Annotated in this window: 41 protein-coding genes and 2 pseudogenes (1 of these 43 running past the window's edge); 27 read left to right on the top strand and 16 right to left on the bottom strand. The window is 72.2% G+C overall.

Translation table 11 applies throughout. The annotated features are described in order from the left end of the window. Nucleotides 1-424: 424 nt before the first annotated feature. The 4 genes from ACGFIQ_RS32205 to ACGFIQ_RS32220 all read left to right on the top strand — a co-directional run bounded on the left by ACGFIQ_RS32205 (nucleotide 425) and on the right by ACGFIQ_RS32220 (nucleotide 4,547). The gene (locus tag ACGFIQ_RS32205) at nucleotides 425-1,609 is read left to right on the top strand and encodes a zinc-dependent alcohol dehydrogenase (protein WP_393249434.1); all 1,185 of its coding nucleotides are present in this window, start codon (nucleotides 425-427) and stop codon (nucleotides 1,607-1,609) included. Next, on the top strand, nucleotides 1,606-2,136 hold the full coding sequence (locus ACGFIQ_RS32210) for an SDR family NAD(P)-dependent oxidoreductase (protein WP_393249436.1): 531 nt from the start codon (nucleotides 1,606-1,608) through the stop codon (nucleotides 2,134-2,136). The genes ACGFIQ_RS32205 and ACGFIQ_RS32210 overlap by 4 nt, the downstream gene beginning before the upstream one ends. A gap of 112 nt (nucleotides 2,137-2,248) precedes the next feature. Further along, a complete protein-coding gene (locus ACGFIQ_RS32215; RefSeq protein ID WP_393249438.1) occupies nucleotides 2,249-3,253 on the top strand; it encodes a serine hydrolase in 1,005 nt (334 codons plus the stop codon). Nucleotides 3,254-3,407: 154 nt separating this feature from the next. Further along, nucleotides 3,408-4,547, top strand: a complete 1,140-nt coding sequence (locus tag ACGFIQ_RS32220; RefSeq protein ID WP_393249440.1) for an MBL fold metallo-hydrolase — start codon at nucleotides 3,408-3,410, stop codon at nucleotides 4,545-4,547. Nucleotides 4,548-4,635: 88 nt separating this feature from the next. On the opposite strand, the gene ACGFIQ_RS32225 is transcribed toward ACGFIQ_RS32220, so the two are convergent. Then, nucleotides 4,636-6,147 (bottom strand): deoxyguanosinetriphosphate triphosphohydrolase family protein, encoded by a 1,512-nt coding sequence (locus tag ACGFIQ_RS32225; RefSeq protein ID WP_393249442.1) that lies wholly within the window; start codon nucleotides 6,145-6,147, stop codon nucleotides 4,636-4,638. 171 nt (nucleotides 6,148-6,318) lie between these two features. On the opposite strand from ACGFIQ_RS32225, the gene ACGFIQ_RS32230 reads away from it, so the two are divergent. The 7 genes from ACGFIQ_RS32230 to ACGFIQ_RS32260 all read left to right on the top strand — a co-directional run bounded on the left by ACGFIQ_RS32230 (nucleotide 6,319) and on the right by ACGFIQ_RS32260 (nucleotide 14,428). After that, entirely contained in the window at nucleotides 6,319-8,793 is a 2,475-nt protein-coding gene (locus ACGFIQ_RS32230) for a Tex family protein (RefSeq protein ID WP_393249444.1), read from the top strand. Between the two features lie 267 nt (nucleotides 8,794-9,060). Continuing rightward, nucleotides 9,061-9,945: an aminoglycoside phosphotransferase family protein gene (locus ACGFIQ_RS32235; RefSeq protein WP_393249572.1), complete on the top strand. Its 885-nt coding sequence runs from the start codon at nucleotides 9,061-9,063 to the stop codon at nucleotides 9,943-9,945. A 23-nt stretch (nucleotides 9,946-9,968) separates the two neighbouring features. After that, complete coding sequence (locus tag ACGFIQ_RS32240) at nucleotides 9,969-10,403, top strand: hypothetical protein (protein ID WP_393249446.1); 435 nt, start codon at nucleotides 9,969-9,971, stop codon at nucleotides 10,401-10,403. Nucleotides 10,404-10,765: 362 nt separating this feature from the next. After that, nucleotides 10,766-11,899 (top strand): DegT/DnrJ/EryC1/StrS family aminotransferase, encoded by a 1,134-nt coding sequence (locus tag ACGFIQ_RS32245; RefSeq protein ID WP_393249448.1) that lies wholly within the window; start codon nucleotides 10,766-10,768, stop codon nucleotides 11,897-11,899. Then, the gene (locus ACGFIQ_RS32250; protein WP_393249450.1) at nucleotides 11,896-12,582 is read left to right on the top strand and encodes a sugar transferase; all 687 of its coding nucleotides are present in this window, start codon (nucleotides 11,896-11,898) and stop codon (nucleotides 12,580-12,582) included. The genes ACGFIQ_RS32245 and ACGFIQ_RS32250 overlap by 4 nt, the downstream gene beginning before the upstream one ends. Further along, nucleotides 12,579-13,226 carry an acetyltransferase gene (locus ACGFIQ_RS32255; RefSeq protein ID WP_393249452.1) on the top strand — a complete coding sequence of 216 codons (648 nt, stop codon included), beginning with the start codon at nucleotides 12,579-12,581 and terminating at the stop codon, nucleotides 13,224-13,226. Before ACGFIQ_RS32250 ends, ACGFIQ_RS32255 begins: the two co-directional genes overlap by 4 nt. Beyond that, a complete protein-coding gene (locus ACGFIQ_RS32260) occupies nucleotides 13,223-14,428 on the top strand; it encodes a glycosyltransferase family 4 protein (RefSeq protein WP_393249454.1) in 1,206 nt (401 codons plus the stop codon). Before ACGFIQ_RS32255 ends, ACGFIQ_RS32260 begins: the two co-directional genes overlap by 4 nt. 61 nt (nucleotides 14,429-14,489) lie before the next feature. On the opposite strand, the gene wecB (ACGFIQ_RS32265) is transcribed toward ACGFIQ_RS32260, so the two are convergent. Genes wecB (ACGFIQ_RS32265) through ACGFIQ_RS32275 form a run of 3 tightly spaced genes read right to left on the bottom strand, consistent with a single transcriptional unit; the run spans nucleotide 14,490 to nucleotide 17,795 of the window. Continuing rightward, nucleotides 14,490-15,614 carry a non-hydrolyzing UDP-N-acetylglucosamine 2-epimerase gene (gene wecB, locus ACGFIQ_RS32265; protein WP_393249456.1) on the bottom strand — a complete coding sequence of 375 codons (1,125 nt, stop codon included), beginning with the start codon at nucleotides 15,612-15,614 and terminating at the stop codon, nucleotides 14,490-14,492. A 22-nt stretch (nucleotides 15,615-15,636) separates the two neighbouring features. Then, entirely contained in the window at nucleotides 15,637-16,761 is a 1,125-nt protein-coding gene (locus ACGFIQ_RS32270) for an NAD-dependent epimerase/dehydratase family protein (RefSeq protein ID WP_393249458.1), read from the bottom strand. Continuing rightward, a complete protein-coding gene (locus ACGFIQ_RS32275; protein WP_357077563.1) occupies nucleotides 16,755-17,795 on the bottom strand; it encodes a polysaccharide biosynthesis protein in 1,041 nt (346 codons plus the stop codon). The genes ACGFIQ_RS32270 and ACGFIQ_RS32275 overlap by 7 nt, the downstream gene beginning before the upstream one ends. Nucleotides 17,796-18,794: 999 nt before the next feature. Between ACGFIQ_RS32275 and ACGFIQ_RS32280 the strand changes: the two are divergent. Beyond that, a pseudogene (locus tag ACGFIQ_RS32280) lies at nucleotides 18,795-19,178 on the top strand (O-antigen ligase family protein); the annotation flags it as partial. 160 nt (nucleotides 19,179-19,338) lie between these two features. On the opposite strand, the gene ACGFIQ_RS32285 reads toward ACGFIQ_RS32280, so the two are convergent. The 3 genes from ACGFIQ_RS32285 to ACGFIQ_RS32295 are packed head-to-tail and all read right to left on the bottom strand — an operon-like array spanning nucleotide 19,339 to nucleotide 23,133. Beyond that, nucleotides 19,339-20,784 (bottom strand): glycosyl transferase family 1, encoded by a 1,446-nt coding sequence (locus ACGFIQ_RS32285; protein WP_393249460.1) that lies wholly within the window; start codon nucleotides 20,782-20,784, stop codon nucleotides 19,339-19,341. After that, nucleotides 20,774-22,180 carry a lipopolysaccharide biosynthesis protein gene (locus ACGFIQ_RS32290; protein WP_393249462.1) on the bottom strand — a complete coding sequence of 469 codons (1,407 nt, stop codon included), beginning with the start codon at nucleotides 22,178-22,180 and terminating at the stop codon, nucleotides 20,774-20,776. The genes ACGFIQ_RS32285 and ACGFIQ_RS32290 overlap by 11 nt, the downstream gene beginning before the upstream one ends. An 8-nt stretch (nucleotides 22,181-22,188) precedes the next feature. After that, complete coding sequence (locus ACGFIQ_RS32295) at nucleotides 22,189-23,133, bottom strand: NAD-dependent epimerase/dehydratase family protein (protein ID WP_393249464.1); 945 nt, start codon at nucleotides 23,131-23,133, stop codon at nucleotides 22,189-22,191. 211 nt (nucleotides 23,134-23,344) lie between these two features. Here ACGFIQ_RS32295 and ACGFIQ_RS32300 point away from each other — a divergent pair, with 211 nt between their 5' ends. Continuing rightward, the gene (locus ACGFIQ_RS32300; RefSeq protein ID WP_393249466.1) at nucleotides 23,345-24,580 is read left to right on the top strand and encodes a glycosyltransferase family 4 protein; all 1,236 of its coding nucleotides are present in this window, start codon (nucleotides 23,345-23,347) and stop codon (nucleotides 24,578-24,580) included. Here the strand turns inward: ACGFIQ_RS32300 and ACGFIQ_RS32305 are convergent. Both ACGFIQ_RS32305 and ACGFIQ_RS32310 read right to left on the bottom strand, forming a co-directional pair. Further along, on the bottom strand, nucleotides 24,499-25,911 hold the full coding sequence (locus ACGFIQ_RS32305) for a glycosyltransferase (protein WP_393249468.1): 1,413 nt from the start codon (nucleotides 25,909-25,911) through the stop codon (nucleotides 24,499-24,501). The two genes, ACGFIQ_RS32300 and ACGFIQ_RS32305, sit on opposite strands and share 82 nt — an antisense overlap. A gap of 2 nt (nucleotides 25,912-25,913) precedes the next feature. Then, nucleotides 25,914-26,990, bottom strand: a complete 1,077-nt coding sequence (locus tag ACGFIQ_RS32310) for a glycosyltransferase family 4 protein (RefSeq protein ID WP_393249470.1) — start codon at nucleotides 26,988-26,990, stop codon at nucleotides 25,914-25,916. Between the two features lie 237 nt (nucleotides 26,991-27,227). Here ACGFIQ_RS32310 and ACGFIQ_RS32315 point away from each other — a divergent pair. After that, nucleotides 27,228-28,289, top strand: a pseudogene (locus ACGFIQ_RS32315) (glycosyltransferase); the annotation flags it as partial. A 20-nt stretch (nucleotides 28,290-28,309) separates the two neighbouring features. Here ACGFIQ_RS32315 and ACGFIQ_RS32320 read toward each other — a convergent pair. After that, nucleotides 28,310-29,065 carry an acyltransferase gene (locus ACGFIQ_RS32320; RefSeq protein ID WP_393249472.1) on the bottom strand — a complete coding sequence of 252 codons (756 nt, stop codon included), beginning with the start codon at nucleotides 29,063-29,065 and terminating at the stop codon, nucleotides 28,310-28,312. A 446-nt stretch (nucleotides 29,066-29,511) separates the two neighbouring features. Here ACGFIQ_RS32320 and ACGFIQ_RS32325 point away from each other — a divergent pair, with 446 nt between their 5' ends. The 5 genes from ACGFIQ_RS32325 to ACGFIQ_RS32345 all read left to right on the top strand — a co-directional run bounded on the left by ACGFIQ_RS32325 (nucleotide 29,512) and on the right by ACGFIQ_RS32345 (nucleotide 37,050). Then, a complete protein-coding gene (locus ACGFIQ_RS32325) occupies nucleotides 29,512-30,660 on the top strand; it encodes a DegT/DnrJ/EryC1/StrS family aminotransferase (protein ID WP_393249474.1) in 1,149 nt (382 codons plus the stop codon). Nucleotides 30,661-30,864: 204 nt separating this feature from the next. Then, complete coding sequence (locus ACGFIQ_RS32330; protein WP_393249476.1) at nucleotides 30,865-32,739, top strand: polysaccharide biosynthesis protein; 1,875 nt, start codon at nucleotides 30,865-30,867, stop codon at nucleotides 32,737-32,739. A gap of 150 nt (nucleotides 32,740-32,889) precedes the next feature. Beyond that, nucleotides 32,890-34,311: a lipopolysaccharide biosynthesis protein gene (locus ACGFIQ_RS32335; protein WP_393249478.1), complete on the top strand. Its 1,422-nt coding sequence runs from the start codon at nucleotides 32,890-32,892 to the stop codon at nucleotides 34,309-34,311. Between the two features lie 17 nt (nucleotides 34,312-34,328). Next, on the top strand, nucleotides 34,329-35,672 hold the full coding sequence (locus ACGFIQ_RS32340) for a glycosyl transferase family 1 (protein WP_393249480.1): 1,344 nt from the start codon (nucleotides 34,329-34,331) through the stop codon (nucleotides 35,670-35,672). Nucleotides 35,673-35,856: 184 nt separating this feature from the next. Further along, nucleotides 35,857-37,050 (top strand): glycosyltransferase, encoded by a 1,194-nt coding sequence (locus ACGFIQ_RS32345; protein WP_393249482.1) that lies wholly within the window; start codon nucleotides 35,857-35,859, stop codon nucleotides 37,048-37,050. Nucleotides 37,051-37,080: 30 nt separating this feature from the next. On the opposite strand, the gene ACGFIQ_RS32350 is transcribed toward ACGFIQ_RS32345, so the two are convergent. Together ACGFIQ_RS32350 and ACGFIQ_RS32355 are read right to left on the bottom strand one after the other, a co-directional pair. After that, nucleotides 37,081-38,529: a hypothetical protein gene (locus tag ACGFIQ_RS32350; RefSeq protein WP_393249484.1), complete on the bottom strand. Its 1,449-nt coding sequence runs from the start codon at nucleotides 38,527-38,529 to the stop codon at nucleotides 37,081-37,083. Nucleotides 38,530-38,764: 235 nt separating this feature from the next. Then, nucleotides 38,765-40,099, bottom strand: coding sequence for an O-antigen ligase family protein (locus ACGFIQ_RS32355; RefSeq protein ID WP_393249486.1), 1,335 nt, complete (start codon nucleotides 40,097-40,099; stop codon nucleotides 38,765-38,767). Nucleotides 40,100-40,421: 322 nt separating this feature from the next. Here ACGFIQ_RS32355 and ACGFIQ_RS32360 point away from each other — a divergent pair, with 322 nt between their 5' ends. Together ACGFIQ_RS32360 and ACGFIQ_RS32365 are read left to right on the top strand one after the other, a co-directional pair. Then, entirely contained in the window at nucleotides 40,422-42,422 is a 2,001-nt protein-coding gene (locus tag ACGFIQ_RS32360; RefSeq protein ID WP_393249488.1) for a heparinase II/III family protein, read from the top strand. After that, the gene (locus ACGFIQ_RS32365) at nucleotides 42,419-43,600 is read left to right on the top strand and encodes a glycosyltransferase family 4 protein (protein ID WP_393249490.1); all 1,182 of its coding nucleotides are present in this window, start codon (nucleotides 42,419-42,421) and stop codon (nucleotides 43,598-43,600) included. The genes ACGFIQ_RS32360 and ACGFIQ_RS32365 overlap by 4 nt, the downstream gene beginning before the upstream one ends. Before the next feature lie 66 nt (nucleotides 43,601-43,666). Here the strand turns inward: ACGFIQ_RS32365 and ACGFIQ_RS32370 are convergent, their stop codons facing one another. Next, nucleotides 43,667-45,832 carry a bi-domain-containing oxidoreductase gene (locus ACGFIQ_RS32370; protein WP_393249492.1) on the bottom strand — a complete coding sequence of 722 codons (2,166 nt, stop codon included), beginning with the start codon at nucleotides 45,830-45,832 and terminating at the stop codon, nucleotides 43,667-43,669. Between the two features lie 177 nt (nucleotides 45,833-46,009). Here ACGFIQ_RS32370 and wecB (ACGFIQ_RS32375) point away from each other — a divergent pair, with 177 nt between their 5' ends. The 3 genes from wecB (ACGFIQ_RS32375) (at nucleotide 46,010) to ACGFIQ_RS32385 (ending at nucleotide 51,338) form a co-directional block, all read left to right on the top strand. Beyond that, nucleotides 46,010-47,092: a non-hydrolyzing UDP-N-acetylglucosamine 2-epimerase gene (gene wecB / locus ACGFIQ_RS32375; protein WP_393249494.1), complete on the top strand. Its 1,083-nt coding sequence runs from the start codon at nucleotides 46,010-46,012 to the stop codon at nucleotides 47,090-47,092. A 129-nt stretch (nucleotides 47,093-47,221) separates the two neighbouring features. Beyond that, a complete protein-coding gene (locus tag ACGFIQ_RS32380; RefSeq protein ID WP_393249496.1) occupies nucleotides 47,222-50,326 on the top strand; it encodes a M14 family zinc carboxypeptidase in 3,105 nt (1,034 codons plus the stop codon). A gap of 100 nt (nucleotides 50,327-50,426) precedes the next feature. After that, entirely contained in the window at nucleotides 50,427-51,338 is a 912-nt protein-coding gene (locus ACGFIQ_RS32385) for an NAD(+)/NADH kinase (RefSeq protein ID WP_393249574.1), read from the top strand. Nucleotide 51,339: 1 nt separating this feature from the next. On the opposite strand, the gene pgm is transcribed toward ACGFIQ_RS32385, so the two are convergent. Both pgm and glgC read right to left on the bottom strand, forming a co-directional pair. After that, nucleotides 51,340-52,980: a phosphoglucomutase (alpha-D-glucose-1,6-bisphosphate-dependent) gene (pgm, locus tag ACGFIQ_RS32390; RefSeq protein ID WP_393249498.1), complete on the bottom strand. Its 1,641-nt coding sequence runs from the start codon at nucleotides 52,978-52,980 to the stop codon at nucleotides 51,340-51,342. Nucleotides 52,981-53,011: 31 nt separating this feature from the next. Next, entirely contained in the window at nucleotides 53,012-54,244 is a 1,233-nt protein-coding gene (glgC, locus tag ACGFIQ_RS32395) for a glucose-1-phosphate adenylyltransferase (RefSeq protein ID WP_357523197.1), read from the bottom strand. A 72-nt stretch (nucleotides 54,245-54,316) separates the two neighbouring features. Between glgC and glgA the strand changes: the two genes are divergently transcribed. Together glgA and ACGFIQ_RS32405 are read left to right on the top strand one after the other, a co-directional pair. Then, entirely contained in the window at nucleotides 54,317-55,564 is a 1,248-nt protein-coding gene (gene glgA, locus ACGFIQ_RS32400) for a glycogen synthase (RefSeq protein WP_393249500.1), read from the top strand. Nucleotides 55,565-55,578: 14 nt separating this feature from the next. Further along, nucleotides 55,579-56,073, top strand: coding sequence for a hypothetical protein (locus ACGFIQ_RS32405; RefSeq protein ID WP_393249502.1), 495 nt, complete (start codon nucleotides 55,579-55,581; stop codon nucleotides 56,071-56,073). Here ACGFIQ_RS32405 and ACGFIQ_RS32410 read toward each other — a convergent pair. After that, on the bottom strand, nucleotides 56,045-57,133 hold the full coding sequence (locus ACGFIQ_RS32410) for an inositol-3-phosphate synthase (RefSeq protein ID WP_393249504.1): 1,089 nt from the start codon (nucleotides 57,131-57,133) through the stop codon (nucleotides 56,045-56,047). The genes ACGFIQ_RS32405 and ACGFIQ_RS32410 overlap by 29 nt on opposite strands. Nucleotides 57,134-57,364: 231 nt before the next feature. Between ACGFIQ_RS32410 and ACGFIQ_RS32415 the strand changes: the two genes are divergently transcribed. Continuing rightward, a protein-coding gene (locus ACGFIQ_RS32415; RefSeq protein WP_393249506.1) for a DUF222 domain-containing protein crosses the window boundary here: on the top strand, nucleotides 57,365-57,671 show its 5' end (the start). Its footprint extends 944 nt past the window's final position; 307 of the gene's 1,251 nt are visible here — the first part of the coding sequence; it begins with the start codon at nucleotides 57,365-57,367; the stop codon falls past the right edge of the window.

A 57,671-nucleotide genomic window follows, 5' to 3' on the forward strand; every position in this document is an offset into this window, starting at 1 on the left:
GGGGGGGGGGGGGGGGGGGCGCGCGGCCGCGGGGGTGGCACCGCGCGCGCCCGCGGGGGGGGGGGGCCGGCCCCCCCCCAGCCCGGACCGCAACCACCGACCAGCCCCAACCGACCGCAGCCAGCCCGACCACCACCACCGAACCAGGCCCGACCGACCGCAGCCAGCCCCACCACCACCACCGAACCAGCCCCGACCGACCGCAGCCAGCCCGACCACAGCCACCGAACCAGGCCCGACCACCACCCCGGCCAGACCCAACCGACACCAGGACCAACGCGGACCACCTGAGCCAACGCGGACCACCTGAGCCAACGCGGACCACCTGCGACAAGAGGGCGTGAACCGTAGCCCTCGGGCGCGGCCGGTTCAACTCCTCTCTCCCGGGTAGCAGTCAGGCAGCGACCAAGGGAGGCGACCAGTCATGAAGGCGTTGACGTGGCAGGGCAAGCGGGACGTACGGGTCGAGGAGGTGCCGGACCCGCGGATCGAGGAGCCGACCGACGCGATCGTGAAGATCACGTCGACCGCGATCTGCGGCTCGGACCTGCACCTGTACGAGGTGCTCGGGCCGTACCTGAAGCCCGGTGACGTCCTGGGCCACGAACCGATGGGCATCGTCGAGGAGGTCGGGTCGGGGGTGACCGGGCTCCGGCCGGGCGACCGGGTGGTGGTGCCGTTCAACATCTCCTGCGGCAGTTGTTGGATGTGTAGCCGGCAGCTCTACGCGCAGTGCGAGACCACCCAGGTCACCAGCGAGGGCAAGGGCGCGTCGTTGTTCGGGTACACCTCGCTCTATGGTTCGGTGCCCGGCGGGCAGGCCGAGTACCTGCGGGTCCCGCAGGCCCACTTCGGCCCGATCAAGATCCCGCAGACCGGTGTCGACGAGCGTTACCTCTACCTGTCCGACATCCTGCCCACCGCGTGGCAGGCCGTGAAGTACGCGGACACCCCGCCGGGCGGCACCCTGGCCGTGTTCGGGCTGGGCCCGGTCGGGCAGTTCTGCGCCCGGATCGGCCGCCATCTCGGTGCCGGCCGGGTGATCGGGCTGGACCTGGTGCCCGAGCGGCTGGAGTTGGCGCGCCGGCACGGCATCGAGGTGCTCGACGTACGCGAGTTGTCCGATGTGCCGGGCGCGCTGCTCGACCTGGTCGACGGGCGTGGCCCGGACGCGGTGATCGACGCCGTCGGCATGGAGGCGCACGGTTCGCCGGGCGGCAAGCTGGCCCACGCGGCTGTCGGGCTTCTGCCGGACAAGCTGGCCCAGGTGATGACCGACAAGGCCGCCATGGACCGGCTGTCGGTTCTGCATGCCGCCGTCAAGGCGGTCCGGCGCGGCGGCACCGTGTCGATCTCCGGCGTCTACGGCGGTGAGGTGGACCCGATGCCGCTGATGGAGATGTTCGATCGGGGCATCCAACTGCGGATGGGGCAGTGCCACGTGCGCCGGTGGACCGACGAGATCCTGCCGCTGCTCTCGGCTGACGACGATCCGCTGGGCGTGGAGGACCTGCGTACCCACCGGTTGCCGCTGGCGCGCGCTCCGCAGGCGTACGAGATGTTCCAGAAGAAGGAGGACGGCTGCATCAAGGTCGTGCTCGAACCGTGAGCCGGGTGGTGGTGGTCGTCGGCGCGAGCAGCGGGGTCGGCCGGGCGACAGCCCGGGCGTTCGCCGAGCGCGGCGACCGCCTCGTCCTCGCCGCCCGTGCCACCACGACCCTTGCCGAGGTACGCGCGGAGTGCGCCGACGTCGACGTGCTGACCGTCTACCAGCAGGCGGCGAACTATCTGGGCCGGATCGGGTGCCCCCCACCGCCGGTGACCAGCCCGCAGCGGGTGGCCCGGGCCATCGTGGACTGTGTGGACCGGCCGCGCCGGGAGGTCTCGGTGGGTCGGCTCAACGTGGTGTTGCGGGCCGGCTTCACCGTACTGCCGGGGGTCTACGACGTGTTGGTCGGGCCGTTGATGCGGGTGTTGGGCCTCAGTGGACGGCCGGTCGCCGCACACGACGGCTCGGTCTTCGCCCCGAACCCGGCCGACCAGGCGGTACGCGGCGGGCACCTCCCTGACCTGCGGCAACTCCTGTTTGGACCGGTTGGTGCGGTTGGCACCGCAGTGCGCCGGCGGCTCGGCTGATCTGTTCGGGACTGTTTGCGACTGTTTGGGGTTCGTCTTGCGTCGATCAACTCGCCTAGGGTGGTGGGCCAGCAAGCGCTCTGGCGCTCCACTATGGGGGAGACGATTGACCATGCGACTGAACCGAAGGACCGCACTCGGGTTGGGCACGATGGCTACCGCGGGCACGGTGCTGGGCGCCGCCGCTCCGGCGAGCGCCGCCGAGAGCACCGAGGCCGCGCCGACCACCCCCGCCCGGGCCGCCACCCGGGTTGCCTCGATCTTCAGCAGGCACAGCACCGAGGCCGGCGGCAACTGGCAGGCGTACGTCAGCGTGGCCGACCCGGCCGGCACGCCGGTGGTCGCGGTGGCGGCCGACGCGGACCGGCGGATCGAGGCGTACAGCGTCAACAAGATCGCGGTCGCCACGGCGGTGCTCGACAAGGTCGACCGCGGGCTGCTCACCCTGGACCAGCAGGTCGAGGTGACCGCGGCGATCGTCGTGCCGGGCGGTGACGGCATCTTCAGCCTGGACGGCGCGTACCCCAGCAGGGTGACGATCGGACACGTGCTGGCCAACCTGCTGACCGTCTCGGACGACACCGCGGTACGGCTGTGTGGCCTGGTCGCCCCCGCCGCCGAGATCAACTCCATCCTGGTCGCCAAGGGCTTCCCGAACACCCAGGTCGAGCCGGTGGCCAACCCCAACCGGTTCTTCCTCGGCACCAGCACCCCGCGCGAGACGCACGACCTGCTGCGCGCCCTGGTCGGCGGCACCCTGCTCTCGCCCGCCTCGACGACGTACCTGCTGGGCATCCTGCGCTCGCCGGTCGCGTTCACCGACGGCGTCCGGCGCACGATGTCCTCCGACGAGCGGGCGCGGATCGCCACCAAGGCCGGCTGGTACGCCGACGCCCGGCACGAGGCCGGCGTGATCTTCGACCGTTCCGGCGCGGCGGTACTCACCTACGCGCTGTTCGCCGACGGCCAGGCGGACCCGGACAACTTCGGCGCCACCCACCCGGCGGTGCAGGCCCGGGCCGCCATGGGCCCCAAGCTCCTGGCCGCGGTGGACCGCATCGCGGGCGCGGGCAAGACGTTCCGGATCACCGCCCGCCGCCCCAGCAACGGCGGCTAGCAGGTTAAAGATCAAGCTAGGAGCCTGCTCGAAGCCCCTGGCCGGCCTGCCGCCGGCCAGGGGCTTCGACACACCCGACCCGGCGTGGCGACCGCCGCGGCACCGCTCGGCGCGGGTGACTACCGTGTAGGGCGGACACGTCGGAGGGACGCCAATGGCACGAGCGCGGAGCACGGACGTCGAACGGTCGCTCGGGCGGCGGATGCGGGGCGTGGCCGGCCTGGCCGCGCTCGCCGGCCTGGCCTGGGTCGCCCGGGATGTGCCGGCGGCCCTCGGTGGCCGACTCAGCGGGGCCCGAGCCGAGCGTGCGGCCCGCTCACCCCAGTTCCGCGAGGGCACCTTCCACAACCGGGCCGGCACCCGCACCATGATCGCCGAGCCGGGGCGCAACCTGCTCCGCGAGCTGATCTTCGGCAAGCAGAAGCGGCGGCCCACCGCACCCGTGCCGCTGCTGCGCCCCGGCGCCGGCACGGCCGACACCGCCGACGAGCTCAACATCGTCTGGTACGGGCACGCCTCGACGCTCATCGAGATCGAGGGCCGGCGGGTGCTGCTCGACCCGGTGTGGAGCGACCGCTGCTCACCGTCCGGGCTGGTCGGCCCGCGTCGGCTGCACGAACCACCGGTACGCCTCGACGAACTGCCCCCGCTGGACGCCATCCTCATCTCGCACGACCACTACGACCACCTCGACATGGCCACCGTGCGAGCACTGCTGGTCGGGCAGTCCGCGCCGTTCCTGGTGCCGCTCGGTGTGGGCGCGCACCTGGACCGTTGGGGCGTACCGGCCGAACGGATCATCGAACTGGACTGGTCCGAGTCGCACCGGGTCGCCGGGCTGGAGATCACCGCGACCGCCGCCCAACACTTCTCCGGTCGCGGGTTGCGCCGCGACGGCACCCTGTGGAGCTCCTGGGTGGTGGCCGGGGTGCGCCGCCGGGTCTTCTACACCGGCGACTCCGGCTACTTCGACGGGTACGCGGAGATCGGTGCCGAGCACGGCCCATTCGACGTGACGCTGATGCAGATCGGCGCGTACGACCGGGCCTGGCCGACGATCCACATGTTCCCTGAGGAGGCCGTCAGCGCCCACCTCGACCTGCGCGGTGGGCTGTTCGTCCCGGTGCACTGGGCGACGTTCAACCTGGCCCTGCACGACTGGTCCGAGCCGGTCGACCGGCTGTGGGCCGAGGCGAAGGCCCGCGACGTGCGGCTCGCCGTGCCCCGCCCGGGTGAGCGGGTGGTGGTCGACGAGCCGCCCGCCGTCGACGGCTGGTGGCAGGCCATCGCCTGAGTCAGGCCAAGGCAGGCACCGCCTGAGTCAGGCCAAGGCAGGCACCGCCTGAACCAGGCCAAGGCAGGCACCGCCTGAACCAGGCCGCTCAGAGCACGAACGCGTCGGTCCAGAGGGCACCGGACCGGCCGGACAGCGCGTCCAGCATGGCCACCGCCTGACCGTCGGTGAGCTGCGCGACGAAATCCACGATGGCCCGACCCCGGGCCCGCCCGATCCGGTCCGGGGTACGCGGGTGCAGCTCCGCCTCGGCCAACTCGACCAGGTCGTGCAGCCGGCGGGGCAGCCGGGACTCCTCCTCCGGGTCGAGCAGCCACTCCCAGAGGGCCTCGACCAGGGTGCCCAGCAGTCGGGCCTGGCCGCGCTGGTGCAGGGCGAGATCCGGGCGGGCCAGCACGAAGCGGTGGTGGACGAACTTGAGCACCTGCACCTCGTGCCACTGCGCGCCGCCGAGCAGCACGTGCCCGGAGCGCACCGAGGGCGCGTCGGTCACCGTGATCGCCTCGACGAAGCGCGTGGACCAGCGGGCGGAGAACCGCGCCACGTACTGCTCGGCCTCGATCGAACCGTCGAAGGGCATCGCCAGCAGCCCGTCGACCAACTCCTCACGGACGTGCTCGACCGCGGCGGCGAAGGCGTCGTCGTCCGCGATCCAGGCGTCCTTGCGGTGCAGCTGCCGACGGAGCCGCTCGATCGCCGCACCGGGTCGTCGCGCCGCGGTGGCCAGCGCCGCGTCGGTGATCGCCCGGAGTTGCCCGCTCTCGCGCTGCCAGGCCATCAGCTCGGCGGCGACCGACCCCTGTTGGAGCACACCGACCCGGTAGAAGTCCTCCACGTCGTGGATGGCGTAGGCGATGTCGTCGGCGGTGTCCATCACGGACGCCTCCACGGTCTGCTGCCAGTCCGGGATGCGACCGGTGAACGGCTCGCGCGCCTGCCGCAGGTCGTCCAGTTCGGTGCGGTATGCGCCGAACTTCGACGAGCCGCTCTCCGGGTCGTCCGGCGGTGGGGTGGCTCCGCGCGGCGGCGGGTCCATGGTGCGGGGGTGCGGGTCGGGATGGTCCAGCCGGGTCCACGGGTACTTCAGCATCGCCGCGCGGACCGCCGCGGTCAGGTCCAAGCCGGTGGTGGCCGCGCCCCGGATCTCGGTGCTGGTGACGATCCGGTAGGACTGGGCGTTGCCCTCGAAACCGTCGGTGAGGCCGAGGCGCTGGCGGGCCAGCCGGTCCAGCACCCGCTCCCCCAGGTGCCCGAACGGCGGGTGACCGAGGTCGTGGGCGAGCGCGGCGGCCTCCACCACGTCGGGGTCGCAGCCGCCAAGCTTGTCCAGCAGGTCACGCCACCGCTCGTCGGCGTTCAGCCGCTCGGCTACCGCCCGCGCGACCTGGGCGACCTTCAGGCTGTGGGTGAGCCGGTTGTGCACCAGCAGCCCGGAGCCGACCGGGCTGATCACCTGGGTGACACCGCCGAGGCGGGCGAAGAACGGCGAGCCGACGATCCGGTCCCGGTCGGCGCGGAACGGGTTGGCCGTCAGGTCGCCGAGGGCCCGGGCGCTGCCGCCGAAGAGCCGCCGGGCGCGCGGCTCCGCAGGTGTTTCCATGATCGCCACGCTAGCGCAGGCCCGGCGGCGCCGTCCGGGGGTCACCCCGGCCGGGCGCGGCGACGTCAGCCCGGCCCGGCCGGGCGCGGCGACGTCGCCGGGGGCCGCCCGGCAGAATGCAGGCGGTACCCGCTCTGTGAAGGCGGATCGAGTCGAAGGCGGATCGAGATCGTGACCCAGTCTGTTCATCAGCGGATCGCCGACGAGCTCGGCGTGGCCGAGCGTCAGGTGCGGGCGGCCGTGGAGCTGCTCGACGGCGGCGCCACCGTGCCGTTCATCGCCCGTTACCGCAAGGAGGCCACCGGCCTGCTCGACGACACCCAGCTGCGCACGCTGGAGGAACGGCTGCGCTACCTGCGTGAGCTGGACGAGCGACGGGCGGCGGTGCTGGAGTCCATCCGCGGTCAGGGCAAGCTGGACGAGGCCCTGGAAGCGCAGATCATGGCCGCCGACTCGAAGTCCCGGCTGGAGGACATCTACCTGCCGTACAAGCCGAAGCGGCGCACCCGGGCGCAGATCGCCCGGGAGGCCGGGTTGGCCCCGCTGGCCGAGACGCTGCTTGCCGACCCCGGCCAGGACCCGCGGGCCACGGCCGCCGGGTTCGTCGATGCGGAGAAGGGCGTCGCGGACGTCGCCGCCGCGCTGGAGGGCGCGCGGGCGATCCTGATCGAGACCTTCGCGGAGGACGCCGACCTGATCGGCACGCTGCGCGAGCAGATGTGGTCGCGGGGGCGTCTGGTGTCCCGGGTACGCGAGGGCCAGGAGGCGGCCGGCGCGAAGTTCGCCGACTACTTCGACTTCTCCGAGCCGTACCCGAAGCTGCCCTCGCACCGCATCCTGGCCATGTTCCGGGGCGAGAAGGAGGGCGTGCTCGACCTGACCATGGAGTCGGAGGAGGCCGGCGAGGCGGACGCGGCGCCGACCGGCCCGACCCGGTACGAGGCGGCCATCGCCGGCCGGTTCGGGGTGTCCGACGCGGGCCGGCCGGCCGACCGTTGGCTGGCCGACACGGTCCGCTGGGCGTGGCGTACCCGGATCCTCATCCACCTCGGCGCGGACCTGCGGATGCGGCTGTGGCAGGCGGCGGAGGAGGAGGCGGTACGTGTCTTCGCCACCAACCTGCGCGACCTGCTGCTGGCCGCCCCGGCCGGCACCCGTCCGACGATGGGCCTGGACCCGGGCCTGCGGACCGGCGTGAAGGTGGCAGTGGTGGACGCCACCGGCAAGGTGCTCGCCACCGACACCATCTACCCGCACGAGCCGCGCCGGCAGTGGGACGCGTCGGTCGAGACCCTCGCCCGGCTGGCCGGGGCGCACGGGGTGGAGCTGATCGCCATCGGCAACGGCACCGCGTCGCGGGAGACCGACAAGCTGGCCGCTGACCTGATCAAGCGGCACCCGCAGCTCGACCTGACCAAGGTGATGGTCTCCGAGGCCGGCGCGTCGGTCTACTCCGCCTCCGCGTACGCCTCGCAGGAGTTGCCGGGGATGGACGTGTCGCTGCGGGGGGCGGTGTCCATCGCCCGCCGACTCCAGGACCCGCTCGCCGAGCTGGTCAAGATCGATCCACGGTCGATCGGTGTCGGCCAGTACCAGCACGACCTGTCCGAGGTGAAGCTGTCCCGGTCGCTGGACGCGGTGGTGGAGGACTGCGTCAACGCGGTCGGGGTGGACGTCAACACGGCCTCCGCGCCGCTGCTGACCCGGGTCTCCGGGATCGGCGCCGGCCTGGCCGAGAACATCGTGTTGCACCGGGACGCCAACGGGCCGTTCCGCTCGCGTACCGAGTTGAAGAAGGTGGCGCGGCTCGGGCCGAAGGCGTTCGAGCAGTGCGCCGGATTCCTGCGCATCCCCGACGGCGACGACCCGCTGGACTCCTCCAGCGTGCACCCCGAGGCGTACCCGGTGGTGCGCCGGATCCTCGCCACCACCGGGCAGGACCTGCGCTCGGTGATCGGTAGGAGCGCGATCCTGCGCGGGCTGCGGGCCACCGACTTCGTCGACGACCGGTTCGGCCTGCCCACCGTCACCGACATCCTCGCCGAGCTGGAGAAGCCCGGTCGTGATCCCCGGCCGGAGTTCCGCACCGCCACCTTCGTCGAGGGGGTGGAGAAGATCAGCGACCTGACCCCGGGCATGGTGCTGGAGGGTGTGGTCACCAATGTGGCCGCGTTCGGCGCCTTCGTTGACGTCGGGGTGCACCAGGACGGTCTGGTGCACGTGTCGGCGATGTCCCGGACCTTCGTCAAGGACCCCCGCGAGGTGGTCAAGTCCGGTGACGTGGTGCGGGTGCGGGTGCTCGACGTGGACGTACCCCGGAAGCGGATCTCGCTGACCCTGCGCCTGGAGGACGAGCCGGCCCCCGCCGGTGGCGGTGGTCGGACGAGCCAGGAGGGACGCGGCGGCCCGGCCCAGCGCGGACCGCAGGGTGGACGCGGCGGGCAGGACGGTCGCGGCGGTCCCGGTGGCGGCCAGGGCGGCTCCGGCGGGCGCGGTGGCCAGGGCGGGTCCGGCGGCCAGGGCGGGCGCGGCGGGTCCGGCGGGCGCGGCGGGCAGGGCGCACGGGGTGGGCAGCAGCGGCAGGGCGCGCCGGCGCCGGCCAACGACGCGATGGCGGAGGCTCTGCGCCGCGCTGGATTGGCCTGATTCCTCAGTCGACGCGAGCAGGCGCCCGGGATGCCGCGCAGGGCGGTCGTCCTCGGCGCCACCCGGGCCCCGGACGCGCGGTGGCCGACTCCTCGGGCCGGCGGTCGCTGTAGAGCTGCCCCAGATCTGGGGCAGCTCTACAGGGCGCGTTCGAGGTTGGAGGTACCGGGCGCGGCCTTCGTGACCGTGCCAGCCAGCGGCGCGCGGGCGGGCGGGGGTAATCGGCTCGCGCGGCGGTGGGCTCTGCGTGATGATCTCGCGGTGCGGATGCATGTCGACCAGGTGGATGTGAGCGCGGAGGTGGTCGCCGCGCTGGTGGCCGAGCAGTTTCCCCAGTGGCGGGGACTGCCGGTGCGCGCTCTCCCCTCGGCCGGCACGGTGAATGCCCTGTTCCGGCTCGGTTCGGAGTTCGTGCTGCGGTTTCCGCTGCGACCGTCCGCCGATCCCGACCTGCTCGCCGAGCTGCGGCGGGAGCAGGAGCACGCCCTACTGCTCGCCGCGCACCTGCCGGTCGCGGTGCCCGAGCCCCTCGGCCTCGGTGCGCCGGGCGACGGGTACCCCGGGCCCTGGACGGCGTACCGGTTCATCCCCGGGGACACGGCGCGGCCGGACCGGATCGGCGATGCCGACGTCTTCGCCCGCGACCTGGCCGCTGTCGTGGTCGCCCTGCGCGGCATCGACGCCGGCGGGCTGTCGTGGTCAGGGTCGGGGCGGGGCGGGCCATTGGCCGAGCGGGATGCCGGCGTCCGCGCGGCCCTCGCCGTCAGCGGCGACCTCGCCGACACCGCCGCTCTCGCCCGGGTGTGGGACCGGTGCCGGCAGGCGGGTCGGGCCGACCCGGCCGACGTGTGGATCCACGCCGATCTGATGCCGGGCAACCTGCTGGTCCGCGATGGTCGCCTGGTCGCGGTCATCGACCTGGAGTCGGTCAAGGTCGGCGACCCGGCGGTGGACCTGATGCCGGCGTGGAACATGTTCGACCCCGGGCCGCGGGAGACGTACCGGCGGGCGTTGGGCGTGGACGACACCACCTGGGAGCGGGGGCGCGGTTGGGCGCTGGAGCAGGCGATCAACGCACTGCCGTACTACGTGGAGACGAACCCGGTGATGGCCGGCATCGCCCGGCACACCCTGCTGGCCGTACTCGACTGAGTCGGGTCGCGTACCGTCGGCTCGTGGGTGAGGGCGACGGCCGTGAGTGGCGGGAGCGGCAGCGGCAGGCGGTGCGGGCGCACGCCGACGCGGACGCGCGGCGGCGTGCCGCCGAGCAGTCGCAGGCGGCGGAGTTGGTGGCCTGGTTCGTCGCGGAGGCGACCCGTCGGGGGCTGCCCACCACCCGGCTGGTGGCTCGGGGCTACGACGGGCGCGGGCGCTACCGGACGAGGCTGACCGGCTGGTACGTCGACCGGGCCGGGACCCGGGCGGTGGACGTGGACGGTCGGTTCCACCTGTTGACGGTGCCCGGCGGCGTGCGGGCCCGGCTGTTCGGGGTCGATCCGCAGCCCAGCCCGGCGCCGTTGGTCCTCGGCGCGGGAGGCCGCGACGGTGAGTCGATCCCGTTGCGGACGCTGCTCACCCGATTGCTGGACGAGGGGTCCCACACCCGGTAGCCGGCTGCCGACATCCCGGCGACGGTCGGCGGTGCGGGACGACACGCGGCAGCGCCACACGGCGGGCCGGACGACACGCGGCTGCGCCACGCCGAGCGTGGTCGGACGGGCAATCACCACCGGGTGCGGCGCTCGTTCTCCCTGGTGTGGACGGCGTCCGACCGCACTCTGCCGCCGCACTCAATGGTCAGCCGCCCGTGACGCCCAATCAGGTCAAGTCGCCTCTTTGTTGACGAAAGCACGTGACTGGGCCCATACCGGCTGATACAACCATTGTGGTCTTCCCCATCGTTCGATCGGAGGCGCCATCCGTGGATCTGATCCACCACCGTCCGCCCGTGGCGCGCAGCGGCGGACCAGGCGTGACCGACCCGGTCTTCCTCTCCCCGCCCGACGTCGGCGAGTTGGAGGAGTCCTACCTGCTGCGCGCCATCCGGGCCGGGCGTTTCGACCCGGACGGGCCGGAGCTGGGCGCGTTCGAGCAGGAACTCGCCGCGCGGGTCGGCGTGGGCCACGCGCTCGGGCTCTCCTCCGGCACCGCCGCTCTGCACCTGGCACTGCTCGCCGTCGGCGCGGGGCCGGAGACCGTCGTGGTGGTGCCCACGCTCACGTTCGCCGCCACCGCCAACGCGGTCACCTACACCGGCGCCGAACCGGTCTTCGTGGACTGTGACGCGTCCACCGGCAATCTCGACGTCGACCTGCTCTCCGATCTGCTCGGTCGTCTCGTCGACGCGGGCCGACGGGTCGCCGCCGTGCTGAGCGTGGACATCAACGGCCGGTGCGCCGACTACGACAGGCTGCTGCCGCTCTGCGCGGCCATCGGCGTCCCCGTGGTGGAGGACGCGGCGCAGGCCCTCGGCTCGACCTACCGGGGGCGGTGTGCCGGCACGTTCGGCCGGGTCGGGATCTACTCGTTCAGCCACAACAAGGTGATGACCACCACGGGTGGCGGGATGCTGGTCTCCGACGACCCCGCGCTCGTCGCCCGGGCCCGCCACCTCGCCACCCAGGCCCGCGAGCCGGTGTCGCACTACGAGCACCGCGACGTGGGCTACAACTACCGGCTCAGCACGTTGCTCGCCGCGCTCGGCCGCGCCCAGCTCACCCGACTGGACACCATGATCGCCCGGCGGCGGGCCCTGCGCGACAGGTACGCGCGGCTCTTCGGCGGCGTGACCGGCACCCGGATCCTCGGTGCCGGTGACCCCGGCTCGAACTGTTGGCTGACCTCCGTGGTCATCGAACCGGAGCGGACCGGCTGGCAGCCCGCCCACCTCGCCGAGCACCTGGCCAGCCACGGGGTGGAGTGCCGCCCGATATGGAAACCGATGCACCGCCAACCGGTGTACGCCGACCGGCAGGTCGCCCGCACCGGTGTCGCCGACCGCCTCTTCGCCACCAGCCTGTCCCTGCCCAGCGGCTCCGCCCTCACCGACGACCAGGTGGAGCGCGTGTTCGCCGCGATCACCGAGTTCCTGGACGGACACCGATGAACCGGCCCTACGACATCGTCAAACGCGTGCTGGACGTGGTCCTGGCCGCTGTCGGCCTGCTGCTGGCGACGCCGGTGCTCGCCGCGGTGGCGCTGGCCGTCCTGGTCACCATGGGTCGGCCCGTGCTGTTCCGGCAGGCCCGCCCGGGTCGGCACGGCGAGCTGTTCCACCTGGTGAAGTTCCGTTCGATGACCGTCGGCGGCGAGGACCAGGCGCCGGCCAACGACGCCGCCCGGCTCACCACCTTCGGCCGGTGGCTGCGGACGACAAGCCTCGACGAGCTGCCGCAGCTGTGGAACGTGCTGCGCGGCGAGATGAGCCTGGTCGGGCCGCGTCCCCTGCTGCCGGCGTACCTGAGCCGCTACAGCCCGGAGCAGCTCCGCCGGCACGAGGTCCGTCCCGGCATCACCGGCCTCCAACAGGTGTACGGGCGCAACACGCTGAGCTGGGACGATCGCTTCGCCCTCGACGTGCGCTACGTGCGGCAGCGCTCGCTCGCCCTGGACCTGCGGATCCTGCTGCGCACGGTACGCACGGTCGTGCGCCGGGAGGGGATCACCGCGGCCGGTGCGGCCACCGCCCACGAGTTCCTCGGCCCGGCCGAGCTGGCCGGCGCCGGTGGTCACGGCCCGGCGGAGCTGGCCGGTGCCGGTGGTCGCGGCCCGGCGGAGGGCCACCGGTGAGCCTGGACATCGTCGTCGTCGGCTGCGGCGGGCACGGCCGGGAGGTGCTCGGCATCGTCCGCGCCGTCAACGCCGCCGCCCACGGCGGCCCGGTGTGGCGGGTACGCGGCTTCGTCGACGACAAGCCCAGCGAGGTCAACCTGAAGCGGGTGCAGCGGCTGGAGGTGCCCTACCTCGGCGGCACCGCCCGCCTGGGCGAGCAGCCCGCCGGCACCCACCTGGCGCTGGGCATCGGGGATCCGGCCGCCCGGCGGTCGGTGGACCAGCGGCTGGCCGCGTACCGGCTGCCGGCGGCGGTGCTGGTGCACCCGGACGCCACAGTCGGCCCGGACACCGTCTACGGCGAAGGTCTGATCGTGTTTCCCGGCGCCCGGGTCACCACGAACGTCACGGTCGGTCGGCACGTGCACCTCAACCAGAACAGCGCGGTGGCGCACGACTGCGAGGTGGGCGACCACGTGTCGGTCAACCCGTTGGCGGCGGTCTCCGGCGACTGTCACCTGGGCGACGGTGTGCTGATCGGGGCCGGTGCCGTGGTGTTGCAGAGGCTGCGGGTCGGCACCGGCGCCACCGTCGGTGCCGGGGCCTGCGTGGTCCGCGACGTACCCGCCGGCGCGGTGGTCAAGGGAGTCCCGGCCCGGTGAGCGTCGGCCCCCGCGCGAACCGTCCGCTCGGTGTCCGCCAGCTACGGATCGCGGTGGTGGTCAAGACCAACACCGGCGGGCTGTGGCTGCTGCCGCAGGTCGAGGAGTTGCGGCACCGGGGGCACGAGGTGACTGTCGTGCTGCCGCGGGGCGCCGGCCGGCTCACCGACGAGTTGGCGCACCGCGGTGTCGAGGTGCTCGGCTCCCCGTACGACTTCACCATGGGCCGGTACGCGCCCATCGGGCTGCTGCTGTTGCGCGCGCTGCTGCGCCGGCTGCGCCCGGACGTGGTGCAGTACCACCTGATCGCGTCGGCGTACGCGGTGCGGCTGGCCACGCTGGGCCTGCCGGTACGCCGGGTGCACATGGTGGCCAACCCGGCGTACCTGGAATCCCGGTTGGTCCGGTCGGTGGAGCGATTGCTGTGGCGGCTGGACGACGTGCTGGTCTGCGGCTGCCGGTACGCCTCGGCCCGGTACGGCGAGTTGGGGTGTCCGCCGCACCGTCGCCCGGTCGCGGTGTACGGGGTGGACACCGACGCGTTCAGCCCGGACGCCACCGGAGCGGACCAGCGGGCCAAACTGCGCGCCGAGTTGGGCATCGACCAGGGCGTGTTCCTGGCGGTGATGGTCGCGCACGTCTACCCGCCCACGTGGTTGATCCACTCGGGTCGGGGGGTGAAGGGGCACGAGGTGCTGCTGGCCGCGTGGCGGACGTTCCGCCGCCGACACCCGGACGCGCACCTGCTGCTGGTCGGTGGCGGCTGGACGGCCGCCGGTGAGACCTACCGGCGGCAGCTCGGCGAACGCTTCGGCGTCGCCGGCGACCCGGGGATCACCTGGGTGGAGTCGATCCCGGACGTGCGGCCCTGTTACGCCGCCGCGGATGTCAGCGTCTCCCCGTCGCTCGGTGACGGCCCTGGCGCGGCGGTTCAGGCTGGCGCGATGGGTGTGCCGAGCATCGTCAGCGCCGCCGGTGGCCTGCCCGAGGCGGTGACCGATCGCTGCGGCTGGGTCGTTCCGCCTGCTGATCCGGCGGCCCTGGTGGAGGCGCTCGACTCGGCGTACCGGGGTTGGGTCGCGGGCACGCTCAGCCTGTGCGGCCGGTTGGCCCGCCGCCACGTCCTGACGTCCTTCGACGACCTGCGGGCGGCGGCCGAGGTGGCGGACATCGTGGAGGACGTGGCGGCCGGGCGGCGGTGAGCACGACGGCGGGCGGCCGGTGGTCGGTCCCGCCGGACCACCGACCGCCCGCCGCGGTGCCTCAGTGCCGGATGCCGGCCCAGTCGTGGTGCCGACGCACGGTGGAGAGGATGAAGTCGACAACCCGCCGGGAGGTGTCCGGCACCTGGTAGTCGACCGGGCAGGGCACCCCCTGCGCGGCGACCTGCGCCACCGTCACCTCGACCGCCTCGACCACGCCCTGCGGGTCGAGACCGGTCATGATGATCCCGCCGGCGTCGAGCGCCTCGGGGCGTTCGATGGACTCGCGCAGGGTGATCGCGGGAAAGCCGAGGATGGCGGCCTCCTCACTGATCGTCCCACTGTCGGACAGGGTGCAGAACGCCTTGGTCTGCAGGTGCACGTAGTCGAGCAGTCCGAACGGATCGTGGAAGGCGATGCCGTCCAGCGCGCTGGCGTCCGGGGCGAGTGCCTCCAGCCGTTTGCGGGTGCGCGGGTGGGTGGAGACCAGCACCGGGTACCCCCATCGGTCGCGGACCGCGACCAGGCAGTCCAGCAGCCGCCGCAGCCGGTCGGGCCGGTCCACGTTCTCCTCCCGGTGCGCGCTGACCAGGAAGTACCGGCCGCGTTCCAGCTCCAGTTGACTGAGGATGGTCGAGCTGGCGATCGGTGCCCGGTAGTGCTCCAGCACCTCCCGCATCGGCGAGCCGGTGTGCAGGATGCGGCGCGGGTGCAGGCCCTCGGCGAGCAGGTTGCGCCGGGCGTGTTCGGTGTAGACCAGGTTGAAGTCGGCCACGTGGTCGACGAGTCGCCGGTTCGTCTCCTCCGGCACGTTGAGGTCGAAGCAGCGGTTGCCGGCCTCCATGTGGTAGACCGGCACCCGCATCCGACGGGCCATCAGGGCCGCGATGCAGCTGTTGGTGTCGCCGAGCACGAGCAGCGCGTCGGGCCGCAGCTCGGTGATCGCCGCCTCCATGCCGACAAGCACCCCGCCGAGCACCCGGCCCAGCGACGCGGTGTCGACGCGCAGGAACCGGTCCGGTTCGCGCAGCCGCAGCTCCTTGAAGAACACGTCGGAGAGGGTGCTGTCCCAGTTCTGCCCGGTGTGCACCAGCACGTGGTCGACTGTCTCGTCCAGCCGGCTGAGCACCCGGGACAGTCGGATGATCTCGGGACGGGTGCCGACGACTGTCATCACGCGGGTCATGTGGTCTCCCTCCGCAGGTCGGTCACCGGACGCCCGCCGGCACCCGGTGCTCGTCACCGACCGGCTCCGGCCACGTGTCGGGCCGTTCCGGGTCGAACAGCTCGTTGGTCCAGAAGAGGGTGAGCAGCTCGTCCGGGCCGGTGTTGGTGATGTTGTGCGCCCACATGGTCGGCATGTCGATGACCACGGGTTGCTCGCCGCTGACCGGAAACCGGAGAACGTCGGTGTCGCCGACACGGCGCAGGCTGATCTCGGCGGTGCCGCGCAGCACCACGAACCGCTCCACCTTGGCCAGGTGGAAGTGCTCGCCCCGGGTGATCCCCGCTCGGGTGGTGGAGCAGAAGGTCTGCCCCGCTCCCCCGTGCGCCTTGACCGTCTCGACGAGTGCGCCCCGGGCGTCGGCCCGGGTGGGCAGGGCCAGCGGGTAGTGCGCCGGGAAGCAGTGCGACCGGTAGGTGTTGAACAGCCGTACGTCGTGCCTGTCGCGCAGCGGCGGGATCTCGCCCGTGCGGTAGGTGTCGGCGTACGAGGTGAGCTGGGCGGCGACCTCACGGACCCCGATCCGCAGCGCCGGCATGGCCGGGTCCCAGGAGCCGCCCGCGGTGACGCCGGCCAGCCGGGCGGCGGCGTCGGTGACGTGCACCAGGTCCAACTGTCGGTCGGCGTGCACCTCCGGCTGATGGCCGTCGGCGAGGACCCGGCAGAACGTGGCGACGGCCGAGTTGTACCAGGGTCGTCCGTGCTCGCCGTACAGGTTGGGCAACAGCACGTCGTCCAGGCGCACACCGGTCTCGGCGAGGATGCCGGCGGCGGTGGCCTTGGCGTCGCCGTAGGGGGTGCCGTTGCCGGCCTGCGTGGAGTTGGCGAAGACCACCTGGGCGGGCGGGTCCGGGCAGGCCCGCAGGCCGTTGGCGAGCTGGGCGGCGAGCTGGACGTTGCCGGCGGCCACGTCGGCGGGCTCACCCCGGTTGACCCCGGCCAGGTGCAGCACCCGGTCCGTCCCCGCGATCTTGCGGGCGACCACCGCCGGGTCGACCAGATCGGTACGGGTCAGCACGGTCGGCTCGGGCCAGCCGAGCGCGCGCAGCAGGACCCGCAGGTGCCAGCCGAGGAAACCGCCGGCGCCGGTGACGGCGAGGCTCAGCACGCCAGCACCGGGTCCCGCAGCGCCAGCTCCGCCCGGATCTCCGGCAGCGACCTCAGCAGCCGCACCACATCGGGTACGCCGAGCCGGGTGGCGTTCGCCGAGTTGAAGTCCTCCCCGGGCCGTTCGCCCAGCTCGCCCTCGGAGACGTAGAGCGCGTAGTTGAGGTCCCGTGCGTCCAACGGCACCCGGTAGAAGTCGCCGAAGTCGTCGGCCTGCGCCAACTCCTCCCGGCTCGCCAGGGTCTCGTGCGACTTCTCGCTGTGTCGTACGCCGATGATGTCCAGCTTGAACGGCACGTCGAAGAGCTGGCAGACCGCCTCGGCGAGATCGCTGATCGTGCAGGCGGCAGCCTTGCGGATGAACACGTCGCCGGGGCGGGCGTGGTGGAAGGCGTGCTCGACCAGGTCGACCGAGTCGGCGAGCGACATCAGGAAGCGGGTCATGGCCGGGTCGGTGACGGTGGGCGCGCGGCCCGCCTTGATCTGCTCGATGAAGAGCGGGATCACCGAGCCACGCGAGTACATCACGTTGCCGTACCGGACACAGGACACCGTGGTGGCGCTGTTCGGGTTGTTGCGGGCGTAGGCCTGGGCGACCTTCTCCATCAGCGCCTTGCTCATGCCCATCGCGTTCACCGGGTAGACGGCCTTGTCGGTGCTGAGCACGACGACCGAGCTGACGCCGTTCTGCGCGGCGGCCTCGACCACGTTGCCGCTGCCGAGGATGTTGGTGCGTACCGCCTCCAGGGGGAAGAACTCGCAGGACGGCACCTGCTTGAGCGCTGCCGCGTGGAAGACGAAGTCGACGCCCCGGGTGGCCCGCACCACCGTGTCGATGTCACGGACGTCGCCGACGTGATAGCGCACCCGCCCGTCGCCGATGGATCGCCGCATGGCGTCCTGCTTGGCCTCGTCCCGGCTGAGGATCCGCACCTCGGCGACGTCCCGGTCGAGCAGTCGTCGGGCCATGGTCTGTCCAAAGGATCCGGTCCCGCCGGTGATCAGCACCCGGCGGCCCGCGGTCATCACGCTCATCGGTTCTCCCGTTCGTCACCCGACGGGCGGTTCTCACCCGTCGACCCGGCGCGGCACAGCGCTGCGCGCCGTGGCGGGGGCACCGGTCTCCGGCGGTCAGGCGGAAGCCCCGCCGGATGCGGCACCCGGGTCAACGAGGGGTCCCAGCAGCAGATACGTGTGTGAGCCGCAAATAGGCCAAACGAGCCATAGGGCACTCAGAAAACATGTCGGTCTATGCAGTGATTTGGCCACTTCGTACTGTCGCACCTGATAGAAACGGCTCGGTGCCCCCGCGCCGGGCTACGGCCGGTGTCGGCGGACCACTCTCGGGCCAGTCAGGACACGAGCGATCACCGGACCGACCCCCCGAAGGGACTCCCACTGCGGCACCACCACGCCGGCGGCGCACGGTTGGCGCCCGCCCCGCTGACACCTGCCGAACGGCGACCCGCGGCGCACCCGGGCCCCGGCCCCGCGCCGGTCGCGCCCAGCGGCAGCCTGCCCGCCGTGCTGGTCCTCTGCGTGGCCGCCTACCTGGCGGCCCGGCCACCGTGGTGGTCGTTCAACTACGTCGCGATCCTCGCCGTGGTGGCCATCGTGCTGACCGGCCGGCTGCCCCGGCTGCGGTCGGTCGACACCGTCGCGCTGCTCACCGCCGGTTGGGCCGCCGCCAGCCTGCTCTGGACGAGCCACCCCGACCTCACCGGGCCCGCCGCCTACCGGTACATCTCGATCTGCGTGCTCTTCGTGGCCTGCCGGCACGTCGTACGGGGACGACGGGACCTGCTGCTGGTCGGCTGGACCTTCCTGCTCGGCTGTGCGGCGGTCGCCGTCGAGGTGGTCACCGGCGCCCGGTCCCAGGGGCAGGTGCTGCTCTTCGCCGAGCGCTACGGCATCGACGGCAGGGAGGTGAACGGCACGGCGTACACCCTGGCCGCCGGGGTGGTGCTGGCCCTGGTGCTCGCCGCCGCCGGCGCGCACCGGCCGGTGCTGCGCCTCGCGCCGCTGGCCCTGGCCGTGCCGCTCGGGTACGGCGTGCTGCTCACCGGCTCGCGCGGTGCGGCGATCGGCATCGTGTTCGGTCTGGTCGCCGCGCTGGCCACCCGCGTGGCGCCCCGACTGACCGGGATCACCGTCGCCGGGCTCGCCACCGCGCTCGTCGTCCTGGTGCCGTTCGGGCTGACACCGAAGGCCGAGCTGCTCTGGCTCGACGCTCTGTACGGGCGACCCACCGGCGACATCTCCGGACGCCTCTCGATCTGGCCGTACGCGCTGTCCACCTGGGCGGAGTCACCACTGAGCGGATCCGGCGCGGGGGTGTTCATCAGCACCAACCCGTTCGACATCGGGCCGCACAACCTGCTGCTCACGGTCGGCAACGACCTGGGGCTGGTCGGCGTGCTGCTCTACTTCGGCGCGCTGGCCGCGGCGCTCGTCACCGCGGCCCGCACCGGTCGGGTCGGACTGCTGCTGGCCTGCGCGTTCACCGGTGTCATGCTGCCGATCTCGCTGACCGGCCAGTGGGAGACGTCGCTCGCCTTCTGGTTGGTCCTGGCGCTGGTCACCGTGCTGCCGGGAATCTGGGGGCCGCCGCGTCCGCCCCCGGCACCCCGGCACTCGGCCGCCCGCCGCCGGCGCCCGGTCCCGACCGCGCCGGTGGCCGGTGGGCCGGACGGGTCGCCGCCTCCCGCAGCACCTCGGCGAAGTGGGCCGCCACCTGATCCGTGCGGTGGTGCCGCACCGCGTACGCCAGGCCACGCCGGCCGAGCCGATCCCGAAGGCCGGCGTCGACGCAGAGCGGGGTGAGCGCGTCGACGAGGGCACCGGGATCGTCGCTGCCGACCACCGCGCCGGCGTCGGCCGCCGCGAGGTGCGCCATCGAGGCCAGTTCGGCCGGGCCGAACCCGAAGACGGGACGGCCGGACGCCAGGTACTGCGGGATCTTGGTGGACAGCGAGTAGCGGGTGTAGCGGCGGTGCTCGGCGGCGAACGACTCGACGTGCACCAACACGTCGGACCGGCGCAGCACACCGGCGACCTCGTCGCTGGCCAACGAACGACCCAGGTGCACCGCGGGCAACCCGGTGAACGCGCCCGCGTACCGCGCGAGGTCGGTCGCCGGGGCGTGCACGGTCAACCGGGCCGGCGTGCCCTGGGCCACCAGCCGAGCGACGGCCTCGCCGACCCGGCGCAGCGACCGCCACCGGTCCAGGTGCAGCCCACCGACGTAGACCAACTCGACCGGGGCCCCGTCCGGGCTCTCCGGCGCACACCTGTCGGGATCGGCGAAGTCCGCGGCGTCCACGCAGTTGCCGAAGGCGGCGAAGGGCAACCGGTAGCGGCGCTCGAACTCCCGGGCCATCGCCACGCTGATCCCCATTCCGTACGAGGAGTGCCGCAGGACGTCGCGGAAGCCGGCACGGACGGCGAGCCGGGGCAGCCCCAGCACCTGGCCGTCGGCGTAGAGGGTGGTGGGCCAGTCGTCCATGAAGTGCGGCACCAGGGGCACCCGGCACTCCTGCGCGGCGGCGACGGCGAGGCGCATCATCCGGATGCTGCCCAGCGTCGTGTAGACCACGTCCGGCCGCTGCGCGCGCAGCCACCGGCGGACGTCGTCGGGAATCCGGACCGGGCTGAGGTCGACGAAGGCACGCAGTTGGGTGCGCAGCCGGGCACGCACCGGGCCGGGCCCCGGATCCCGCGCCGCACCGGCCGCGCTGGCCGAGCCGGCTGGGTCGGGTGAGCCCTTCACCAGGGCCCGGACCGGTCGGCGGACGCGTTCCCACTGCCGGAACAGGTGGTACTCCACCGGCGCGTTGCGCGGCGCGAACCTGGCGAACGTGCCGACGGCGTCCGGGCCCGGGGCGCGGTCCTCGGCGTAGAGCTGGGCGAGGCGGTCCCCCGGCCAACCGGTGAACAGGTTCGACAGGGTGATGCCGGTGCCGGTGGAGCGGTCGAACACGGCCGCGCTCACCACCAGCACGCGGGGATACTCGTCAGCGCGCACCGTCCTGAACCAATCTCTGCTCGATGACCGGGCCGCGGTGCAGCCGCAGCGTCCGGCGATATCCGTACAGCGCCGCCGGCACGACGGTCAGCGCGTAACCGACCGCGCCGACCCAGGGCACGGCGGCGACGGCGATCCGGTCGGCGGCGTACCACTTGCCGAGCACCGACACCACCAGGAACGCCCCCCAGCCGACCAACTGCGGGACGAGGACGCCACCGGCGTTCTGCACCATGAACCGGGGCGAGAGCGCCGACTGCAGCAGCCACCAGACGCCCAACCCGGCCAGCAGCCACCGGTCGCCGCCCATCGGCACCGGCAGCCAGGCCGCGAAGAGCCACTCACCGAAGGCGACGAGTACGGCGGCCGGCAGGCCGGCGGCAAGCACGGACACCATCGTCATCCGGCGGGTGGTCCGGCGTACCCAGTCCACCTGGCCCTGGGCCAACGCCTCGCCGTTGGCCGGCCAGAGTGGCACGTTGACCAGGACGACGAGCTGGCCGAGTTGGGACAGCAGCTTGGCGGGCACCACGTAGCCGGCGACGGCGGACAGACCGAGCGCGTGCGCGATGATCAGGGTGTCGGCGTTGGTGGCGAACGAGATGACCACGGTCAGCAGGAAGAACAGCCCGCTGAGCCGGGTCAGCTCCACGGCGGCGTGGGCCTGCACGGCCCTCGGCGTGGGCCGGATCCGCGGCTCCCGCCGACCGAAGAACCAGAGCGTGTTGAGCAGGTTGACAAGCAGCGGCGCGGCCACCGACAGGGCCACCACCAGCAGCGGCGACCAGCCGGCCCAGACCACGCCGAGCACCGCGCCGAGCGCGGCCAGACTGCCCGCGGTCTGCCAGACGTTGCTCCGGCCGACCTGCTGGTAGGCGTACTGGACGCGGGCGATCAGGCTGAGCGGCACGTTGAGCACGAAGGCGGTGAGACAGATCAGCGCGATCATCCGGGTCTGCTCCGGGCTGACCTGACCTGTCACGTTGAACAGCGCCGACCAGGGCACGGCACCGGCGAAGATCCAGAGCAGGCCGGTGAGGGTGAGCGCGAGCCCCGACAGGGTCAGGTACGCGCTGGAGATGTAGCGGCGGGCCTGGACCGTGTCGCCGTGCGCGTAGCAGGGGGCGAGCTTCGTCATGAGTCCGCTGCCCAGCCCCAGGTCGGCGAAGGCCGCCATGCCGGCCAGCGCGGCCACCGCCATCCACAGGCCGTACAGGTCGTTGCCGAAGTAGGGCAACGTGACAGGCACCAGCACGATCGGCACGACGAGCCCCGCCAGCCGACTGAGCAGCGCGGTCGCGACCCCGGAGACGAGCCGGCGACCACGGTCGGGGCGGCGACGGTGCGCGCCCGGTGGGCGGGCGCGCCGGGTCCGCTCGACGACCCCGGACGACATCGACGCCCCTACTGGCTCGCGAGCACGTGATCGGCCATCCAGGACACCGTGCGCTCCAGGCCGGTGCGCAGCGGCACCGGCCGCAGACCGGGAAACAGCTCCCGCAGGCGGGTGCAGTCGGCCTGCGAGTCCCGCACGTCGCCCGCGCGCGGCGCCTCGTGCACCACGGGCAGCGGCCGGCCCAGCACGTCCTCCAACTCGGCGACCAGGTCGAGCAGGGAGATCCGCACGCCGAAGGCCAGGTTCACCACGTCGGTGGTGGACACCCGGCGGACGACGGCGTCGACGATCACCGAGGTGACGCTGCCGACGAAGGTGAAGTCGCGGGTCTGCCGACCGTCGCCGTGCACGCGCAGCGGCTCACCGGCGAGCGCGGCGGTGACGAAGCGGGGCAGCACCGCCGCGTACGGGTGGTGTGCCGCCTGTCGTGGGCCGTAGACGTTGAAGAAGCGAAACGGCAACACGCCCAGGTCGTAGCAGGCGGCGTAGGCCACCGCGTACGCCTCGGCGGCCAGTTTGGAGACCGCGTACGGGGAGACCGGGATGGGGCGCAGCCCTTCCTGGCGGGGCAGCACCGGGTTCGCGCCGTAGACCGACGACGAGGACGAGAGGATCACCTGCTGGACGTGGTGCCGGCGAGCGGCCTCCAGCACCATCAGTGTCCCGGTGGCGTTGGCGTGGTGGCTGGGCAGCGGCCGGTCGATGGAGCGCGGCACGGAGCCGAGCGCACCCAGGTGCACCACGCTGGCCGCGCCGGCGAACGTCTCGTCCAGCAGGTCCGGGTCGAGCACGGTGCCCCGGTGCAGCCGGACGGGCTGACCGTCCAGGTTGTCCAACCGGCCGGTGGAGAGGTCGTCGACGACCACGACCTCGGTCACCTGGGGTGCCTCGTCGAGGGCCCGTACCAGGTTGGCGCCGATGAACCCGGCACCACCGGTCACGACTACCTTCAACGCGTCCCCCGTTCGGCTCGGCCCCGGGCGGCCGGCGCTGCGGTGTCCGCCCGCTGGGCGCGTGGCAGCGGTCGCCGACGGCCACTAGTGTGACAACGAGCGCTCTTCTCGCAAGTCACGCGAAACGGGCACCAACCCGCGTGTCCTCCGTTCCCTTCCGTCAGTTGTCTGCCCTGGTGGGCGAGTTGACGTCGACGGGAGTGCCGGGCACATGCGAATCGGACTGATCAGTCAGTGGTACCCGCCGGAGAGCGCCTTCGTGCCGGGCCAACTGGCCACGGAGTTGGCCCGCCGCGGCCACGAGGTGCGGGTGCTGACCACGTTTCCGAGCCTGCCGCTCGGGCGCACCTACCCGGGTTGGCAGCAGCGCTGGAACCACCGGGCCACCGATCGCGGGGTGGCCGTTCGCCGGGTGCCCGCGTACCCGAGTCACGACCGGTCCGGCCTGCGCCGGGCGGCGAGCTATCTCTCCTTCGCCACCACCAGCACCCTGGCCGCCCCGCGTCACCTACGCGGTGTCGACGCGCTCTACGTCTACCATCCGCCGCCCACCGCGTACGCCGCCGCCGGTCTGCTGCGGATGCTGCGCGGCGTCCCGGCGGTGCTGCACGTGCAGGACCTGTGGCCGGAGTCGGTGACGGCGTCCGGGATGGCCCCGCCGGGGCTGGCGGGGCGGGCGATGGACCGGGTCCTGACCGCCACGATGCGGCGGATCTACCGCGCCTGCGCCGGCATCGCGGTGATCGCGCCGGCGATGGCCGAACAGGTGGTCGAGCGGGGTGTCGACCCGGGCGCGGTGCGTACCGTGTTCAACTGGACCGACGAGGCGTTGTTCCGGCCGGTGCCCGGCACCGACTCCGCCCGGGAGACGATCGGGCACCGGGGGCGGACCACCGTGATGTTCGCCGGCAACCTGGGCTTGTTGCAGGGCGTCGACGTCGCCATCCGGGCGGCCGCGGCGGCACCGGACGCGGTGGACCTGGTCTTCGTCGGCACCGGGCTGGGCGCGGAACAGGCCCGGCGTCTCGCCGACGAGTTGGGCGCGGCGAACGTGCGGTTCGTCGGTCGCCGTCCGGGCGCCGAGATGGCCGAGTTGTACGCCGCCGCCGACTACCAGTTGGTCATGCTGCGCGACCTGCCGTGGTTGCGCGGGACGGTGCCGTCGAAGTTGCAGGCCGCGCTGGCCTGTGGCAGTCCGGTGTTGATGTCGGCCGACGGCGACGCGGCCCGGTTGGTCAGCGCGGGCGGGGCCGGGCTGGTCTGCCCCCCGGACGACTGGCGGGCGTTGGCCGACCAGTTCGCGGCCGCCGCCCGGGTGCCGGCCGAGCAGCGGATCGAGATGGGCCGTCGGGGTCGCCAGCTCTATCAGGACCGGATGTCGTTGCGGGTCGGCGTCGACCAGATCGAGGACCTGCTCAGCAAGGCCGCCGCGAGCGGTCGGGGCTGAGCGCCGCGCTGGTCGGGCAGCCCGGCCAGGCCGGCGAGGAAGTCGCGCACGCGGCGACCCTGCGCGGCCGGGTTACGCGTCTCCCGCACGAAGCGGGCCCCACCCTCCCCGCGCGCACGGGCCTCGTCCGCCGGAAGCTCCAACACCCGGCCGACGGCCGCCCGCAGTCCGTCGGCGGTGTCCGGCTCGGCGAAGGACAGCCACGGCGCGTACTCCGCCGGAATGCCGGGCAGCCGGGTGCTCACCACCGGCACCCCGGCGGCGAGGTACTCGATGATCTTCGACGGGAAGGACCAGCGGACGAAGTCCTGGTCCACCGGGCGCGGGTTCACCAACACGGCCGCCCGGGCCAGTCGGGGCAACAGCTCCGACCGGGGCAGCAGCGCGGGGGGCACGATGCGCCGGTCCACGGCGGCCTGGTCGCGCAGCCAACCCGCCAGTTCGCCCCGGCCGTACACGCACAGCCGCAGGTCGTCCCCGGCCAAACCGCGGAACGCCTCGACCAGCCGGTCCACGCCGTAGGCGCGGCTCAGTCCTCCCGCGTACACGATGTCCCTGGTCGCACCGCGCGGCACGGGCGGGCCCGGCGGCAGCACCACCCGGGCGTCCTCGCGCAGCTCCGGCGCCGGCACCACCCGGACGTCCTCGCGCAGCTCCGGCGCCGGCACCACCCGGGCGTCCTCGCGCAGCTCCGGCGGGTCGGCGGAACAGATGCCCTCCAGCACCAGCCGGGGCCGGCCGGGCGCGAAGTCCTCGGCGAGCGCGGGGGTCAACGCGATCACCCCCGAGCAGCGGGCCAGGGCGGCCCGGACCAGGGCGACGTCGAGCCCGCGCAGCAGCCGGACCAGCCGACCGTCGGTGGGCAGCGCGACACCCGGCGGGTCGGTGAGCACCGGCACCACCCGGACGCCCCGGCGGCGCGCCCGCAGCACACCGAACCAGAGGAACGGCGAGTGCACGCCGTGCACCAGCAGCACGTCGGCGTCCCGCTCGCGCAGCGCCCGAGCGCCGGTACGCCAGGCGGCCACGAACCGGGTGAGGTGCTTGAGGCCGAGCAGGTTCACGAACGCCAGCAGCTGACCGTCCACGTGGTCCTGCCGGAACCGCCCGGCACGAAAGCGGATCTGCCCGTTGCCGGGCCAGGTGGACACCGGCGCCGCGGAGAGCAGGTGTACCGGACAGTCGGCGGCCCGCAGGCTGCGCACCAGGCTCCAGGCGAAGGTGTGCGTCTGGGTGGGCATGATGGTGTCCCGGGCGATGATCTCGGCGAGCAGGTCGTCCGGGACCGTGAAGCCCAGCAGGGTGACCCGTGGGCTGCGGGGCCGCGCCACCGTCACTCCCCGAGGATCTGCTGGTAGACCCGGTCGAGGCGACCGAGCATGACGTCGAGGCCGTAGTCCTCGGCCACCACCTTGCGACCCAACTCCCCCACGTGACGCCGCTCGGCGGGGTCGTCGAGCAGCGGCGTCAGTGCCGCGGCCAGGGCGGCCGGGTCGCCGGCCGGCACCAGCCGGCCGCCGCCGGAGCGCAGCACCTCGACGTTGCCGCCCACCGCCGACGCGACCACCGGCAGCCCGTACGCCATCGCCTCGAGCAGCGCGTTGGAGAGGTTCTCGTGCAGGGTCGGGAAGACGAAGAGGTCCGCCGCGGCGAGCAGGTCCGGTACGTCGAGACGGTTGCCGAGCAGGCGCACCTCGACGTGGCCGGCCCCGGCCAGCGCGGCGGCGATCCCGTCCCGGTCGAGCCCGTCGCCGGCGACGAGCAACACCCGGCGGGTGGCCGACGGCGGCAGTCGGCGCATCGCGTCGGCGAGGACGGCGTAACCCTTCTCCCAGGTCAGCCGGGACACCACGATCATGGCCACGTCGTCGGGACGCAGGCCCAGCTCGGCCCGGACCCGGTCCCGCTCGGCGTGTGGACGGGCCGGCAGCGGCACCCCGTTGGGGATCACCCCGACGAACTTCCCGCCCAGGCCGGACAGGAAGTCCCGGCCGGCGGCGTACGCGCAGACGGTGCCGACGTGGGTGGCCAGCCGCAGCGTCGCGGGTTCGGCACCGTGCACGAGCAGTCGCCGCCGCCAGGCGCGACCCGGTTGACGCAGGTCACGTACGGTGCCATGCACGGTGACCAGGATCCGCGGGCAGCCGGCGAGGCGGGCGGCGAGGACGCCGTGGAAGCCCTCGTTCTGCAGGCCCCGCACGTGCACCAGATCGGGGCGGACCCGTCGCAACAGCCGCACCCACTCCCGCAGCAGCGGCACGTTCAGGCTGCCGTTGCCGGCGTGTTGGTGCATCCGGACGAACTCGTACCGGTCGGCCAGGGGTGAGGCGAGCACCCGCCGCAGGGCCGTCAGCGGGCCGTTGGCACCGGGGGTGCCCGCCGAGTGCTGCACCACCACCGGTCGGCTCACCACGGGGCTCCGGCCGACGCCCGCCGGGTGTCGCGCACGGCTGCACGCTGCATGTCTCCTCATTCCGACGGCCCGCCTAGACTAAGCAGTCATAATGGCACAAATTACCTCAATCTTCTGAGGGGGTAGACCGTGGGCGAGCCCACCACCGGCACGGACCTGATCTCCGCCCTGCGGCCCACCACGACGCCGACGGTGCTGGCGCTGGCCGCGTACCGGTTTCCGCACGGTGACGCGATGTCCAACCGGCTTCTGCAACTGGCCCGCTCGGCCACCCCGCCGGGGGGACAGACACTGGTGGTCAACGACTGGCCCGACGACGGGTCGCGTCCGCCGAGCGCGGTGGACCTACCCCCCGGCGTCCGCCTGATCACGCTGCCCCGACGCCGCCTGGGCGGTGGGGTGCTGGGCCGCTTGTGGCACCGGCGCGTCCGCCCGCTGCGGGTGCTGGCCGCGCTGCGCCGCGCGGGCGTCCGTCCGGGTGAGCTGGCCGGCGTGCACCTGCCGCTCGGGCTGTGGGACCTGACGACCTGGGCGGTGCTGCGCGTGGCGGTGCGGTGCCGGGTGACGGTGGACGTGCTGGAGCAGCACGACCGGGCGCAGTTCCCCCGGGGCTGGCTGACGCCGTACTTCCTCCGACACCGCTGGGCGTCCTTCTGGGCCGGACGACTCGCCGACCAGGTCATCGTCATCTCCGAACTGCTGGAACGGCACTTCGTGCGCCAGGGCCGGCGGACCCTGGTGGTGCCGCCCCAGGTCGACCGCGCCGACTACGCCGATCCCGCACCGGCCTCGCTCGGCGACGGCCTCCGACTGCTCTACGCCGGGTCGGCAGGTGTGAAGGACCAGGTGGCCGTGGTGCTGGAGGGCATCCGTCTACTTCCGCCCGCCGATCGGGCCAGGGTGCACCTGGTGATCGCCGGGATCAGCCGGGAGCAGGCCAGCAGCCTCTCCGACCTCGGTGCGGCCGGGCCGATCGACCTCGACGACCAGGTGAGCTTCCTCGGCCGGGTGCCCCGCGAGCGGGTGCTCGCCGAGTTGCGCCGGGCGCACTTCTCCGTGCTGGTCCGCCCGCCGGTCGGGTACGCGCAGGCGGGCTTCCCCTCCAAGGTGCCGGAGAGCCTGGCGGCCGGTTGCCCGGTGCTGCTCAACCTCACCAGCGATTTGCGGCGCTACCTCGTGGACGGTCGGGAGGGCATCCTGCTCGACGGCTCGACAGCCGAGGATGTCCGGCGCGGCGTCGAGCGGGCGCTGCGTCTCGACGACGCGGCCTGGCGGACGATGAGCCGCGCGGCCCGGGAGCGGGCCCACTGTTTCGACTATCGCGGCTGGACGCCGGTGGTCAGCGACTTCGTCACGGGCGTCGCACGCGGCTCGGGCACCGGCAGCTCGGCGAGGCCGGCCAGTTCGGCGGCGGTCAGCCGACGGTCGGCCGGGTAGAGCTGCCGCTCGTGGGCCCGGATGGTCTCCACCGGCCACCGCAGGCGGATCACCCGGGCCGGGTTGCCGGCGGTCACCGCGTACGGCGGCACCGACCGGGTGACCACCGCGCCGGCGCCGATCACCGCACCCCGGCCGATCGTCACCCCGTGCAGGATCACCGCCCGGGTGCCCACCCACACGTCGTCGCCGATGGTGACGCCCCGGTCGTGGGTGTCGTCGCCGGCGTCCTTGTCGACCGCGATCATCGGTACGCCGACCTGCTCGATGCGGTGGTTGCCACCCCGGATCGTCACCTCGGGGCCGAACATCACGTTGTCACCGATGCGGATCCGACTCCGGGCCGCCATCAGGATCGGCCGGTACCCGAGATCGACATTGTGGCCGACCTCGATCGACTCGCAGGTGTAGACGCCGTCCGGGTCGAACGTGAAGTTGTCTCCCCGGGCGGCGAACCGGCCGGCGAGGGCAAGACCCCGGATCGCCCGACGGGCCCGCGCCCCCGCGCACAGGAGACTGTCGAGTGACCCGAGCACCGGGCCGAGCAGCGTTCCAGGTTGGTCGAGGCGGACGCGCATCAGTTGGCCGTCCCGACGCCGGCCCGCTCGGGCACCGTACGCATGTCGCCCCCGCATCTCCGCCGATCGTCCAGGTCGACCCAGGGGCCGATGATAACCTCCACAATAGGTGTATAGCGCTCGAAGTCCCCGTACGCGCCAAGCGTCCGAGATGACCAGAATCGTGACGTCGCGCGCATCCCTGGTGACCTGAGCAGCGGCACGAACCCCCGGCCGAAGGGGCCGCCCCTCCCCTCGCCCGACCGGCCAGTTTTGGCCTCGCCCGACCGGCCGTCGTGACGCTCACGGCTCGCGTCGTGGGCCACTACCCCACAGAAGGCCGCCGAGCTGGCCGTGTCCGACTGCGGGTTTTGGGGTTGATCGGGGCAATGCGGGTTGTGTGTCACCAATCAGGGCCGTCATCCGGTTTCAGCCCCGATGGGACGCTCATCCGGCGTTGTCCCCGACGCCGTTGGAGGTGGGATCGTGCCGATTCCCAGTGGTTTCGTGACCGGCGGTGCCCGATGAGCGGCACCGTGTACCTGTCGCCACCCGACATCGGACCGCTGGAGGAGTCGTACCTGCTCGCCGCCCTGCGCTCGGGCTGGGTCGCACCTGTCGGCCCGGACCTGGACGCCTTCGAGCGGGACGTCGCCGCGCGGGTCGGCACCGCCGGAGCCGTGGCCGTCAACTCCGGGACCGCCGCCCTGCACCTGGCGCTGCTCGGTGTCGGGGTCGGGCCCGGCGACGTGGTCGTCGTGCCCACGCTCACCTTCGTCGCCACCGCGAACGCGGCCCGCTACATCGGGGCGCGGCCGGTCTTCGTCGACTGCGACCCCCGGACCGGCAACGTGGACGTCGTCCTCGTCGACGAGGTGCTGCGACGGCTGCGCGCACGCGGTGAGCGGGTCGGCGCGGTCGTCCCGGTGGACATGTTCGGCAGCTGCGCCGACTACCGCGCCCTGCTCCCGGTCTGCGCCGACGCCGACGTCCCCCTGGTGGAGGACGCCGCGGAGGCCCTCGGCGCCGGCCACGGGGGGCGACCCGCCGGTTCCTTCGGGCGCGTCGGCGTGCTCTCCTTCAACGGCAACAAGATCATGACCACCTCCGGCGGCGGGATGCTGGTGTCCGACGACACCGTGCTGCTCGCCCGGGCCCGTCACCTCGCGACACAGGCCCGCGAACCGGCGCGGCACTACGAGCACCGCGAGACGGGTTACAACTACCGGCTCAGCAACCTCCTCGCGGCGCTCGGCCGAGCCCAGTTGCTCCGGCTGGACGCGATGATCGCCCGGCGCCGCCAGCTGCGCGACCACTACGCCAAGCTCTTCGCCCCGGTGCCGGGCGTCCGGCTGCTCGGCGCGGAGGACACCGAGTCCAACTGCTGGCTCACCGTCATCACCGTCGAGCCGCAGCGGTGCGGCTGGGGGGTGGACGACCTGGCGGCCCACCTGGCCGAGCGGGACATCGAGACCCGGCCGGTGTGGAAGCCGATGCATCTCCAGCCCATGCACGACGGTGCGGAGACCCTGCTCACCGGCGCGGCGGAACAACTCTTCACCAACGGGCTCACGCTGCCCAGCGGAAGCGCACTCACCGAGGCGCAGATCGCCCGGGTGTCCGTCGCGATCGAGGAGTTCCTGAGCCTCCGGACAGGAGCCTGCACGGTGTGACGACCGGGGTGCGGGAGATGGCCGATCCGGTGACGCCGCGGGGCGTACCGGCGGGCTGATCTTCACCGGACCGGGCACAACTTGGTGCTATCTCCGGCAAAGAACCCAAAAAACACGAAACTGCCTGTAACAAGGACAAAGGGCTTATGGTCCCTTCTGTCGTACGCGGCGGAAGCGGTCGAAGACGGGTCAGGGAGCCAGCACATGCCGCAGGAGACTGAGCACACGGAGCGCGCGGGCCGAACGACTCGGCGGGCCAGGGCCCGCCGCCGTACCGCGGGCTTCCTCGCCACCGACACCACCGCCTGGGTCAGCGGCTTCGGCGCGGCCGTGTGGACCCGGTTCGAGTTCGATCTCCCGGCAGGCCAACTGGGTCGGGCCGCGGCGATCGGTGTGCTCGCGGCGGTCGTGCACGTGGCGGTGGCGGCGGTCCGCCGGCTCTACTCCGGACGGCACCCGCTGGGCAGCCTCCAGGAGGTCCAGGGCGTCGCCGGCACCACCATCCTGACGGCGGCCATCGTGCTGCTCGGCCTGCTGTCCTCCGGTGACCGACCGGTGCCGGCGAGCACCCCGCTGGTAGGCGGCGCCCTCGCCCTGCTGCTGATGCTCGGTGCCCGGTTCGCGTACCGGCACCGCCGGGACCTCTCCATGCGTCCCGACGTCCGGTCCTCCACACCGGTCCTGCTGTTCGGGATGGGCAACGCCGGTCAGGAGCTGCTGCGGGCCATGCTCGGCGACCCGCGCGGCCGGTACCTGCCGGTGGGTGCCCTCGACGACGATCCGGACAAGCGCGACCTGCGCATCCGGGAGGTGCGGGTGCTCGGCGGGCGGCAGGACGTCGAGACCGCGGTGCGGCGTACCGGCGCGAAGGCGATCATCTTCTCGGTGGCCAACGCCGACGCGGCGCTGATCCGCCAGATCCGCGAGGCCACGCTCGCCACCGGTGCGATGTTCAAGGTGCTGCCGCCCGTGCGGGACCTGGTCGACCACCGGATCACCGTCACCGACGTGCGGGACGTGCAGATCGGCGATCTGCTCGGCCGCCGCCAGGTGGTCGGTGACCTGCCGCTGAGCACGAACAGCCTGACCGGACGACGGATCCTGGTCACCGGTGCCGGCGGGTCGATCGGCTCGGAACTCTGCCGTCAGGTGATGAAGGCCGACCCGGGCGAGCTGATGATGCTGGACCGGGACGAGTCGGCCCTGCACGGCCTGCAGATGTCGCTCGCCGGGCGGGCCCTGCTGGACGGCCCCGAGCTGATCCTCGCCGACCTGCGCGACGACGAGGGCCTTCGACGGATCATCCGGGAACGCCGCCCCGAGATCATCTTGCACGCGGCGGCACTCAAGCACCTGACCCTGCTGCAGCGCCACCCCGGCGAGGCGGTCAAGACGAACGTCTGGGGCACACTGTCCGTGCTGGACGCCTGCCGGGACGTGGCCAGGTTCGTCAACATCTCCACCGACAAGGCGGCCAACCCGACAAGCGTGCTCGGGTACTCCAAGCGGATCACCGAGCGCCTGACCGCGCACGCCGCTTCCCGGTTCCCGGGGACCTTCCTCAGCGTCCGGTTCGGCAACGTGCTCAGCAGCCGCGGCTCGGTGGTGACGGCGTTCCAGCGGCAGATCGAGGACAGCAGACCGCTGACCGTCACCCACCCGGACGTCACCCGTTACCTGATGACCATCCAGGAGGCCGTCCACCTGGTGCTCCAGGCCGCCGAGATCGGCCGCGACGGGGAGGCGTTGGTGCTGGACATGGGCGAGCCGGTCCGCATCGCCGACCTGGCCCGGCAGATGGCCGAGCAGGCGTCCAGCAGGGTGCCGATCGTCTACACCGGCCTTCGTCCCGGAGAGAAGCTGCACGAGGACCTGTTCGGCACCGGCGAGGTGGACACCCGGCCGTTCCACCCGCTGGTGTCCCACGTGGCCGTGCCGACGCTCGACCCGATCGAGGTGAGCGGGCTCGACCCGTACGACGACGCGGCGAAGCTCATCGAGCACCTGGCGCTGCTCTGCGCCCAGCCGATCGACCCGACGGTGGGCGGTCCGGTGGGCGTACCCCTGCAGTCGCGGTGACCGGCGCGGCGGGCGGTGACCGACGACCACACCCAAACCCCCGCACCGACAGTTATGACCGTGAGGAACCCCCACGCGAGGCCGCGTCGCGGCGACCGCGTCGCCAGGCGCGTCCCTCCGGCGTTCGCCGCCGATCGATAGGACCGACAGATGCGGACCCGGCACGGCAGGTCTCAGCGGTACGAGCCGCTGCACGCCGCCGCATCGCCCCGGCCGCGGCGGGCCGTCCAGACGATGGAACCACCCGCGCCGGTCGACCCCGCTCCCCCGGCCCCGCGTCGCGGTCGCCGGCTGCTGTCCTGGATCGCCACCGCGGCGCTGAGCCGGGCGGTCAGCGCTCTCGTCCCACTCGTCCTGCTTCCCGTGACCCTGTCGTATCTGGGCACCGACCTGTACGGGCTCTGGGCGGCGGTGCTCGCCGTCACCGGGATGGTCGCCTTCGCGGACCTGGGCGTCGGCCTCGGGCTGATGACCAGACTCGCGCCGTGCCGGGTGGACGGCGACTCGGACACCGCCCGGCGGTACGTCTCCAGCGCCTACGCCGCGGTCTGCGGGGTGGCGCTCCCGACGTGTGGCCTGCTGTGGCTGGTCGGTGGGTTCGTCCCGTGGCCGTTGCTCTTCAACGCGACAGGCACGGCGGCGCGGGACGCCCACCTCGTCGCCCTGGTGTGCCTGACCGCGTTCCTGCTCAATATTCCGCTGTCGCTCGTCGCCCGCGTCCAGTACGCGTATCAGCAGGTGGCGGCCAGCAATGTCTGGCAGGCCACGTCGAGCGCGCTCTCGCTACCCCTCGCACTCGGCGCGGTGTACGCGAAGCTGCCGCCGATAGCGGTCATCGCCAGCATCGCCGTCGCCCCGTTACTCGTGAACATCGTCAACACCGTGTGGACCTTCGGCTGGCGGCTGCCGCACCTGGCGCCCCGCCTGAGATTCGTCGACGGTCGGGGGGTCCGGGAGCTGTTCGGCCTGGGCGGCCTCTTCTTCCTGGTCACGCTGATAATGGTGCTGGCGGACAACGCCGACCCGTTGCTCATCGCGCACGTGCTGGGTCTCGCCAGCGTCACCGCGTACGCGGTGCCGGCCAGACTGTTCAACCAGCTCGGCGCACTGGTGACGCTCGTCAACCAGCCACTGTGGCCACTGCACGGTGAGGCCCTGGCACGCGGTGACCTGGCCTGGATACGCCGAACCGTGCGGCGGATGACGATGGTGTCGACGCTCATCGCCGTGCTGCCGTCGATCTTCCTGGTGGCGTACGGCGAGCAGTTCTTCGCGGCCTGGTTGCCGATCTCGATAGGCAACAGGTCACTCCTGCTGGGCCTCGCCTGCTGGTGGGTCGTGCTGGCCGCGATCTCGCCGCGGTTCATGGTGCAGAACGCGGCCGGAATAGTCCGCCCACAACTGTGCGGCTACCTCCTTTACCTACCACTGTCCATTGTCGGAAAACTGCTCGGTCTGCACTGGTGGGGGGTGGCCGCGACACCGTTCGTCGCCGTCGTCATCTACACCGTGACGGTCGTCCCGGCGGCCCTCTACGGCTACCGGCGGGCACTGCGAATACGGACCACCTGAGAGAGGGGATTACGCAGATGGTGTTCGACGAGGAATTTCCGCGGGTGCTGGTGGTGAGCCACACGCCCTTCAGCCGGGTCAGCGGGACCGCCCTGACCCTGTCGAACCTCTTCTCCGGCTGGCCCAGGGACCGTCTCGCGCAGGTACACACCGGCAACATCACCCCGTCGACGGACGTGTGCGAACACTTCTTCCACTTTCCGCCGCGAGACCACTACCTGCCCATCCAGTACTACGCCATGCGGATGTCGGGCTGGAACGGGCGTACGCCGCTGCAACAGAGCCGACCGATCGCCGCCGTACACGCCGCGGCGGAGACCCGACCCACCATGGCCAAGATCTACGCACAACTGCGCGCGAGCGCTGACCTCAGCCCCATCCGGGTTCCCCCGGCGCTCATCGAGTGGATGCGCGACTTCCAGCCCGACGTCGTCTACTCGATGCTCGGCAGCGTGCGGCTGACCAGGATCACCGCGCTCGCCGCGCGCACCTGCGACGTTCCGGTGGTGCCGCACTTCACCGACGACTGGCCGGCAACCCTGTACGACAACGGCGAGCTCTTCGGTCGGGCCGACCGGTCCGTCCAGGAGACGATCGCGAGACTTCTCCGCCTGGCCCCGCTCGGCATGGTCATCAGTCAGCCGATGGCCGAGGAGTACACCCGGCGTTACCGCATTCCGTTCAGCGCGTTCGCGAACTGCGTCGACGAGACCTTCTTCGCCCCACCCCGCGACGCGGCGCGGCAGCAGGGGACGACGGAGCTGGTCTACGTCGGCGCTCTGCACCTCAACCGCTGGGAGTCGCTGCGCGACATCGGCGCCGCACTGGACGGCCTGGCCGAGGCCGGTCTGCCCGTCCGGCTGACCATCCACGCACCGGAGACGGACCTCAGCCGGTACGCGAGGCACTTCGCCGCCCTGCCGCGGGTGCGGCTCGGGCCGTCGCTGGCCAGCGACGAGGTGCCCGCCGCCCTGCGCGGCGCCGACGTCCTCGTCCACATCGAGTCCTTCGACGAGGAGATCCGCCGCTACACCCGCTACTCGGTCTCGACGAAGATCCCCCAGTATCTCGCCTCGGGCCGTCCGATCCTCGGCTACGGGCCCGCCGAGGTGGCGTCGATGCACCACATCCAGGAGGCCGACGCGGGCGTGATCGTCGGTACCAACGACACCGGGGCGCTGGTCCGCGGTCTGACCGACCTCTGCCGGGACGCGGCCCTGCGGGAGCGGCTGGCCCGCAACGGCACTGCCTTCGCCCGGCAGGAGCACGCCAAGGAGAGCGTGGCCGCGCGGTTCGCCGCCACGCTCGGCTCGGCGGCCCGCACCGGGTCCGCCACCGCCGCCCGCCGGCAACTGACCTAAGGCCTGTTTCATAAGAACTGGCCGGCCTGCGGCGGGCCCGGACGACGACCGGCGGCGTTGCGGTTTCGTCCGGATACAACACCGGTATCCGGACGAAACCGCGCCTTGCCGGATCGCCGCCCGGACTCCGCCTCGGCACGACCGCCCTTATGAAACAGGCCTTTGAAGCGAGTGGAGTACCGCGATGAGACGTACCGGATGGGTCGCCTGTGTGGGTCCGTTCCTCTTCCCGTGGGGGGAGGCGGGGTCCCGGCGGGTCTACGGCCTGGTGGCGTCGTTGGCCGCCGCCGGCTACGACGTGGTGGTCGCCAGCGGCGGACCGGACCCCCGCACCGTCACGCCGTTGCCGGGCGTCGACGGGCCGGGTTCGATCTCCCACCTCGGCCTGGCGGAGCGGCCGTCGCCGGAGGCCGGGCCGATCGGCAGCTCCGTCCAGACGCTCGTACGCTGGGGTCAGCGGACGGTCCGCTGGCTCGACGCCCAGCCGACCAGGCCCTCGCACGTCCTGGTGCACGGCGGTCAGGCCCAGTACATGTTCCACCTGCAACGCTGGTGTCGTCGGCACCGGGTGCCGCTGATCGTCGACGTCGTCGACTGGTTCAACGGACGCCACGTGCGGGGTGGTTACCTCGGCCCACTGCATGCCAGCATGAAGCTGGCCCTGCGCCACTACTACCCACGGTGCGACGGCATCATCGCGATCAGCTCCCACCTGGAGGCCCACTACCGCCGCAGTGGCAAACCCCTCCTGCGGGTGCCACCCACTCTCGACGTCAAGAGCCTGACGCTGGACGCCCGGCAGAGCGCGGGCGACGCACCGCTGCTCACGCTCGCCTACGCGGGAAATCCGCACGGAAACCGCAAGGATCTCCTGGGTACCGTCATCGAGGCGGTGGGCAACGTCCAGCGCGACGGCGCGAGCGTCGAGTTGCGCGTCTACGGCCCGACGCTGGACGAGGTGCGCGGGCTCTTCGACGCTCGGCCGTTGCCCGACGGTGTGCGGTGCCTGGGTCGCCTGCCACAGGTCGAGGTGTCCAACGCCCTGCAGGGCGCGGATTTCACAGTCCTGGTCCGCAGGCCGGAGCGGGCGGCGGAGGCGGGCTTCTCGACGAAGTTCTGCGAGAGTCTCGCCAGCGGCACACCGGTGATCGCCAACCTCACCAGCGACATGGGCAGATACCTGCGCCCCAACCTGGAGGGCCTGGTCTGCCGGGACCACACGGTGGCCGAGGTCACCGAGGCGTTCCGCGCGGCGACGCGGCTGAGTTTCGCGCAGCGCAGCGTCATGCGCCAGGCCGCACGCAGCCAGGCGCTCGAATCGTTCGACTACCGGGCGTACGCGGAGCCTCTCGGCAGGTTCTTCCGGCAGTGGGGCTGACGGCACGCCGGTGCGGTCGGGCCGGTCGGCCTATCCGCCGGCGGCCCGCACGACGGGGGTCGGGCCCGCCGCGGGTTGCCGGCGTTCGCTGAAGAGCGACTGCATGACGTGCAGCGCCAGTAGCGTGGCCATCCCGACTATCGATTCCGGTGCCATCCCGAGCTGGTTGTTCGCCGGCACGTAGATGATGAGAATGCAGAGCTGCGCGAAGATCAACGTCGGGACCACCCGTCGGGAGGACACCGCCGCGCGCCACGAGCCGGCGAAGAGCCACCCGACCAGGCCCATGAACAACGCCGCGCCGGGGAAGGTCAGGTCCGAGGCGAGCCAGGGATAGATGGTGGCCCAGTACATGCGCGCCGGCCACCCCTTCTCGTGCTCCGTCCGGTCGGGGTAGGTCGGGTGCTCGGTCAGGTCCACGTCGAGGGTCTGCTCGGCGAAGATCGCCGCGGACGGCGCGCTGCCGAGACCACGGGACCACTCGAAGGGCACCTGGAGGTTGTGGGACAACCCGAGGTAGCCGTGCGTCGGATAGCCGATGATGGCGGCGATGCCCTCGGCCATCGGCTTACCCACGACACGTTCCACGGACGGATTCACGTGCACCACGTCGCCCGTGGTGCCGAACTCGGCCGCCCGCGTCGCGTGATTGTGGATCATGTAGGTGGCCAGGAGCACGAACGCCCCGACGACCAGCAGGAGCGCCCGGCGTCGCCGGGAGTGGACCCGCGGCCGGTGCCGGACCGACGCCCACGCGACCAACATCCCCGCCGCGAGCATGATGACGACGTCGCCGAGCCCCTTCATCGTGCCGATGAAGAGGTAGAACGCGATGTGCGTCGCCGTGGCGACCACGCCGGCGAGTCGCAGCCAGCCGGAGAGACTGCGCCAGTGCACCACCAACAGCGGCACGAGGGTCACGCTGAGGACGCCGAGCGGGAACAGCAGCGTCATCCACGGGCTCGTGCTGCCGAACCCCTGCTGGTAGACGTCGAACTTGTTCACGTAGCCGGTGGCGGGCGCCTGGATGTTGGCCCACACACTGCCGGGGCCGGTGGCACCGAACTGGGTCAGCCGCGTCAGGTTCACCACGACGTAGTAGACGGCGCTGGCCAGGACCAGTTGGCGTACCAGCCGGATGCGGGCGACGGAGTGGGTGGCGGCCGCCACCGCGGGCGGACGGCGGGACATCTGCGCCACGTACCCACCGGCGAACAGGGCTGTCGCCACGAGCACGAAGACGCTGAGCTGGTCGGGGTTTCCGACATCGCGGGCCAGCCTCGTCAACCAGAACGCCCCGAACGTGCCGAGCATCCACGCCAGCGCCAGCGCCAGCGGCAGCCAGGTCGTCGTTCGACCTGCCGGTGCCGCGACCGGCGGGTGTACGCGGTGCCCGGGTCGCGGCGCCGCGGGCGGCATCTGGAGGTCACCGACCGGCGAGCGGTGCCGGCCGTGACTGATCCGGTCGACGGCGGTCACCGGAGACCACTCCGTGCCGGACGGCCGGCCCTGGGCGGTCGCGAGTCGACCCGGACCCGGTTCCGAGATTGCACTCGCCGACCCTCCACACTGTTGAGCGCCCGTCGACCGCCGCGGGACGACTGTCGCGCCCCGGCATGTTCCGGCGCTCCGCGACGGTGCGGGTCGATCGGCTGGCTGTCAGTAGTCACTGAACGAGCCAACGACCGGGTAGTCACACCGGTGATGGCCCCGATCACGTGGGAACGGCTCCGCCGAGAAGGGGCGCGCCGGCGCGGGCACCGCCCGGTCCCGGCGGAGGGGCCGCCAGCCGGCCCGGGTCAGCCACCAGCCGACGGCCGACGGCCTGGACCGGCAGCATCGACAGCAGGGCGAGCGCCAGCCACGACCCCCGCTCGAACTCCCACACTCCGGTCAGCCAGAGCGGGAACCCGCCCACCAGGAAGAGCCCGGCGACCCGGAGTCCGACCGGGCACCGGGCCGCCCGTCGGGCGAGCACCACCCCGAACAGGGCGGCGACGCCCAACAGCCCGACCAGGCCCAGGTCCACGGCGACGGCGAGGACGGCGTTGTGCGGGCGGATGCCCAACGGGTTCCAGAGTTCGAAGGTTCCCGCGCCGCCGCCCACCCACAGGACGTCCCACCAGTAGGCGGACGCGTACCGCCACAACTCGATCCGACTCAGCACGTCGCCTGTCGCCTCCGAGCCGATGAGGTCGTCGGCCCACACCAGGGCGCTCTGCCCCAGGCCGAGCGGCACCGTCAGCAGCAGCGTCGGCACCACCGCGGCCGCCGTCACCCACATCGTGCGGGGGCCGAGTTCGCTGAGCAGCGCGTACACCACCACGAGCAGCAGGGCGACCAGGGCGCCCTTGGTCCGGTTCAGGAAGACCCCGGACGCCAGCACCGGCAACGCGGCGGTCAGTCCGATGGTGACGAGCCGCCGTTGACCGCGGATCTTCAACAGGCCCAGCGCCAGCACGAACGCGGTGACGCTGGAGTAGGCCGTGAAGTTGATGTTGGTGCCCTCGATGCCGAAGCGCACCGCCATGTCCATCGCGCTGGCCTGCCCGCCGACCCCACGCGCCTCGATGACCAGACGCCACACGGCCAGCGCGCACCCGACGATGTACGCGCCACCGACGGCAAGCAGGTGCCTCGGCGTCGTGGCGACGTGGCGGACCGCGACGAAGAGCAGACAGGCCGAGGTGTACGCGAGGGCCACACCGTGCGTCTGCGCGGCGTCACTGGACCAGAGGACGGTCAGCTGCGCCCAGCCGGCGACCGCGACCGCCAGCACGTCGGGCAGTCGGGGACGGGGAAGACGGCAGCTGAGCAGGATCGCCGCGACGGACGCCTGCAGGACGATCAGCCAGGCGTTCGCCGACGACGCCTGGAAGGCCGCGACACACAGCAGCCCGACGGCGAGGGTCGTCGCCCTCGTCCGCCAGCCACCCCGACTCGTCCCGGCCGGGGCGACAGTGGCCCCACCGGTGGGGGCGAATCCGACACCGGCCCGAGCCGGCACCGGCGTACGGGATCCGAGCCGCACCCGGGTTCGCGATGTCACGACCACTCCTCCTCGTCCCTGCACCGGCACCCACCACGTCGCTCCCGCGGCGGTGCCGACCACGTCGCTCGCGCGGCGGCACCGGTACCTCGTCCGTGAAGCGGCACCGGTGGCGTCGTCACTGAAGCGGCACCGGCGACGTTGGACACCCGACAGACCGACGACCCGTCCCGACCGGCACGCGTCCGTCACCTGATCTGAAAACAACCTCAAGAACGTGCCAAATGCCCGATTTGATAGCAATTGCAGCTTGCTATAGGCGTCGTCCCGCTCGGGACGAAACGACGGAATCTCCGTGCCAACACCCAAGGGGAAGGTGAAGGTGAAACCCGATCTCCGCGCGATCGCCGTGGACACGCGTGCTCTGGGCCTCTCGGCGCCACTGCGCGCGGCGTACGAGGCATCCAAGCGCAGCGGATTCCACGCCGTCCTGTTCCACGGGCGGGCGCACCGACACCATCCGGCCGCGTTGGTGCCGCTGACGAGCGTGCTGCCGATCGGCGACGGGGCGCGACGGCGGTGCCTGGACGACGCCGGCCACGTGCTGAACGACGGGCTCCGGGTCTTCGGCGCCCGCGTGCCGACGGGCGTGTCCGCACCGTGGGGCACCGACCCGCTGACCGGGCGGCAGTGGCCGGCGGGCGACCCGTGGTGGCGCATCGACATCCGTTCCGAGGCTCGACTGTCGGACGTGAAGCACACCTGGGAGGCGGCACGCCACCGGGACCTGGTCGTCCTGGCCCGCGCAGCCCGCCTCGACCCGGCCGGCCCGTGGCAGGACGGCCTCGACGAGCTACTGCGGGCCTGGTGTGCGCAGTCCCCGCCGGAGCGGGGCGTCAACTGGTACTCCAGCCTGGAACTCGCGCTGCGCGCGATCGCCTGGAACCAGATCCTCGCGTTGGTCGGCGACCGACTACCCCGCGACGTCGTGACCGGCATGGAGCGACTGCTGCTGTCCAGCGCCCGGCACCTGATGGTCGAGCTGCCCTACACGTTGAGCAGCATGCGCAACAACCACCTGCTCGGCGACGCGCTCGGGCTGCTGCTGCTCGCCCGGATGTTTCCCACCGCCCGGCGCGCGCGCTGGTGGGCGCGTACCGGCGAGCGGATGTTCGCGGCCCAGCAACGCCGACACTTCGGGCCCGACGGTCGCATGATCGAGGACTCGGTGTCGTACCACCGTTTCGTCCTCGAGATGCTCGTCGTGCGGGTGCTGCTCGGCGGCGCGCCGTCCCGCGTCCACCGTGACCTGCACGCCGCCAGCCTGCACCTGGCCCGGCTCGGCGTGTTCGACGGCGACGTCCCGCAGTACGGCGACTGGGACGAGGGGCGGGTGCTCGCGTCCTCCGGCGACCCGCTCGACGTGGCCGGCTCCACCGCGCTCGGGCTCGCGCTGTGCGGCGAACGGCTGCCGGCGCGGTGGTACGCCGACTTCGACGAACTGGCGTGGTACGCGCCCGCGCCCGGCCCCGAGGCCACGTCGGAGGAGTTCGTCGCGCGGATGCGTACCCGGTCGACCGCGACGACCTCGGGCGGCATCGCGCTTGTCGAGCGGGGGCCGTGGCGCGTGTGGTTCAAGGTGGACGGTGGTCCCTCGCACGGCCACGCCGACCTGACCTCGGTCTGGATCAAGCACGGCGACCGGTGGCTGATCGCCGACCCGGGCACCGGCACCTACAACGGCCCGCTGGAGGTACGCAACGGGTTGCGCACCTCGGCCGCCCACCCGGTGCGTCGCCCGGACGGACGGGACCAGCTCGTCCCGCACCGGGCGTTCCGCTGGCTGAACTCCGGCCGTGGCCACCTCGGGGCACCGCTCGTCCTGCCGGATCGCACGATCGTCTTCGGGTGGCACGACGCGTACGCGCGCGGCGAGCACCCGGTGCGCGTCGGCCGCGCGGTGGTGGTGGCCGAGCAGTACGTGGCGATCGTCGAGTTCGCCGACCCGTCGGCGACCGCCCGGTCCTGGTCGCTCACCGTTCCGCTGCACCCCGACGTCGTCGTGGACGACGACACGCTCACCGCCGGCGAGACGAAGCTGGACCTCGTCGGACTGGCCGGACACGAGGCGGTGCGCGGACGGTCGGCGCCCTTCGCGGGCTGGCACAGCCGGACGTACGGACGCTGGGAGCCGGCGACGTGGATCACGGCCGAGAGCCGCGCCGACACCACCGTGTGGGGGCTGGGCGCGATACCCGGACCGCCGGACCCGACCGCCCTCGACGGTCTCCGGTTCCAGGCGACCTGGGACGACGCGGGCGCCCTGCTCACCGTCACCCAACTCGGATCAGGGGAAACCCACCACGTGCGAGCACCGCGATGACGACACGCAGGGTCCTCGTCCTCAACCACTTCGCCGTGCCCCCGGGCCATCCCGGCGGCACCCGGCACATCGAGTTGTTCAGTCGGCTGCCCGGCTGGACGCACGTGATCATCGCGGGCCGCCGCAACATGATCACCGGCCGGCCGCAACGGCCACAGCCGGGGTTCCACCTGGTCGCCGTGACGCCGTACCGGGGCAACGGTCTGGGCCGGGTGGTCAACTGGGCCAGCTACGCGGTGACGGCCACGGTCGCCGGCCTGCGGCAACCCCGACCCGACGTGGTCTACGCCTCCTCGCCGCACCTCCTGGCCGGCCTCTCCGGCTGCGTCGTGGCGACACTGCGGCGTACGCCGTTCGTCCTGGAGGTCCGGGACCTGTGGCCGCGGGTGCTCGTCGAGATGGGCACGCTGTCGGAGACGTCGGTGGCCTACCGGGCGTTGGCGCGCCTCGAACGGTTCCTGTACCAGCGCGCCGACCGCGTGGTGATCATGGCGCCCGGCGTACGGGCGGCGATCGAGGGCACCGGCGTGGCGCCGGAGAAGATCGCCTTCATCCCGAACGCGGCGGACCCGGAGGACTTCGTACCCAGCGGCGACCGCGCCGAGCTGCGGCGACGGTACGGGTTCACCCGCCGGACCGCCGTCTACGCGGGAGCACACGGCCCGGCCAACGGGCTCGACCTGCTGCTGGCCGCCGCCGAAGCGGTGCCCGAGATCGACGTCGTGCTGGTGGGTGCCGGAGTGGAGAAGTCGCGCCTTCAGGCGTTGGCCCTCGGCAGTCCCAACGTCCGTTTCCTCGACCCGGTGCCGAAGTCGGAGATCCCCGACCTCCTGCACGCCGCGGACGTCGGTGTGCACGTGCTCGCCGACGTCGAGTTGTTCCGTGCCGGGGTGAGCCCCAACAAGGTGTTCGACTACATGGCCGCCGGGCTGCCGATCGTCACCAACAGCCCGGGGACCGTCGGCGATCTCGTGCTGGGTGCCGACGCCGGTTACGTGACGCCGCCGGGCCACCTCGCCCACGGCCTCGCCCAGATCACGCAGGCGAGCCCGGACGAGCTGACCAAGATGGGCGCGGCGGGGCGGAGCTGGATCCGGGCGAACCAGTCGCGTACCGCGATGTCCCACGCCCTCGGGCGACTACTCGCGCCGCTCGTCGACGGCGACTCCCCGCACTGACCCAGGTGCGCCGGCGGGCGTGGCGCGCGGACGCCGGCACGCGGCAGCGCCCGGTGTCCCGGCCGGTCACGAGGTGGAGCCGGCCCGCACGCTCTCCGTGTCGACCTGGGTGGGCAGCCGCGACGGGTGCTCCTGGATGCCCGTCAGGGCGGCGACCGCGGACAGCGCGGCCCTCGTCGTGCCGAACGACGCGTCGAGGTCCCGTTCGGCGGGCGCGTTCCCGGCGAGCACCGCGCGGGTGTGGACGAGCAGGTCCTGGTGCCCCTTGCCGCCGGACACCCGCTTCGCCTCCCGGCCGTCGATCTCCAGCCGCCGGAAGTCGTCGAGCACCACGGTGTGCCCGCGACCGAGGACCTCCAGGCGCTCCTTCGGCGTCCGCCGGTGCCCCCGGGTGGAGTACGTGATCGTCGCCGTGGACCCGTCCGGGTATCCGAGCAGGACACTCACGTCCTCCTCCAGACCCGGTTCGCCGCGACCGCTGCCGTACGCGTGCACGACCCGCGGCTGCTCGCCCACCAGCCACGACGCCAGGTCCATGAAGTGGCACACCTCGCCCCGGATGCGACCGCCCTGGCGTCGGTCGTGGTACCAGTGCGCGGCGGGCAACTGCCCGGCGTTGATCCGGTAGGCGACGGTGATCGGCCCGGACCCGGCGGCCAGGGCCCTCTTCGCGTGCACCACCATCGGCGCGTGCCGGCGGTTGAACCCGACGAACAGGTGCCCGGAGTTGCGGTCGTAGGCGGCTCTGACCTCGTCGAGTTCGTCCTGGGTCAGCGCGAGCGGCTTCTCCACGAAGACGTGTTTGCCGGCGTCGAGCGCCTGCACCACCAGGCGGGCGTGCGAGTCGTGGCGGCTGAGGACGAACACCACGTCGACGTCGTCGCGGACCAGCAGATCCTCGACTGTCGGTGCCACGACGGCGATGCCGTTGCGCTCGGCCGCGTGCCGCGCGGACAGGCCCCGGGCCGACGTGATGGCGACGAGGTCGTCTCCCCAACCCGCCGCCTTGAGCGCGGGCAGGAACGTCGCCTTGGCGTAGTTGCCGGCCCCGATCAGGCCGGCCCGCGGCGACGTCGAGGTCCGGCGCGGGCGGATCGTGATCGTCTGCCGGGACGGCTGCGCGGGAGCCGAGTAGCTGAGCTGCACCGCGAGCGAACGCGGGTCCGAGGCCAGCACGTCGTAGGCCGCCGTCGCGCGCTCCACCTCGAAGACGTGCGTCACCAGGTCGTCGACCGCCACCCGGCCACCGGCCACCAGGTCGAGATAGGCCTCGATGTTGCGCCGTGCCGTCCAGCGCACGTGGCCGATCGGGTAGTCGATGCCCCACTCCTCGTAGGACCGGTCGTGCCGGCCGGGTCCGTAGCTGCGCGCGAACCGGAGATCCAGCTCGCGCTCGTAGAAGCGTCGACGGTCGAGGTCCAGGCCGACGTCACCGACCACGACCAGTCGGGCCCGGTCACGGGCGATCTCGGTGCTGCGCGCGACCGGCTCCGACGAGGGCGTCGCCGCCGTGATCAGGACCGCGTCGACACCTCGGCCACGGGTCAGTTCCATGATCTGGTCGGTGGTCGTCGCACCCGCCTCGACCAGGCCGACCGCACCGCACTCGCCGGCCAACTGGGCGGTCCAGTCGCGCAGGTCGATGCCGATGACGCGCAGCCCCGAGGCGAGCGCCAGTCGTACCGTCAGTTGCCCGACCAGGCCGAGACCGACGACCGCGACCGCACCACCGAGGCCCACCTCGGCCTGCCGCAGGCCCTGCATGGCGATCGCCGCCACCGCGCCGAAGGCGGCAGCCTCGTCGGACACCGACTCCGGGACGGGCACCGCGAGCAGACCCGGCACCGACTGGTACTCGGCGTGCCCCACCGAGGCGGTGGCCACCCGCATCCCGGGTCGGATGCCGTCGGTGGCGGTGCCGGCGGTGACGACGACACCCGCGGCGCTGTAGCCGAGCGGCATGTCCTCGTCGAGCCGGCTGCGCACCGCGGCGAGCGTCGAGCGGACTCCCCCGGTGCGTGCCCGGTTGACGACCTGGCGGACCAGATCCGGCCGGGCCCGGGCCTTACGCAGCAGGCTCGCCGAGGCCAGCTCGCGCACGGCGCGCTCGGTGCCCGCGGAGAGCAGGGACCTGCGCGTGGCGACGAGCACCTCGGTGGGGCCGGGCTCTGGCTGGGGAACCTCGACGACGCGCAACTCTCCGCCGGACACCGATTGGACGATCTGCTTCACGCGGGTCTGCCTGCCTTCGGGGAGTAAGAACATCGTTTACGGCAGGTCACCGGTCCGGCAACGCACACCGCAACGCATCCGTCATTCGGCATCCTATGCCGATTAGATGCCTTAAACTGGATAACTTGTACTATTGGCGCGCCGTCGCTGATTCGCCCCGAAATCACGAGGAGATCCATGCCAGCCGACGCCGTTCTGCACGTCGCGGGTGCCCGCCCCAACTTCCCCAAGGCGGCGCCGGTGATCCGTGCCCTTGAGCGGCACGGCGTGCCGCAGCGCCTCGTCCACACCGGACAGCACTACGACGAGCGGATGTCCGAGGTCTTCTTCCGGCAACTGGGCCTCCCCGAACCGGACGTCAACCTCGGGGTGGGTTCGGGGAGCCACGCGAGCCAGACCGCGCGCGTCATGACCGGCCTGGAAGAGCTGATGATCGCCGACCGCCCGGCGCTCACCGTCGTCTACGGCGACGTCAACTCCGCACTCGCCGCGGCCCTCGTCGCGTCGAAGCTGGGCATCCCGGTCGCGCACGTGGAGGCCGGCCTGCGCAGCTTCGACAGGTCCATGCCCGAAGAGATCAACCGCATCGTCGTCGACCACGTGTCCGACCTGCTGTTCGCCACCAGCCCCGACGCCGTGTCGCACCTGGAGACCGAGGGCGTCGCCACCGAGAAGATCCATCTGGTCGGCAACCCGATGATCGACACCCTGCTGGCCAATCTCGACCGCTTCGACGTCGCCGGCATCCGTGCGGCGCTCTCGCTCCCCGACCGCTACGTGGTGGCGACGCTGCACCGACCGGGCAACGTCGACGACGCGGCAGACGCGGTCGGCCTGGTGAAGGCGATGCACGCGGTCGCCGACCAACTCCCGGTCATCCTGCCGCTGCATCCGCGCGGCCGGCGGCACCTCGAGAACGCGGGCCTGCTCTCGCATCGCGCGCTACGCGTCGTCGACCCGCTGGGCTACCTCGAGTTCGTCAGTCTGGTCCGCGGGGCGGCAGTCGTCGTCACCGACTCCGGCGGGGTGCAGGAGGAGACGACGATGCTCGGCGTGCCCTGCCTGACGCTGCGACCCAACACCGAGCGCCCGATCACGATCACGCACGGCACCAACCGCCTCGTCACCCGGTCGACGCTCGCCGAGACCGTGGCGAGCACGGTGGCGGCGCAACGACTCGCCAGCTGGCCCACGCCGCCGATGTGGGACGGCGCGGCGGGTGCGCGCATCGCGGACGTCATCTCGACGACGCTCCGGTAGCCAGCACCACTCGATCACTGGCGGCACCCGCACCAACACGGTCAGCCACCTCGCGCCCATCGAACTATTGACATCGTTTACGCCACACCGAAGGCTCGCGCCTACAGGTCCTTCACCCAAGGAGGCGCGATGAGACCGAGACGACTGGCGATCGCCAGCGTGGTCACCCTGCTCGGCGCACTGGCACTGACCGCACCCGCCAGCGCGCGGCCGTCGTCCGATCCGGACGCCCGGGACGGCCTGGAGGTGTACGTCGGCACCGTCGACGCGAAACAGCGGGATCAACTGCGCGCGGCGGGGGTCGACCTCGGCCACGACGCGAAGACCGACTCGGCCGGCCGCACGGCTGTCGAGACCGTGCTCAGCCGCCGGCAGGCCAAACGGCTGACCGACAAGGGCGTCCCCCTGTCGGTGAAGAGGGTTCGCGGCAAGGACGCGTCGCAGGCACTGCGGGAGCAGGCCGCGGCCGGCTGGACGGCGTTCCGCCCCTACGGGGAGCCCGGTGGCCTCCGGGACGAGCTGAACGCCACAGCCGCCCGGTTCCCCAAGCTGACCAAGGTGGAGACGCTCGGCCGCAGCCAGCAGGGCCAGCCGATCCTCGCCCTCAAGGTCACCAAGAACGCGCGGACCGTCGCGGACGGCAAGCGCCCGGCGGTGCTCTACGCCGGTGCGCAGCACGCCCGCGAGTGGATCACGCCGGAGATGACCCGCCGGCTGATGCACCACGTGCTGGACAGCTACGGCACCGACCGGGAGATCACCCGCCTGTTGGACACCACCGAGCTGTGGTTCCTGCCGGTCGCCAACCCGGACGGCTACGACCACACCTTCACCCCCGGCAACCGGCTGTGGCGCAAGAACCTGCGGGACAACAACGGCGACGGGCAGGTCACCTCGGCCGACGGTGTCGACCTCAACCGCAACTTCAGCTACAAGTGGGGGTACGACAACGAGGGCTCGTCGCCGGACCCGAACAGCGACACCTACCGGGGCCCGAGCCCCAACTCCGAACCGGAGACCAAGGCCCTGGACCGGCTGTTCAAGCGGGTCGGGTTCGAGTTCTTCGTCAACTACCACTCGGCGGCCGAGTTGCTGCTCTACGGCGTCGGCTGGCAGGTGAGCACGCCCACCCCGGACGACGTGATCTACGAGGCGATGGCCGGTGACGACGCACACCCGGCGGTGCCCGGCTACGACCCGGACATCTCCGCCGAGCTGTACACCACGAACGGTGACACCGACAGCCACGCCACCGTCAAGTACGGCACGTTGGGCTTCACCCCGGAGATGTCCACCTGCGAGGCCGCGTCGGCGGTCGACCCGGACGACCAGTGGCGCCCGGAAGACTGCGTCAGTGGCTTCATCTTCCCCGACGACGAGGCCCTCATCGCCGGTGAGGTGCAGAAGAACCTGCCGTTCGCGTTGGCCGTGGCCCGGTCCGCGGCGGACCCGGACGACCCGGTGTCGGTGGTCGGCCGGAGCACCCCGGACTTCGTGGTGGACACGTTCGACACCTCGTACGGGCGTACCCAGCAGGTCGCCTCGATCACCCGGCGGGCGCTGAAGAACGTCCGGATGCACTACACGGTCAACGGCGGGCGGCCGAAGACTGTCGCGGTCCGCGAGTGGCGCGGCGGCGAGCGGTACGGCGACACGCACGACGACTACTACGCCGAGCTGCGCGGCACGGTCACCGGCGCCAAACCGGGTGACCGGGTGGAGGTCTGGTTCACCGGGAGCAAACCCCGAGCCGGAGTGGTCGCCAGTGCGCACTTCACCTACCAGGTGCACGGCGACATCGGCGGGGACGTGCTGGTCCTCGCGATGGAGGACGTCACCGGCCTCAGCCCGACGCAGACCGGCACCACCGCGAAGTACGCCGACGAGGTCGCGGCGTCGCTGAGCGCCGCCGGGCGCAGCAGCGACGTGTACGACTTCGACACGATGGGACGCAAGGCGCCACACCCGCTGGGCGTGCTGTCGCACTACAAGGCGGTGGTGTGGGAGACCGGTGACGACGTCATCCTGCGGGCTCCCGGCCAGGTGCCCGGCACCACGGCCAAGGCGGCGCTGGACACCGAGCTGGCCGTCCGCGACTACCTCAACGAGGGCGGCAAACTGCTGATCAGCGGCCAGTACGCGCTGTACGCCCAGGGCGCCAACGGCTCGTACGTCTATCACCCGGACGCGCCGCCCGAGTGCACCGACGCCGAATCCGACGACTGCCTGCCGTTGTTGAACGACTTCCAGCAGTACTGGCTGGGCGCGTACACCTACGTCAGCGACGGCGGCACCGCCCCGGAGGGGGGACCGTACCCGGTCGCCGGCATCGACGGGGCGTTCACCGGCTTCAGCGGGCAGCTCAACGGGCCCGGGTCGGCGCAGAACCAGGAGCACGGCGCGTCGTTCCTCACCACGTCGGGTTTCCTGCCGCCGGACGAGTTCCCCCAGTTCGCCAGCTCCGCGCCGGTGGGCTGGACCCGGCCGGGCGCGGCGCCGTTCGACCCGCGTACCGGTGAGTGGTACCTGCACAGCGGGCAGAGCGACGAGTCGTACAAGCGGCTCACCCGCACGGTGGACCTGACCGGGGCGAGCAGTGCCGAGTTGCGCTTCTTCACCTCGTACGACATCGAGCAGGACTGGGACTTCCTCTTCGTCGAGGCCCACGAGGTGGGCAGCGACGACTGGACGACCCTGCCGGACGCCAACGGCAAGACCAGCACGGCCACCGGGGAGAGCTGCCTCGGCAACTGGGACGAGCTGCACCCGTTCCTCGACCACTACCAGGCTGCGGACTGCTCGCCCACCGGGACCACCGGCAGCTGGAACGCGGCGTCCGGTGCCTCCGGCGGCTGGAAGGAGTGGGTGGCGGACCTGTCCGGTTACGCCGGCAAGCAGGTCGAGGTGTCGATCACGTACGCCTCGGACTGGTCCACGCAGGGTCTCGGCGTCTTCCTGGACGACGCCCGGGTGCTCGTCGGCGGGGCGACCGTAACGGAGACCTCGTTCGAGTCGGCCGACCTGGGCGGCTGGACGGTGGCCGGACCACCGGCCGGGTCCGGTGGCAACGCCACCGACTGGTCACGTAGCCAGCGGGCGTTCGAGGAGGGCTCGGTGGTGGTCACCGGCGACACGGTCTACCTGGGCTTCGGGTTGGAGGGTCTGCCCCCGGCAGCCCGCGACGACCTGGTCGCCCGCTCGCTGGGGCACCTCACCGGTCGACCCCGCCCCTGACGGCGGCGAGGTGCGCCGGCGGCCCCCGGGCCGTCGGCGCACCTTCGGTGTACGCCGGGTACGGCCATCGCGAATGTGGTGAGCTGTACGAGTGTCGGGGCTGGGACTTGTGCTGCACCCCACCCGGGATGTCACCGAGGTGGTCGGGATCATCGAACGCTGGGCCACTCGCCATCGCAAGACGCTGATGGTGCGCGAGGAGGACCAGCACCGGGTACCGTCCTGCGTCGAACCGGTGCCTGCCGACGAGGTCGCCATCCGCGCCAACGCGCTGATCAGCATCGGCGGCGACGGCACCATGCTGGGCGCGCTGCGTTCCGCCATCCGCGACCCGAAGCCGGTGCTCGGCGTACACCTGGGTCATCTGGGTTTTCTCGTCGAGATCGAGCCGCCGGAGCTGCCCGACGCGCTGAGTCGGCTGCTGTCGAAGGACTTCACCGTCGAGTCGCACGCCTGCCTGGCGTGCGACGTGTGCGGTGACGACGTCGTGGCGTTCAACGACATCGCGTTGGTCCGCCAGCCCGGCTCCGGCTTCGTCAGCGTCACCCTCGGCATCGACGGCCAGCAGTACGGCTACTACCGCAGCGACGCTGTGGTGGTCTGCACCCCGATCGGCTCGACGGCGTACAGCTACGCGGCCGGCGGCCCACTGATCTCTCCCGCCGCGGACTCGGTGGTGATCACACCGTCGGCGCCGATGGCCGGCATCTCCCGGTCGGTGGTGCTCTCGCCGGACGAGAAGATCCGGTTGGAGCTCCGGCCCGACTCGTCGCCGGTCGTGGTGGAGATGGACGGGCTGGTGTTCCGCGACGCGGCCACGGAGGGGGCCGTGGACATCACGTACCGCCGCAACGCCGGCCTGGTGGTCCGCTTCGACCCGCTGCGCTACCAGGAACGCAACCAGTTGAAGATGACGCTGCTCGACCTGCCGTTCCTGCCGGAGCAACTCCGCGAGCTACTCCCCGAGGAACTCCGACGAAGAGCCCAACAAGAAATCCCCCCACCCTGCTGACTCAGCCGGTCAGGGCCTGGTCGACCAGGTTCTTGGCCTCCTCCTGGATCTGCTTGAGGTGGTCGGGGCCCTGGAAGGACTCGGCGTAGATCTTGTAGACGTCCTCCGTGCCGGAGGGCCTCGCCGCGAACCAGCCGGACTTCGTGCTCACCTTCAGGCCGCCGATCGGGGCGTTGTTGCCGGGCGCGGTGGTCAACGTCGCGGTGATCGGCTCGCCGGCGAGTTCGGTCGCCGTCACCTGCTCCGGGGAGAGCTTGGCGAGCACGGCCTTCTGCTCCCGGGTGGCCGGTGCGTCGATCCGGGCGTACGCGGGCGCGCCGAACTTCTCGGCCAACTTGGCCCAGTGCTCGCTCGGGCTGCGCCCGGTGGTGGCCAGGATCTCGGCGGCGAGCAGGCAGAGCAGCAGGCCGTCCTTGTCGGTGGTCCAGGTGGAGCCGTCCCGGCGCAGGAACGACGCCCCCGCGCTCTCCTCACCGCCGAAGCCGACCGCGCCGTCCAGCAGGCCGGGCACGAACCACTTGAAGCCGACCGGCACCTCCAGCAGCGGCCGACCCAGGTCGGCGGCGACCCGGTCGATCATCGACGAGGAGACGAGCGTCTTGCCCACCGCGGCGTCCGGACCCCATTGGGTACGCGTCCGGAACAGGTGCCCGATCGCCACCGCCAGGTAGTGGTTGGGGTTCATCAGGCCGGCGTCGGGGGTGACGATGCCGTGCCGGTCGGCATCCGCGTCGTTGCCGGTGGAGATCTGGTAGTCGGCGCGGGCGGCGATCAGCGACGCCATCGCGTTGGGCGAGGAGCAGTCCATCCGGATCTTGCCGTCGCCGTCCAGGGTCATGAACCGCCAGGTCGGGTCGACGTTCGGGTTGACCACGGTCAGGTCCAGTCGGTGCCGTTCGGCGATCTCCCCCCAGTACGCCACGCTCGCCCCGCCCAGCGGGTCCGCGCCGATCCGGATCCCGGCGTCGCGGATCGCGTCGATGTCGATCGCCGCGGGCAGGTCGTCGACGTAGTGCGCGAGGAAGTCGTACTCCCCGGTGGTGTCCGCGGCCCGGGCCCGCGCGTAGCTGATCCGGCGGACCTCCTTGAGCCCGGCGGCGAGGATCGCGTTGGCGCGGTCCTGGATCCACCGGGTCACGTCGGTGTCGGCCGGCCCGCCGTTGGTGGGGTTGTACTTGAAGCCGCCGTCGTCCGGCGGGTTGTGCGACGGGGTGATGACGATGCCGTCGGCGAGCCCGCTGGTCCGCCCCCGGTTGTGGGTGAGGATCGCGTGCGACAGCGCCGGCGTCGGGGTGTAGCCGTCGCGGCTGTCGACGAGCACGGTGACCCCGTTGGCGGCGAGCACCTCCAGGGCGTCCACGGCGGCCGGGGCGGACAGCGCGTGGGTGTCCCGGGCGAGGAACAGCGGCCCGTCCAGGCCCTGCTCGCGTCGGTAGTCGCAGAGCGCCTGGGTGACCGCCAGGATGTGGTCGGAGTTGAACGCGTTGCGCAGGCTGGAGCCGCGGTGGCCGGAGGTGCCGAAGGAGACCTGCTGCGCCGGGTCCGCTGGGTCCGGATGCTCGGCGTAGTAGGCGGTCACCAGGCGCGGCACGTCGACCAGGTCGGCGGGCTCGGCGAGCTGGCCGGCACGGGGGTGGGTCACTGCGGGAACCTCCTCGGGGAGTGCGGCTCGGTCACGGTACGACCTTCTGGCCCTTGCCGATCACCACGATGCCATTGTCGGAGACGGTGTAGCGCTGCCGGTCCTTTTCCAGGTCGACGCCGATCTCGGCGCCCTCCGGGACGAACACGTTCTTGTCCAGGATGGCCCGCCGGACGACCGCGTGCCGGCCGATCTCCACACCCTCCATCAGCACGGAACCCTCGACGTGCGCCCAGGAGTGCACCCGCACCTTGGGCGAGACGATCGAGTTCTCCACCAGTGAGCCGGAGATCACCACGCCCGGGGAGACCATCGAACCGACCGCCCGGCCGACCCGCTCACCCCACTGGTGGACGAACTTCGCCGGTGGCCACGGCGGCTGCTCGGTGTAGATCGGCCATTCGAAGTTGTACATGTTGAACACGGGGTGCACGTTGATCAGATCCATGTGCGCGTCGTAGAACGAGTCGAGCGTCCCCACGTCGCGCCAGTAGCCGCGGTCGCGGTCGTTGCTGCCCGGCACCTCGTTGTCGCGGAAGTCGTAGACGTTCGCCTCGCCCCGCTCGACGAGCATCGGGATGATGCTGCCGCCCATGTCGTGCTTGCTGGTCTTGTCTTCCGCGTCACGCTCGACCGCCTCGCAGAGAGCGCGGGTGGTGAACACGTAGTTGCCCATCGAGGCGTAGATCTCGTCGGGGGCGTCCGGCAGACCGACCGCGTCGGTGGGCTTCTCGCGGAACGCCCGGATCCGCTTGCCGTCCTCGCCGACCTCGATGACACCGAACTGGTCGGCCATCGACAGCGGCTGGCGGATGCCGGCGACGGTGACCGCGGCGCCGGAGGCGATGTGGTCCTCCACCATCTGCCGCGGGTCCATCCGGTAGATGTGGTCGGCGCCGAAGACGATCACGTAGTCGGGCTGCTCGTCGTGGATCAGGTTGAAGCTCTGGTAGATGGCGTCGGCCGAGCCCGCGAACCACCACGGGCCACGACGCTGCTGCGCGGGCACCGGGGTGACGTAGTTGCCGAGCAGCGTGGACATCCGCCAGGTCTTGGTGATGTGTCGGTCGAGGGAGTGGGACTTGTACTGGGTCAGCACGACGATCTTGAGATAGCCGGCGTTGGCCAGGTTGGAGAGGACGAAGTCGACCATGCGGTACATCCCGCCGAACGGGACGGCCGGCTTGGCCCGGTCCGTGGTGAGTGGCATCAGGCGCTTGCCCTCCCCACCCGCCAGGACGATCGCGAGCACCTTGGCAGCCATGCCCCGACGCTATCCACCCGCGTCGGACTTCACCACTCGTACGGGGACTCTTCTGCATTAGGGTGCGGGGTCATGACGGAACCCACCCCGCTGCGCGTCGATCTGCTCACCCGCGAGTACCCGCCGGAGGTCTACGGCGGCGCCGGGGTGCACGTCGAGTACCTCGCCCGGGAGTTGCGCCGCCGCGCCGACGTACGGGTGCACTGCTTCGGCCAGCCGCGCACCGAGCCGGGCGTCACCGCGTACCCCGAACCGCCCGGCCTGACCGGCGCGAACGCCGCGCTGCGCACGATGGGCGTGGACCTGGAGATGGCCGCCGGCGCGGCCGGCGCCGACGTGGTGCACAGCCACACCTGGTACGCCAACCTGGCCGGTCACACCGCGAAGCTGCTGCACGGGGTGCCGCACGTGGTGACCGCGCACAGCCTGGAGCCGCTGCGGCCGTGGAAGGCCGAGCAGCTCGGCGGCGGCTACGCGCTCTCGTCCTGGATCGAGCGCACCGCGATGGAGGCCGCCGACGCGGTGATCGCGGTCAGTGGCGGGATGCGCACCGACGTGCTCACCGCCTACCCGCAGATCGACCCGGACCGGGTCCGGGTGGTCTACAACGGCATCGACACCATCCAGTACGCCCCGGACTCCGGCACCGACGTGCTGGACCGGCTCGGCGTCGACCCGTCCCGACCCAGCGTGGTCTACGTGGGAAGGATCACTCGGCAGAAGGGGCTGCCCTACCTGTTGCGGGCCGCGCGGGAGCTGCCGGCCGACACCCAGCTCGTGCTCCTCGCCGGAGCGCCGGACACTCCGGAGATCGCCGCCGAGGTGGCGGAGCTGGTGGCCGAGTTGCGGGCCAAGCGCTCCGGCGTGGTCTGGGTCGCCGAGATGCTGCCCAAACCCGAGGTGATCCAGGTGCTCACCCACGCCACCGTCTTCGTCTGCCCCTCGGTGTACGAGCCGATGGGCATCGTCAACCTGGAGGCGATGGCCTGCGAGACGGCGGTGGTGGCGACGGCGACCGGCGGCATTCCCGAGGTCGTGGCCGACGGTGAGACGGGCCTGCTGGTCCCCATCGAGCAGGCCACCGACGGCTCCGGGACCCCGTTGCGGCCGGAGGCGTTCGTCGCCGACCTGGCGGCGGCGATCAACACGCTGCTCGCCGATCCGGCGCGTACCGAGCGGTTCGGCCTGGCCGGTCGCCAGCGCGCGGTGGAGCACTTCTCCTGGGACGCCATCGCCGGTCAGACCCTCGACGTGTACCGCTCCGTCGGCGCAGGTCTGGGCGCGGGCGGCGGCGCGGGCGCGGGTCTCGGCGCGGGCTGAGGGCGGCGAGCGACATGCGGTACGACGAACTCGAAGCGGCGATCCTTCGGTTGGTCGTCGGGGCGGACGAGGACGACCTGCGCGTCTTCGGCCTGGAGACGGTCACCCGGCTGGTCCGCCAGGAGCTGCTCGACACCGCCGCCGACGACGAGCTGACCGAGGACGCGTGGGCGGCGCTGACCAGTGCCCGCGAGAACGTCCGGACGGCCGACGCGACGGAGCTGCGCGCCCAACTGGTGCGGATCGACGAGGGCATCCTCGCCGACGGCGACCTGGATCAGGGGGTCGTGACTGTCATCACCGCCCTCGAACACTGGACCACCTACCTGGAGGAGAACCAGCGCTGGGAGCTCTACGAACTCGCCATCCGCTCGGTCGTGGAGATCGACTTCCAGGTCTCGGCCGACCTCGACGACGTCCTCGCCACACCGGAGATGGCCGCCGAGTACGCGCGCATCGAACGCCTGCTCACCGCCGGCCTCAGACCGCCGTCCCCGGAGGAGACTTGAGCAACGACGTCGCCTCGGCGGAAAACCCACCACGCCCGTCCCGGAGCGCGCTGGCCGCGATGCGGACGAGGTCGATGTTGACGCCGGCAGCACCGCTGGGATCATGCACGGTCAGCTTCACGTCGAGGCTCACCGCCGTCTCGCCCCAACCCTGCGCCTCGATGTTGAGGTGAGCCACCTTCTGCGAGCGCAGGTGCGGCAGGTAACCGAGCGGAGCCACCTCGACCGTGCCGGCGGCCCGTTGTTCCGTGACGCTTCGGCCGGCGGCGGGTCGGACGGTGGCAGGTTGGCCTGCGGCGGCATGGGCAGTGGCAGGTTGGCCTGCGGCGGCATGGGCAGCAGCAGGGTGGCCGGCGGCGGCTTGACCGGCAGGGTGGCCTTCCGACAGGGCGTTGAGCTTTGACTGCTTCTTCGTGTTGGGGTTGTCGACCAGGTTGCGGAAGTCCTCGGTGCCGCCCAGGTTGACCTGGTAGGAGCTGACCAGGGTGAGGCCCCGCTCCTGAAGGAGCCGCAGCAGCGCGTTGTGCAGCACCGAGGTGCCGAACTGGCTGGCCAGGTCGTCGCCGAGCAGCGGCAGACCGGCCGCCGCGAACCTGTCCAGCAGGTGCGGGTCGCGGGCGACCGGGTCGGACGTGGTGTTGACGAAGGCGACGCCCGCGGTGTGCGCCGCCTCGGCGTACGCCCGGGCGGTCTCCGGCCGGCCGCTCGGCGCCGAGTAGAGCAGCACCTCCGCCCCGGCCAGCACCGCCGCTACCCGTTCCACCTCCGTCGCGTCGACAAGGCCCTTCGTGACGGGCACACCCGCTCGGGGTAGGTCGCAGTTCAGCCGGGGAAAATTGTTGGGCGGCAGGAAGATCGCCTCGGTCAGGTCCCGACCGATCTTCTCCGCGGAGGTGGCGAAGGCCGCCACCACGTCGATGTCGCCCACCCCGAGCCCGTCGATCGTCGGCCGACGGATCCCGACCAGACTGCCGCTCTGGCGGTAGAGAGCAAGCCCCTGCACCAACGCCGACGTGTTGTTGCCGACCCCGACGACCGCCACCTTCACCCGCTCGATCATGGCGGGAGGCTACGTCACCTCCGCGCGCGCGGAGGCCCTCGCCCGATCGTCACCGTGCTGGTCGACGCCGTGGGCAGTGGCGTGCAGGGCCCGGACGGAACGCACGGCCTGCTGGTACGGCCCATGGGAGGGCGACGCCAGGTAGCCCCTCGCGCGGAGGTTCGGTGATCCACTCCAACCGGACCTTCGACGGTGCCGGAAAGTGTCGTACACGTGTGCCAATCTCTTGGTGTGATTGAAGCGTTGGCGCAGGCCGAGGCCGCGGTGGCGGCCTGCTTCGACACGCCCGCCTGGGCTGCGGCCGAGGACGACCTCGTGGCGGCGTTGGACGACACACACCGCATCGAGCAACGCCTGGCCGCGGTGAAGTTGAGCCTCGTGCGTGAGTTGGACGGTCGCGGCACCGCGACCGCGCAGGGCGCGTCCTCCACGGCGGTGTGGCTACGCGACCGGTTACGCCTCGGCGTCGGCGCCGCCCGCCGCCTGGTCGAGCTGGCCGCGACACTCGACACCGCGCCGGACGGCGTGCGGGACGCGT

The organism is Micromonospora sp. NPDC048898, from assembly GCF_043198035.1.
In the GTDB taxonomy this organism is placed as follows: domain Bacteria; phylum Actinomycetota; class Actinomycetes; order Mycobacteriales; family Micromonosporaceae; genus Micromonospora.

Bases quoted from the DNA above. Each gene is read 5' to 3' on its own strand.
- ACGFIQ_RS32290 (WP_393249462.1), bottom strand. From the start codon at position 22,180: ATGTCGTCCGGGGTCGTCGAGCGGACCCGGCGCGCCCGCCCACCGGGC.
- ACGFIQ_RS32235 (WP_393249572.1), top strand. From the start codon at position 9,061: ATGCATGTCGACCAGGTGGATGTGAGCGCGGAGGTGGTCGCCGCGCTG.
- ACGFIQ_RS32330 (WP_393249476.1), top strand. From the start codon at position 30,865: ATGCCGCAGGAGACTGAGCACACGGAGCGCGCGGGCCGAACGACTCGG.
- wecB (WP_393249456.1), bottom strand. From the start codon at position 15,614: ATGACCCGCGTGATGACAGTCGTCGGCACCCGTCCCGAGATCATCCGA.
- glgC (WP_357523197.1), bottom strand. From the start codon at position 54,244: ATGGCTGCCAAGGTGCTCGCGATCGTCCTGGCGGGTGGGGAGGGCAAG.
- ACGFIQ_RS32205 (WP_393249434.1), top strand. From the start codon at position 425: ATGAAGGCGTTGACGTGGCAGGGCAAGCGGGACGTACGGGTCGAGGAG.
- ACGFIQ_RS32325 (WP_393249474.1), top strand. From the start codon at position 29,512: ATGAGCGGCACCGTGTACCTGTCGCCACCCGACATCGGACCGCTGGAG.
- ACGFIQ_RS32300 (WP_393249466.1), top strand. From the start codon at position 23,345: ATGCGAATCGGACTGATCAGTCAGTGGTACCCGCCGGAGAGCGCCTTC.
- ACGFIQ_RS32365 (WP_393249490.1), top strand. From the start codon at position 42,419: ATGACGACACGCAGGGTCCTCGTCCTCAACCACTTCGCCGTGCCCCCG.
- glgA (WP_393249500.1), top strand. From the start codon at position 54,317: ATGACGGAACCCACCCCGCTGCGCGTCGATCTGCTCACCCGCGAGTAC.
- wecB (WP_393249494.1), top strand. From the start codon at position 46,010: ATGCCAGCCGACGCCGTTCTGCACGTCGCGGGTGCCCGCCCCAACTTC.
- ACGFIQ_RS32320 (WP_393249472.1), bottom strand. From the start codon at position 29,065: ATGCGGGGGCGACATGCGTACGGTGCCCGAGCGGGCCGGCGTCGGGAC.
- ACGFIQ_RS32380 (WP_393249496.1), top strand. From the start codon at position 47,222: ATGAGACCGAGACGACTGGCGATCGCCAGCGTGGTCACCCTGCTCGGC.
- ACGFIQ_RS32275 (WP_357077563.1), bottom strand. From the start codon at position 17,795: ATGAGCGTGATGACCGCGGGCCGCCGGGTGCTGATCACCGGCGGGACC.
- ACGFIQ_RS32345 (WP_393249482.1), top strand. From the start codon at position 35,857: ATGAGACGTACCGGATGGGTCGCCTGTGTGGGTCCGTTCCTCTTCCCG.
- ACGFIQ_RS32225 (WP_393249442.1), bottom strand. From the start codon at position 6,147: ATGGAAACACCTGCGGAGCCGCGCGCCCGGCGGCTCTTCGGCGGCAGC.
- ACGFIQ_RS32410 (WP_393249504.1), bottom strand. From the start codon at position 57,133: ATGATCGAGCGGGTGAAGGTGGCGGTCGTCGGGGTCGGCAACAACACG.
- ACGFIQ_RS32405 (WP_393249502.1), top strand. From the start codon at position 55,579: ATGCGGTACGACGAACTCGAAGCGGCGATCCTTCGGTTGGTCGTCGGG.
- ACGFIQ_RS32220 (WP_393249440.1), top strand. From the start codon at position 3,408: ATGGCACGAGCGCGGAGCACGGACGTCGAACGGTCGCTCGGGCGGCGG.
- ACGFIQ_RS32335 (WP_393249478.1), top strand. From the start codon at position 32,890: ATGCGGACCCGGCACGGCAGGTCTCAGCGGTACGAGCCGCTGCACGCC.
- ACGFIQ_RS32215 (WP_393249438.1), top strand. From the start codon at position 2,249: ATGCGACTGAACCGAAGGACCGCACTCGGGTTGGGCACGATGGCTACC.
- ACGFIQ_RS32340 (WP_393249480.1), top strand. From the start codon at position 34,329: ATGGTGTTCGACGAGGAATTTCCGCGGGTGCTGGTGGTGAGCCACACG.
- ACGFIQ_RS32250 (WP_393249450.1), top strand. From the start codon at position 11,896: ATGAACCGGCCCTACGACATCGTCAAACGCGTGCTGGACGTGGTCCTG.